Below are 57,671 nucleotides of genomic sequence, written 5' to 3'. Positions count from 1 at the left end.
GCATTGTATGTGCAGCGAGTCTTAACTGTCTGCAGGTAATCAACTACCAAGGTGACTTTTTCTTTCATTACGATACGTCCTTAGAAAGTTAAGAGGCAACAATACCTTTTTACTAACACATCATCAATAGCTTATAAGTTTGTATTTTTTAATTATCCGTTGAAAGGCGAGGTTTTTCCTTATTTTTTAAGGAAATACTGTTATTTAATGCCAAGCACATTTTTATAATTAAACATTATAAAAAGTATGCAATTGTTGTTGATGATTTTCGTCCATTTAACCTGGTGAATTCAATGGATCGCAGCAACATACTGGCTAAATCTTATTTTTGAAAATTAAAGTATGTAGCGTTATTGCCGATATATATTTAACCTGGGGTTACGATTAAGGACAATCATGATTAATAAGGTATTAAACAGCCCATTTGACTTAAAAACATCCCTTGCCCTAGCAGTCAATGAGCAATCCTATACACTCACCGATGAACTTAAAGATATTGCGCCAGAAATGGTGCCAGAACTCTTCAGCCAGTTTGATCAAGAAAGAGTAGCACAATTACTTCATCAACAATTTACCGCACTCATCATGGTATCAAGTAGTTCGACAGTCTTGGGTTACCAATATTCAGACACAGAATTAGCCTACGCACCGTGATAAGCAGTCAACAAGAAGGTTTACTCAACAATGAAAACAGCGATGAGCTAATGAAACGTTTGAATAAATCGGTAAAAGACATTCACGGAGCTTACGCCAATACTAGTGATATATTAGCTAGTTTAGGGCAACTGGGTTACGAGCAAAAATCATTTTTAGCCTCAAGTGAACAGCGCGTTGAACGAGCACTGGGCTCTTATATGGAAAGCATCAATCGAACAGATAATGAAGATAACGATAACTACAGTTTTGAACTATCAGTAAAGACTAAGCAAGGCGATATTATCAATATCATCTTTAATTCATCGCAAGGATATGATGAAAGCACGGGGCAAACAGTCGATGGTTTTACTCTCAGCTATCAAGTTGAGGGTGACTTGTCAGAAGCTGAACATCAGGCACTAACCGAGGTATTGGCGGGGATTGGACAAATGGCAGATGAATTTTTCAAGGTCAGCCAAAACTCATACAGTAACTATGTTCCAGCTGGTCAAGCCGATTTTAATCTAGATTTTTTGGCTGATTTTAATCATCAACAGTTATCTGGTTTTGATGTGTCTTTTTCGACTACTGAAAATCAACAATTTGGCTCCTCAGAAAATAATCTCGATCTAAGTTACCACATTGATCAGGAGTCAAACCAACAAGCGCTTATATTTAACTCTCAAGCGGGTGTTAATGAAATAGATTTCTCGTTAGATATGTCTACTTTTGGCGGTAAAGACGTAAAGCAAATACAGCAATACCTAGCCACCTTAGATAAAAACATTGAAGATAGCCGTTACCATAGTAAAGGTGACAATAAAACCTCAGCATTTGGTAAAAAAGACGATTTAAAAATGCAACAAGGCTTTGCTATTTTTAAAGGCGCTTTTGCGAGTATGTCATTGGCAGCGCAGCGTTATAGCAATATAGAGTCAATCGCTGCTCAACAATTCACTGATGGCCGAGCGATGGTCGCAGAGTTAGTCGATAACATGATCAGCAATGATCCTCGCTATCAAGGGCTTGGCAGCGAAACAAATAATAGCTTGGGTGCTGGGATTTCTAAATTAGCAGATTTTGACGCGAAATTTTCATTTTCGAAAGAGCCACTAGGCCGAGGTCTACGCCCTAAAATCAGTATTGAGTTAGCGCAAGTAACTCAGCAACACAAATCAGGAAAATTAACGGGGATAAGCCAAAGTAAAACGCTAGCTACTCATTTCGATTATCAGCTTACTCGGCCTGATTACTATGACAAAACAGAAAGCTACAACATTGCTACTGCCGTCAAAAATCAAGCATTGCTTGGACTTGATCAACAACACCAAGTGGATGTTAGTAAAGAAACTTATCAATTTAACCCTAAAACCAATCAATATGAACTGCAAATGGCATTTAATGAAAAGATAGCGAGTGAGAGCAACATTCGTCTAATTAATGATATTTGGCTTGAAAACACCGAAAGTAGCCATACTATGGATAAAAAAGAGCGTATCGCTAACGAAGGATCACCTGAAGATTTTAAGCGAACAAACCACCATTCTCATAAAAAACTCATGACGTTAATTGGTGATTTAGATAAGTTAGCCGAAAATAAACACCTTAAACGTCAGTATCTTACTGCATTGGATGAGGTGAATTTTTTTATGGATAGTAATACTAAATAAGCGCTAACTTCCCTTGTTAGTGATTAGAAAGCATAAGGTAATTATTAATGCTAACGTCGGCAATTACCACAAAACCGACCTAATTTAGAGGTGAATTTACTACAATAAATAGTCTGCTTCGCCACCATTGCGGTCGCTCACGTATTTGTATTGGCATGACTTCAAAAGTCCGCATTGCAGACACTAGGGGCTGTTATGCTAACGTCAGCTTCACTAATAAAGCAGACGTTAGCTATCGGTCGTTCTTTAGAACTTCTGCTCGCTAGAAGCTGACATCATATGTAGCACTTTTCCGTAACCAAGATTAGTTGCTATGACTATTAAAAATATAAAGCCAAGTCATTTTTAAATGACTTGGCTATTTTAGTTTAAATAACTTATTGGTTAATTTTTACTGGGTGGTCAGCTAATTTATGGAAAACTCTAGGACTGAAGTCAATCTCGTTAATTCCTCCATCATATAAGTCAGCCCAAAAAAAATGATGCTTATGTAATATCCCTATTTTTTCCTCTTCTAAGGTTATTAACTCCCATGTTCTTTCATGATATTTGACCCAGTAAATACCATCATCTTCTCGATGATCCTCATCACTATCAGAAGTGTCTTTATGCATAATTCTAGAAATAACTAGATTACCATCACGAATCTCCCAACGACCATACTGCCGATAAACTTCATCTTCGGTTATTTGTCCGTCATTATTATCATCATTAGTTGAAATCGTATTAGCATCGCCATTTTCCAATAACTCCCAGTAGAAATGGTTTAATGGTTCTGTTTCAGGGTAAGCCCATATTCCGGTGACTTGACTAGCCTCCCAAACTAATTCAGTAGTCACTATTTTCCCATGGCTTACTTTGTTTTTTTCTGGGCTTGTTATTGATTCAAGTGCGAATTGGTCTAAGCCATCATTAGCTTCAATTTTTGTGTAAGATGATATTGTTTGTACTTGTTCACTATCGGTTTGATAGATTTTTAAGTAACCATCTGTTAATACCCATGCTATTGATTGCTCTAAAATACTTGCATATCCAGTACCATCGCTATACAAAGAGAATTTGTCAATTTTCACCGTTACTGTATCAGTACCACTGTTCGTCTCTTGCTCCACTACAGGTAGGTAAGCTATAGTTGCCCCGACATTTGTTATAGGTAGTTCAACACCGCTCATTAAGCCATATGATATTTCAGCGTTGCTTTCCATCTGATCGTCTAAGTTAAAGCTAGGATTATTGACTTTATCATCTTCTAAAAATACGATTTTATCGATTGATTCAACAAAAAGACCTAATTTATTTTCATTTAACGTTAATACTGTCAAATGAAATGATTCAGGATACCGCATCGCTTGAAATTGTCTTGTATTTCCTTCGTTTGATGTAGCGTTAACGTAAGTATATGTGCCTTCTTGGTTAATAAAACTAGCATTAATCAAGTTACTTGTTTGAGTCCAAGTGAACGTATTTCCCTTTAACTCACCCGTACCGTCATTATTAAAATAATAAATAGGATTATCAGTCAAAGCACGGGAGTTAAGTTCATAGAAATAAATTTTTTCTGGAACAATAAACTCAATTGCCTCAATCAGCTTATCATCAGCCATCATCTCAGATTGAGCTTGCGTAAACTCTTCCGTTCCTGACACTAAAGCAACATACTGTCGGCTTAGTTCTTCATTCAAAACCAGCTGCAAAGTATTTTCAACACCCTCTGGCAAGGACAGTTCTGGATTGTCGATAGACTTATCGATTGCAACTTTAATAGCTGTTGCTAAGTGAATAACATCGGCGATATCTAGCGCTTTAGATAAGGCATTAAATATTTCCGGAGTAGAAACTTCAATTCCTTTATTGGCTTTTGTAATTAAGGCGTAGTGAGCCGTAGTAATATTGGTAACATTAGTTGCAAAATTTTCATCAGAGGTCAGAACCCCATCACTAGCGGCTTGTTCAATAATATCTTGGGTAGAGCCTAAAATAGAAACCAATTTAGCATTGATTTGATTGGCTACGCCTTGAGAAATTATCTTAACCAGTTTATTTTCATCAGAATTATCTATTTTAATGTCAACTGAATATTCACCGTTTTCATCAGTGATAGGGGTAACAGGTAATTGTAACTCACCAATATAAATAGACGTAGCAGCATTGATAATAGGTGAGTCAGTCACAAATCCATTGATAGTTAATGGAGTGTAAATCTGTGATATATCAAGGCTAGTAACAGCTGTTGCCATGTCACCATCAGTATCAGTTATAGTTAAAGATAAAGATAATTGAACATCATCAAAAATATTGGAAGGTGTGACAGTTAAATTACCACTCTCATCTTCAGATATTCCTATATTATCGTTATTATCAAAGCTCCATGCGTAATCGACTATTTCATCTGAAAAGCTATTAATTATCGGAGATATAACAATAGAACTAATTTCATCCACAGAATAGCTATCAGCTAATGCAAGTGTAGGGACTATATTATTAACAGTAATAGTTGCATTGCCTGTCGCACTTAAACCTCCGTCATCAACGACGATTAAATTAATGCTAAAAGAATCAATGTCAACACTGATGCTAGGTGCTGTAAAGCTAATGGTAGAAGAAGTCTCACCTGAAAGTTCAATAGGGTATTTGCTATTTATATTCCATAGATAGGATGCAATTGAACCATCATCAGTTACAGAAGCTGTTAAGGTTATTAGAGCATTTTCGTTTACAGTAATGTTATCGATGGAGACTGTTGGTGCTTTATTTACTGCTTGAATTTCGTTTTGTTTATCACTACCACCACATGCCGAAATAGCAGAGGTTAACATAGATAAAATAAATAGTTTTTTCATTAAAATCATAGACTAAACCACTTTAATTATTTAAGGGTTAATCATATAAGATTATATTTCCACTATCAATAAAATAAGCAACAAATGATTTTTAAGCTGATATCTAGCTACCAAGGACTATCTCGTATCTAAGTGATCCATTGGAGGGGTGATTTTGAGCAACGATTAACGATTTGCTAGCTTCCGCTAAGCGCACCAAGTTGCCATTAAACCTATGGAGGTTTGTGCCCCAAAGCACCGTAGAAGTATGAAATAGGCACATGATCTAAACATCCAATATAGGTTTATTCAGACTGAAAGGACTATAATGCGCACTTTGAAGTCATCCCAATGCAACTTCGCGACTGACGGCAATGGTGGCTTAGTTCACATAGAGGCTAAATGACTTATTGGTAAAAAGTCATCATCAAAAGCTTAAAGTTTTATCTATGGGGAACGTCAGCTATCGGGAAACTGCTAGAGGAATGTGATTGTTAAGCCATGTCCGCTGTAGATCAAAACATACTAAAATTTTCAAATATTAATGTCTTCAGTGTGGCATAAATCTATTTTTTTTTCGATGTTGGCCAAACAAAGGCAGCGGGCTTGGTGGAAGTCGTTTCTGCTACTGCTGTATTCTGGGCGAGTATCCCCCTGATTAATTTCCCCGTTTCTTTATGCTTACTACAAAATGTTTTTAGGTATAAAATTTCAACTCTACTGCGTGCCCAAGGGGTTGTACGCAGAAATTTCAAACTTGATTTAAGACGCGGTTTATTGGTGAAACAACGAATATTAAGTAACTCACCCATCTTATCCCAACCAATTTTTTTCTCCAGTTCAATTAGAATCTGTTCAAGTTTCACGCCGTGTAGCGGGTCATTACTTTTATTCATAATCTACCTAAAATCAAAAATAGCATTGTAACAAGTTTCCTAAATATTGACAGACTTATGCGTTTAACTCACGTAAAAGTGCACCAATAACTTTATGGAAAAGCTAATATCCTCAGTGATAATATTGGTAAAATCTAATAGAAATAATGTCACTTAACTCCCTTAGCCGCACAACTTCTAACTAAGTATAAATTTTATGCATTAACAGTCGATTAATATAAAGCAGTACATTGACCAAAACCGTTGACGGCCCTCCCCCTCCCTACTATTGAGATAATCCCATGACTTAGGTTACTCACATAAGTTAACAGCATAATTTTTTAAAACAAAAAGGCGCGACCTCTAATCAAGGTGGCGCCTTCTTACATAGTATTACTAGCATTAAAAACAATACTAGTAAAATAGATACATGGTTTAATAAACTAGTCTGCTAATTTCTCTACCACGCGATGTGCGGCAACTAAGTCACTTATAGCCGTACCGACTGACTTAAACAGTGTTATTTCATCTGCTGATTGTCTTAATATCTTTGGCTCTTTACACATATCAGCCAATTCACCAACAATGTCTTCTTTATTAAAGACACCTTCTGCCATAGGTATCAGTAATTCACCGGCTTCATTTAAGGTATTGATTAAGCTATCAACAAAGACGCGCGCGCGCGTTACCGTTGCTGTATCGCACTCACGCGCATCAGTCATGTGATTACCTAAACAATCGATATGTGTGCCAGCACTAACAAGATTGCCATCAAATAATGGCGTTTTAGCGCCTGTGGCGCAGCAAATGATATCAGCACTCGCTACTTCCATATCAACATCAACACTGGCGGTAAAAGTAACGCCTGGATAAAGCGCACTAAATTTGCCAAGCAAGTCATTCACTTTTGCGCTATTACGTCCCCAAAGGGTTACTTGCTTAATATCTCGCACAGTCAAATGCGCCTTGATTAAATAACTCGCTAAGTTGCCAGTACCAAATAACATTAAATGTCGACTGTTTTCTCTAGAAAGTAGCTGGCTAGCTAAGGCAGAAATTGCCGCGGTGCGCCAATAAGTAACACTGGTGCCATCAACAAGCGCCAGCGGCTCACCTGTTTGGCGTTTGAATAACATGATTTTAGAAAACAAGCCCGGTAAGTCATGTTTCTCTGCATTATTTGGGAAATAGGTGAACATTTTATTACCAATAACTTTTTCATTCCATGAGGGTAATAAGGCAAATGCATCATGATTATCACTTTCTTCTGGCGCGAGCGCATGAACCTGACGTTGAGGCATGCTAAATGGACGACTGAAACTATGTTTAAGTAAGGGAATCAATTCGTTAAAATTTAGATGTTGGTGAACTTGTTCTGCGCTAATAATTTTCATGGTGATCTCGTATGCTCTGTTAATGCTTTAAAAAAATGATTCTGTCGTTACCCTGAACTCGGGATTAGCTGTAAACGTCATCTTCGATGTTTCTGATCGAAGATGCACAGCCACTTAGACACTGGCTCCAGGACAATAAGCTCCATGCATTGTCTAATAAGTGCCATCCATGGCACGTCCGATAAAAACACCACGGGGCTGGCGAATCTGAGCCATATGCATAGGCACGTGCAATAATTTATGGTGCTACAGCTCAATCAGGCCTCTAGGTGACTTGGTAAGAATTTTTAAACCATCGTCAGTTAATACCACATCATCTTCAATGCGCACACCACCCCAACCAGGAATATAAATACCTGGCTCTATGGTAATAACGCAACCCTTTTCAATGGCTATATGGCAATCAGGGCCGATAAAAGGTTGCTCATGTAAAACTAAACCGACGCCATGGCCTAAGCCCTCACCGACGTATTCTTTATATTCACTGTTAAGTAATATATTGGCCGATTGCTGATAAAGATGACTACCTAAGACGCCGGAAACTACTTCATCAATTGCCGCTTGTTGCGCGGATTGTACTAGTTGATAGACATGTTTTTGTTCTGCGCTCGCCTGACCAAACACAAAAGTACGTGTCATATCAGAGCGATAACCGTTAACTACAGCACCAAAGTCAATTAAGATGAGATCGCCAAATTTTAATTGTCTATCTCCTGGTACACCATGGGGCAAAGCACTACGCTCACCAAATAATAAAATGGTGGCAAAAGACACTTGCTCTGAGCCAAGTAACGCCATTTGATGATCAAGTTCAATGGCCAATTCACGCTCGGTAACGCCAACTTTAACCGAGTTAAGCATGGTTGCTAGTGCCGTATCGGCTATTTTAGCGGCTTGCTGCATGAACGCTATTTCACTGCTCGATTTGATAAATCGTAATTCTTCAACCGCGCCACTTAACGGCGATATTTGGCTCAGTTTAGTTAATTGATTGACCTGCTGATGAATTTCTTGCCATTGCATCACGCTAATATGGTCACTTTCAAATGAGAGGCTCTGACAATCATCTTGGAAGAGCAGATCTTCAATTAATGACGCTAAGCTTTGATTGGCTCTATCGCGGCAAATGACCTTAAAGTCGCTTGCTTCTACTTTAGCTTGCTCAAAATAACGGTAATCGGTCAGTAAATAATTCCCCTTACTGGTTAATAATAGGGTTGCCGCATGGCCGGTAAAGGTAGAAAGGTAGCTGATATTAATATCACTAAAGATCAGCATGGCACTGTAAGGCTTGTTCAGTACTTTATCTCGTAATTTACCTAGTGATGTACCTAGTGATGTACCTAGTGATGTACCTAGTGATGTAGTTAAGTTCATAATAATCCTTAAAATTTAGACTGTACTTTTTATTTACTCTATTTTTAAACTATCGCTTATCTTAATAAAAAACCATATTTCAATGGATCTTGTGCATTAATAAGCCACTGCGCTTTACCACAAATATAGGCGTCACCGGTTACCTCAGGAATCACCGCGGTAAAACCAGCAAAGGTGAGCGTCTCAATAACACGGACACTAAATGAGCTGGCTAAAATACTTTCAATGGTAATGGCTTCATTTACCGCGACTTGCTGATTAGCATGATGTAAGGCGATGCGACCACTAACACCGCTACCTGTAGGGCTTCGGTCTAATTCACCATCAGCAAAGATACAAACATTGCGAGAATGCACCCCAGCATTCGGTGAGTCATCAATAAAAATAACGCCATATAAAAAGCTCAGTTCAGCGGTTGTTGGATGATTAATGGCTAACTCTGGCGCTGACGATTCAATAATGGCTTGTTTAATTCTCTGGCCATAATCAATGAGCTTTTTTTGCTGCTCAGGAACAAGTGATAAACCCAGGGGGGCTGCCTGCACATAAGCATAAAAAGCGCCGCCGTAGGCAATATCAAACTGAACCATGCCAATACCATCAACCTCTATTTGTTGATTTTTGGCATAAACAAATGAAGGTACACATTGAAAACTTACTTTTGTCACTACGTCATTCTGGCTGTAAGCTAATGCATGAATCTGACCACAAGGTACATCGATAATAACCTTAGTGACATCACCTGTTCTGGCAACTACGCCAGACTCAACCGCGGTTTTGGTTAACGCTATAACCGCATGGCCACACATGGTGCTATAACCTTCGTTATGAATAAAAATCGCACCAAAATGGCTATCTTCTCGCTCGGCATCGGTGATAATGGCGCCATACATATCCGCATGACCGCGTGGTTCAAACATTAATGCTCGGCGCAACTCATCATAGTTTTCTTTGCAATCATCTCTTTTCGCTAAGATAGTGTCGCCTTTGAGGGCCGGAAAACCGCTAGTAACAATACGTAATGGCTCACCGCCGGTATGACACTCAAGGGTGTTAATGGTTAAAAAACTTTCTTGCTCACTTTTAGGTTGCCACTGCTCAAATTTTTCAGCCGCTTGTGCGATGTTCTTGGTCATTGCTTGTACTCTTTAAATATCTATTTGCTTGTCTTTATTTTACTAGCGGCTGTTAATCTTTCGAGCACAACAGCCGCTTATAGCTATGTCATTAAGCTGTTGATGTTGATTGTTCAGCTGACGGCTCTTTTTGTGCTAACTGTTGCTGCTTGATATCGCTAACAAAGTGCTTATTAAAGAGATAAAAAGCCAAGCAGGTAACAAAACCTAAGCAGGCAATTATGGCCCACATCAGTTCCGGTTTATTTAACTCTACGGCGAAGTAGCTATATAACCAGCCAGAGAGTAAACCAGCAAATAAGCTACCTAATGCCATAGAAACAAAGTAATAGCCCATAAACATGGCGGCTTTGTCTTTAGGGGCAAAAGAGGCGACATATTCTTGGCTCTTCGGTGTTGCGGTCATTTCACCGACAGCAAAAACAATTACTGAACAACTCACCAATAGGCCGCCAAAAATGACACCGTGAGCAAAACCTTGCATTAACATCGACAGGGATAAAATAGCCGTACCAACAATAAGGGCTGGTAGCGGGCTAAATTTATCAATAAAACGACTGATTAAAATTTGAAAAATAATAATCATCAGAAAATCTAAACTTAAGATAGTCGCAGGATTAACTTGACGATATTTGTCTGACCATTGCTCAGCAACTGTTTGACTCAACCCCTGAGCACTTGTGATGTCGTTGGCATTGATTGACAACGCAATTTGTCCAAAGCTATTAAGAATTTCTTGCTCAGGAATACGAACATCTAGCGCAGCCATTGTGCTAGTGATCTCTTTTAGCGCAGCTTGAGCTTGCAAGGCATCAATATCATTAAACTTGCCAGCCAAACGCATAATTTCACTACTTAAGGTATCAATATTCACTGAAGTTAAAACATCATGTACCCAAGGGCTAACGGTATATAGTAATGAAACCAAATCTGAAGTATCAACAAAGTCACGAATATAAACCGGCAAGGTTATAAATATTTGAAAATATACTGTCCAAAATCCCGACAGTATTAATAAGTACGCCATAAACGGTTTATTGCCTATGGTCATTTTTTGCAAATACCATGGCAGTACACCTTGTTGGCTTGGTTTAGTGAGCAACTTAGCCACCGAAAGGTCCCAAATAATGGCGCCAACAATTAATAATACCGTGGCAATTAAGGTAAATTCACCGCCGATATAACCCGCATAGAAGGCCACAAGTATGATCAACAAAGGCACTACTAATAAGGCGAGACGCATATTGCCTAATACTTGCTGCATTTCATGAAAAACTTGCTTTAAGGGTTTATTTTTACCATGACGCTCAGGCTCTTTATAGAAAAATAACGCCGGGATAAAGTTTACTGATATCCAAATACAGGCAAAAACAAACACCGCTTGCCAACCATAATTTTTTTGAATAATGGGCGCCAATAACGGCCCTAAAAAACCACCGACATTGACCATCATATAGAAAATACCAAAACCTAAGCCTCGGTTAGTATCATCGGTTGTTCGGCTAATGGTTGCGGTTACCACAGGTTTGAAAATACCTGCGCCTAGTGCTATCAACATAAATATGCTCATAAAACTGCCCAGATCTTTAGCGTAACCTAAAAAGTAATAACCCGGCGCCATCAGGGTAAAAGACAGTAAAAACATTTTGCGATAACCAAATCGGTCGGCTAGTGCGCCTGACACCACAGGGAAAAGATAAAGAAAGAAAGGCACCACCCCCATAATCAAGCCACGCTCAGTATTACCTAAGCCTAGACCACCTTGAGTGGTGGGGGTCATGATATAACTGGCGAGCAAGGTATACATACCATACCAAGCAAGTCGCTCGAATATTTCCATGGTATTGGCAACGTAAAAGGCTTGCTGAAAAGGACTTCGTTTGGTCTGGCTCACTATCTTATCCACCATTTTTATTATTGAAGGTTTTTTATTATTAAAGGTTTTTTATTATTAATTATTGATTATTGCTTGTTAACCACATTAGTCCTGTTGATTTTCGCAACGCTAAACATTGCATAAATCAATAGAATTAATGTTGAACGTAATATTTACAGTGAAATTATTTACAGTGAAATTTAAAGTCATATTAAAAGTTAAAATTAAAGATAGAAAAAAACCAAGTACATTATGTACTTGGTTTTAAAGTTAACTTTAGTTAGTCTTTTAACAAGGCCGGTAACAACTCTGTCGGCATGTTTTGATAACAGATAGGACGTCTAAAGCGGGTAATGGCTTCACTGCCCACAGACGTAGTTCTGATATTAGTTGATGCTGGGAATGGTCCACCGTGGTTCATTGAGGCACATACTTCAACACCGGTAGGCATTTGATTGTAAATCAAGCGGCCAACTTTATGGGCAAGGCTAAGACTTAGCTCTTTCGAGGTAGCTAAATCACTGTCTAAGCCATGAATACTTGCGGTTAAGTTACCTTTAAGTAGGCTAACGAACTGCATCATTTCAGCTATATCAGCACAGCGAACAACTAAAGCGCTAAAACCAAAAACTTCTTCTTGTAGTAATGGTGTTTTAGCAAAGGTAGCTAGGTCGGTAGCAAATAATGACGCTGAACACTCTTGCTCATTACCTGTTTTACCTGTTGATAATAAGCTAACACCGCTAAGTGCTTTGCGCTCAGCAACGGCAGCATTATAGCTAGCACACATTGCTGGCGTTAACATAACACCCGCTGCTTGCTGCGCTAACGCTTCGCTAGCTGAAGTGATAAAGGTTTGGTAACTTTCACTTTCTTCACTGCCTACTACAACCCAAACGCCCGGGCTGGTACAAAACTGGCCTTGGCCCATCATTAATGAAGCAACTAAGCCTTGTGCAATTTCAGCGCCGTCTTGAGCAACTTTATTAGGCATAATAAATTGTGGGTTAATGCTACCTAGCTCACCATAAAATGGGATAGGCTCAGGGCGTTGATGAATTTGCGCTTGTAAAATCATACCGACACGTTCAGAGCCAGTAAAACCAACTGCTTTAACTAATGGATGACTAACAATTTGCGTAGCGATGGCATAGTTTTTACCTTGGATAAGGGAAAATATACCGCGATCTAAGTCACAGCTTTCAATCGCTTTCAATATTGCTCTGGCTACCAATTCAGCCGTGGCAGGATGTGCCGCGTGTGCTTTCATTACCACAGGACAACCTGCCGCTAGCGCAGAGGCGGTATCACCACCAGCAGTAGAAAAGGCAAGCGGGAAATTACTTGCCGCAAAAACACCAACTACACCTAGAGGTAAATAACCTAAACGAGTATCAGGTTTTGGTAACGGTTGACGATCGTTATTAGCCTGCTCAATAACACATTGATACTCTCCTGCTTCCAATAGATCAGCAAACAGTGCCAGTTGACCAATGGTTCTGCCGCGTTCGCCTTGAATACGCATTGCCGGTAGACCTGTTTCAGCACAAGCGGTATCAACTAATTCGTCACCTAGGGCAAGAATTTCCGCACCAATCGCGCGTAAAAAAGCAGCGCGTTTTGTTGCACTTAACTGGCTATAAGAAGTGAAAGCGTCATTGGCACGTTCGATGGCAGTATTTACTTCAAGCTCAGTCGCATCAGCAAATTCAATATCAATCGCCTTATGAGTTTGGGCATTAAATGCTTTAAAGCCACCTTCAGTTTTGCCTGACCATTCGCCAGCAATTAAATTTTGTCCTGATATTGTCATCTTCTTACTCACTTATGTTGCTAGGTGCCCTTATCAAATAAGCACACTGGGTATAATTTGGGTTTTAACGAAGGGACTCGTTATCCCTTCATCAGAAATTTTACTAACTCGTTATGACTGAGTTATTCATCTTAGGTATGCTACTTAACACTAAAACCAAAAGCATAAGGGTCATCGTCATCGATGGTAATACAGTTTTTACCAAATACTTTTGCCCAGCCTTCAATGCTCGGCATAATGGCAGTGATGGTCTTACCTGAGGCATTTAGCTCAACTACGCTTTCAATCTTGCCGGTAAATTGGCTACCAATATAGCTTTCATGTACAAAGGTATCGCCAACAGCTAATTCACCTTTGGCAAATAACTGCGCCATTCTCGCACTGGTACCAGTGCCACATGGCGAGCGATCAATGGCTTTATCACCATAAAATACTGCATTGGCGGCATCTGAGCCTGGGGTTTGCGGCTGCCCGGTCCACAAAACGTGACTGACGCCATTAACACTGGCATCTTCTGGGTGCACGCAGTCAAGGGATTTTCCTGCGATTTCACGTACTATCGGGCTCCACTTCAATATATCTGCCGCGCTCCATTGGTCGATACCGGGAAAGTTTTCTTGTGGTTCGACAATGACATAAAAATTGCCACCGTAAGATACATCAACAATTAACTGACCTAAACCTGGAATATCGAGGGTGATATCGCGATGTGCTAGGTAAGCGGCAACATTAAATATTTTAACGCTAGAGACCTTGCCATTATTTTCTTGATACTCAATAGCAATCTGACCGGCGGGAACATCTATAATAAGTTTCCCTGGGGTTTTCGGGGTAATAAGACCATTTTCTAAGCCCGCGGTAATAGTGCCGATAGTGCCATGACCACACATAGGTAAGCAGCCCGAGGTTTCAATAAATAAAATGGCCGCATCCGCATTATCACTACAAGGTGGATACAAAAATGCACCTGACATCATATCGTGGCCACGCGGTTCAAACATCAAGCCTTTACGGATCCAATCAAAACGTTCAATAAAATCCAGACGCTTTTCACTCATGGTGTCACCCACTAAGTTGGGATGACCACTGGTCACCAACCGAACCGGATTACCGCAGGTGTGTGCGTCAATACAAAAAAATGTACCTTTAACCATATTGTCCCCAATAATAATTCCTTTTTAACTGACTAAAGGGAAGTACGGAAATTAAATTCCTGTGCTTCCCTGTCAATTGCTAATAAAGCAATTAATCTAAGTTAAATTTTCTCAAATCGATGCGGTTTGCAACCGCTTCATTATAGATGCGTTCAACGTTTGCACGCTCTTCACCAATTAATGGCATACGTGGCGCACGCGTTAACTCGCTAAATTCTTTGTGATAATATCCCAATCGTTTTTGTAGCTTTTTACAACTATTAGTAATGTCGATTTTTCTGTCGATGTTAAATCCGACGTCTACTTCGACAATAATTCCGTTTAGTACCAAAATGAATTTTGATAAACTATTGCTAGTCAAATTTAAGTATATTGTATACAATCCATTTAAGATGGCAAGTATAATTTATTTTTACTTCATAGTCGGCAGCAAAACCTATTAATAAGAATCACTTAGACCTCTAGTTATCACAAGGTGTAAACTAATGAATACAGCAGAACATAAACAAGATAAAACACAGCAAACAGTTGCTGTTATTGGCGCCGGTATTATTGGTATAAATTGTGCGCTAGAGTTACAAAGTCTAGGTTATCAAGTCACTTTACTTGATAAGGAAGGTATAGGTTTGGGCTGCTCGAAAGCTAATGCCGGTCATTTTGCCAGTGAACAGGTATTTCCTTTGGCTGAGTCTTCATTATTATGGCAAATGCCGAAGATGTTACTTGATCCTCTTGGACCTGTTTCATTATCAGCTAAGCACTTTTTTAAGGCCATTCCATGGTTTGTACAGTTTTTTAATAATATGCGTCCGAGTTTACGTGCTAAAAACACCCTGGCTTTACAAGCACTCAATAAAAATGCCATCCGCCATTATACTGAACTATTAAAAGCCGCCGATGCAGGACATTTAATTAGCTTACAGGGTTCCTTGTTAGTGTTTGAAACAAGTGAACTGAGTAAAGTAGAAGCAATGCATCAGCACTATCAAAGTGCTGGCATTGCGGTAAAACTCTTAGATAGAGCGCAGACCCTTGCCTTGGAGCCTAATTTAAGTGACAACATTAACTATTCGCTATATTTTACCGACGTTGCTCACACCATTGATCCCTTAGCATTGAGCCGAGCATTGGCCGACTTCGCTAAAAGCAAAGGCATGACCTTTCAACAAGCAGCTGTAACAGGTATTACACAAACCGATACGGGTGTTACGCTAAAAACAGATGGAACAGAGAATACAGATAAGTTAACACTCGTTTTTGATCACTGCGTTGTTGCTTGCGGTGCATGGTCAAAAGAATTACTAAAGGGCTTAGATTATCACCTGCCTATTGAAGCAGAACGCGGTTATAGCTTGAGTTTACCTATTAATGAACAAGAGTCTGCCCTATTATCTCGACCAGTAGCTTCTGCTGAACGCCGCTTTATCATTACCCCAATGGCTAACACTTTAAGACTAGCGGGTACAGTAGAGTATGCAGGCCTTGACGCACCAGCAAATTATAAGCGTGCTGAAATGTTAAAAGCTAATGCCGCTTTTATTTTAAAGGCACTGCCCGAAAGTAAAGCTGAACAAGAGTCAGAGCAAACAGCTAAAGAAGAAAGCTGGATGGGTTGTCGCCCGTCATTACCTGACTCTTTACCGGTTATTTGCCAAGCGCCAAATCACGATAAAATATTTTTTGCTCTTGGCCATCAGCACTTAGGTCTAACCCAAGGAGCTATTACCGGCAAACTAATTGGTCAATTAGTCACGAAGAAAAAGACAGAAATTGACCTTAGTCCTTTTTGTATTAGTCGCTTTAACTAGCATTAACTCAGGCAACTGCGACAGTAAAAATTGAACCGTTCATTTTTGAAAATCCTGACAAAACTAAATCACTTGTATAAAATCTCACAGAACGCTGACTGAATAGGGAAAATTCAACGGCAAAAATTGATTTATGGTGCGATAAGAAAACATTTAGGTGAAACTTTTCTGAATTAGCTAAAGGTAAAAGTGCGATCTCGATAGCAAAAAACTTCAGAGGTAGGCAGCGCAACTTCAATGGAGAAAACTTTTGGGCCTAGAGGGTATTTTGTTTCAACAGTAGGGTTGGATGAAAGTATGGTAACGGGTATATATCCCAAATCAACAGAAAAAAGATGAGTTCCGGGAGCAACTGAAGTTTGGCATGTAATACGCTTTGGGCGTAAGCCAATAATCCTCCGGCTTTGCCTGAGGTAATTTAAATGGTATAATGTATTCAATATTCAATGTGGTTTTTAAACAAGAGAAAATATGATGGAAACAAATAGTACAGATTGGCGATATACGGTTATGCCGGCCGTGTTTACCTGGCTAAAAGAGTCAGAATCCGGTGCCCTTGAAATTGACTTTGATGCAACACAAAAACAGGCTGCAGGTGTTTTAAAAGCTCAGGGAAAGGGCGGCAGCAGAATGGGCGGACTTGTCGCTTCAGGTACTCTGGGTGAGAATAGCTACCTGAGCACCGAACAGCGTCTTGCTTTACTTACATGCCTTTCTGAGGTTGCTAAAGAATACAATGTCCCGTTGATCAGTGGAGCTGCAGCAGAAACGAAGGAAGAGCTTGCCAAAATCATTGAAGGACTCGCAACGGTTGGAGTGGATACAGTCATGGTCATGCCGCCAAAAACTAAGGCGGTTCCTTCTGATGAAGAAATGTATGCGTACTATGAGCTTGCTGTAGCAACTGCAAAAGAGGCAGGCGTAACAATTATGCCTTATAACAACCCTGATGCAGCCGGCTATCATGCGCTCTCAACTGATGTTCTTAGAAGACTTTCTGTTCTACCTGAAGTAACTGCTCTTAAAATATCGACTACAGATGTTTCAACTATTGAAACGCTGATGTTAGAGAACAAAGATTTAAAAATTTTGGCAGGTGTTGACACTGTAACTGTACATGCAGGACTTGCAGGAGCATGCGGTGGGATTACAGGTGTAGGTACTATCTTCCCAAAAGCAAGTATTACTATGCAAGAGTATGTTTTAAAAGGAGAATGGGCTGAGGCAAACAAAATTTCTCAGGCCATGAATTCCATATCATATCTTGATGCTCAGCCGCTGCTTATGGAATATCTTAAGTTTGCTATGGGAATTCATCATAATGATGCCGATGGAGGGCTTCGTACCTTTGGTAAGAAATTAACTCAACAGCAAATTGATGATGTCCGCGCAAGATATAGTCTAGCAAAAGAAAGACTTGAACTTCTGGATTTAATAGACTGATCCTTGCAAATATTCAAAAAGAGAAAGCTCCGTTTTTACGGGGCTTTTTGTGTCCGTCTTCGGATTGGCACCGAGTTTTTAGATCCCAAGGTTGCAATGATTCTATGTCAGGCTCGGGTTGACTGAGTTCTTCTAAACATTTGACCAGGTAGCGTTATACCCGTTCCCATTCAAGATGCATGTTTTGGAGTGCTTGATCAATTTCAATTCAAGGCGCTATGATGAAATAATGGTTATTCCCTTATAAATCATAGCAACGATGAAGTGATGTTGCTCAAACACTTCTTCGATGGATTTAAAATGACTTTATACAGCGTTAAATAATTAAACCATATAATGACTATGCTTCAATTATTTCCCTTGCCTAAAGCGATTTTAATTCCCACTAAAATCCTGCACTTTGATTGGTATCGGGTATATGCGAGCTGAACCCTTGGCATGGACAAACCGCCTTAACGCTGAGCCTAGCTTAGTGTTCAGGCTAACATGGCCCGGAAGGGCATTAGCTAAGCAATAAGTAGCTAATAAAACCCAGCCAACTTAAGCCTAATAAGAGCCAAGGGAGTTTATTAGACTTTTTAACTTCTGTTGACTCACCCAAACCACTTAGCTCTTGTGCTGATCTCTGTTTTTGCTTTATTTGTTGCTTACGGTCTTTATCTCGCTCACGAGACTTTTTACTTTGCAGCTTTTTATATTCACTAATACCCTTTTCAATGCCTTGGGCAATAAGTTTAGTTTGTTCTTTGCTTTGGCCTTTTTTTTGTCTGCCCGTGGCCACTTTTAGGGCTTGCTCTTGGGTTTCTTTTGATACTTTATTCGTCATTGTTTGCTGCTACTCTTATTTGTTTTTTTGATATTTTAATATTTTAATATTAATCGTTAAAAAGTGCCGCTAAAACTCAAGCCATAATGACCAAGGCTAGCGGTAGGTAAAATGGTAATACCCGAGTAAGGTTCGGTAAAATATAGCCCTGAAATAACACCAATAGCAGCGCCAGCTAATACATCTACCGCATAGTGTTTATTACTTTGTACGCGACTATAGCCAACAAAAGTTGCGCCAATATAAGCGGGAATTCCCCATTGCCAGCCATAACGCTGTTGAATAAATGTTGCCGCGGCAAAACTATCGGCGGTATGACCTGAAGGCAATGAATCGTCCCCAGAGCCGTCAGGTCTGTCTTTCTCTACAGTGAACTTGAGCCCTTCCACTGCCACACGAGACACTAGCCCTGACTTAATAAGCTGCCAACTACCTTGATAGTTATCCTCTATCACTAAGCTGGCAGTTAAGGCCGTGGCTGGTAAAAGTAAGTGGATAATATCACCTGACTTTTCCAGGTTAGACTTTGCCAGCACTGGACCGACGATAAGGAATAACAATAGCAATAAAAACGTCTTCACTAAACTAACTCATAAAATAATAAATCGTGGTCGCCTTTATACCTAGCCAAAGCAATAATTGCAAAATTCATTTAGCAGAAGGTAACTTTATTAACAACAAACTTGCATGACCATGTTTGTTTTCATTACCGCACGAAACCAGGGTGTAAAGTTGCTGTGACAATAATCTCATCGAATAAACCCTACCGTTAAACGCATCCTAGTTGACATTTTTTTAACATACGAGAAAATGGTAGGGTTAAGAATGCTAGGGTAAGCCGATAAATATTGGCTGCTCATGAAAAAGCAAGAATGTTATAAAGCAGCTAATACAAGCATAACCTATAAAAACAAAAGTTAAGCTGCTTGTTTAAATATCGCTATTTACTTGGCTAACTAATTAACGACAGCCAGTTAGTAGATAACTACAAAAATCAATTTAAAAAGAGAACAATTTCATGAAAAAATCTTTGATAGCCATTGCCTTGGCTGCTACCTTTCTTGGTGGTTGTGGCATGTTTGAAGCGAGTAATGACAGCAATAAAAGTGTTACCGTCAGCAAAGCAGAGCTTGGTAGCTTTGGTGTCGACTTAAGCGCCCGTAATGAAGCAATAAAGCCCGGTGATGACTTCTTTATGTATGCCAGCGGTACTTGGTATGACAATTTTGTTATGCCTGCCGATAAAACTCGTTTTGGTGCCTTTACTGCTTTAGCTGAGCGCAGTGAAGCACAAGTAAAAGAAATTATTGATGATATTACCAGCCGCAGTAATCTCAACGCCGATGAACAATTAATTGCGGATTTTTATCAGGCATATATGGACACTGAAGCGGTCAATAAATTAGGCATCAGCCCGATTCAGGCGACTTTAGCTCAAATTAGCGCAGTAAAAAACACTAACGATTTAACCAAGATTTTTGGTCAGGCATGGTTAACGGGAACCGAGTCGCCAATTGGTGGCTATATGTGGTTTAACCGTTTAGATCCAAACCAATATGAAATGTCTATTGGTGCTGGTGGTTTAGGTCTGCCAGACCGCTCTTACTACTTAGAAGACAGCGAACGTTTTGAAGAAATCCGTAATGCCTATGCAGCACATATTGCGACTATGCTAGCTTTTGCCGGTATTGAAAATGGCCAAGCACGGGCCGAGCAGGTTTTGGCACTGGAAACTAAAATAGCCCAAGGACACTGGCCACGTGAGAAACGTCGTAATCGTGATTTAAGCTTAAATCAAGTAAAACGTGCTGATTTAGCTAAGCAATACCCTGACTTTGACTGGGATACTTACTTTGCTCAATCAGGTTATAAAGTGCCACAACTTAATATTTCTCAGCCTGAGCCGGTAAAAGCCATGATTGCTTTAATCAACTCAGAGAAGCTAGCAGTTTGGCAAGATTATTTAACTTATCATACCATTAGTGGCAATGCCGGTTTATTGTCTGATGACATTTATGCCGCTAACTTTGCTTTTTATGGACAAGAATTAAATGGTCAACAAGAGCCCCGTCCACGTTGGAAACGTGCTATTGGTGAAATGTCAGATACCGAATCATTAGGTTTTGCTATTGGTAAAGTCTATGTTGAACGCTACTTCCCTGAAAGCTCAAAGTTACAAATGGCGCAGCTAGTTGAAAATTTACGTACGGCTCTGGGCCAACGTATCGACGGGCTTGATTGGATGAGTGATGCAACGAAAGTGAATGCTCATGCTAAGCTTGCCGCATTTACCCCTAAAATTGGTTACCCTGATGTCTGGCAAGAATTTGACGGGGTAACAATTTTAAAAAATGATTTAATGGCTAACATTAAAAACTTACGTCAATTTTTTCATGCCGATAGCGTCGCTAAAGAGTTAAAGAAAACCGACCGTGATCGTTGGGGTATGACGCCACAACGTGTTAACGCCTACTACAACAGTTCATTTAATGAAATTGTCTTTCCTGCAGCAATATTACAACCGCCATTTTTCGATCCCATGGCCGATGCTGCGGTTAACTACGGCGCCATTGGTGCGGTAATTGGTCATGAGATGGGCCATGGCTTTGATGATCAAGGTTCAAAGTCTGATGAAAATGGTATACAACGCAATTGGTGGACTGATGAAGACCGGGACGCTTTTGATGCAAAAACCGACCAATTAGTGGCGCAATACAATAAGTATGAAGCCATTCCAGATAACTTTGTAAACGGCCGTAACAGCTTGGGCGAAAACATTGGTGATGTTGGTGGCTTAGCCATGGCTTACCATGCTTATAAATTGAGTTTAAATGGTAAAGCAGCGCCTATTATTGACGGTGTTACTGGTGACCAACGTTTCTTCTTAGCATGGGCACAAGTATGGAAAGAAAAACGTACTGAAAAGAGTATGTTAAACCAATTACGTGGTGGTACACATGCACCAGGACGTTTCCGTGCACAAGCGCCACGTAACCACGATGCTTGGTATAAAGCCTTTGACGTACAACCAGGTGATGCGCTTTATTTACCAGAAGATGAGCGTGTGCGCATTTGGTAATAATAGTTAGCTTTTAGCAGACAAAAAAATGCCAGTCATAATGTGACTGGCATTTTAATTTCGTAGGATGATATTTTAAATTTTATTATCAGAGAAAGCTGTAATAAATGAATTTTATGTTAAAGCAATTAAATTCAATGAGAATAAATGTTCAAAAACAAGACGCTTGATTGAGCAATAGCTAGCTATTGTGATTGAAAGCAACGACGTTATTGGATATTTAGGCCATTAATATTAATTAAACTTAAAACGTGATACTAGCTCATTTAAATGCATGGCTTTCTCTCTAAGCTCACTACAAGCAATAGAGGTTTGCTGCACTATCTGGCTATTGGCGCGCGAAATATCAGCAACGGCACTAACATGAGGATTAATTTCACCGACCACATTCGATTGCTCTCCTGTCGCCGTAGCAATTTGCAAATTCATCTCATTCATAATAGCGATACTTGCTGAAATACTTTTTAAGTGTTTACCTGAGTTACTCGCCTCGGTTTGACTGTTAGTACTGAGCTCTGTGCTTTGAGCAATCGCGGCAACCACCTCTTCTGTTTTAGCTTGAAGTTTTTCAATAATACTTCTGATCTCTTCGGTCGAATCATGACTGCGTGATGCCAAGGTCCTGACTTCATCTGCAACCACGGCAAAACCTCGTCCTTGTTCGCCAGCACGGGCAGCTTCAATAGCGGCATTAAGGGCCAACAAGTTAGTTTGCTCAGAAACACTACGTATTACTTCAACAACTGTATCAATAGAGCGGGCGTCTTCCGCCAATTGTGTGATCATAGCACTGGTAGAGATGAGCTGTTCACTCATCGCTGAAACACTAGAGATGGTTTGTACCACCGAGTCGTTACCTTGCTGCACCGTTGCATCAGCAGATTGTGCACTTTGCGCGGCATTATTAGCACTGCCGGCAATCTCTTCTGCGGTCATACCCATCTCATGCATCGCCGTGGCAATTTGCTCAACGCGGCTCACTTGCTCATTAATTTCAGCTTCCATTGATTTAGCTTGTGAGTCTATTTCGTCAATGGCAACCGCAAGTTCATTACCGGTATTTGAAACCTGTTGCATTATTTCGCTTAAATGGCTAACAAATTGATTATACCCCCTTGCCATAGTACCTACTTCGTCTTGACGTGAATCATCTAAACGACGGGTTAAGTCGCCACCACCTTCACCAATTTCGGCCAACATATCAGCCAACTGACCAAAGGGCGAAATTAACCGAGAGATTAGCAAAGTACTGACCAAGGCAGAAATTACCGCAATAATTAGCCCCATCATAACGAGTTTCCAAGTTGCTTGAGTTAATGCACCAAGTACCTCTTCTTTGGGAACCTCTGCCACGATATACCAGCCTATATTGTCAATATAGCGACTTGCCATAAGGGTTGTTACCCCGTTGCGGGTAAACTCAGTTGAGGTAAATTGTGCTTTCGATAACAAACTTTGGCTATTTTCAACGCCGATATCAGCCAAAGACTTGCCAATTTGTTGGGTATTCGGATGAAGTTTTATTTTACCCTGCTCATCAACTAAAAAGACCTTACCCGTTTTTGCAATACGGTATTGGCTAATAGTTTGCGCCATATTCTCTAATGATAAACCCACCCCCACTACAGCGCTAGGCTCACCTGAGACTCTCATTAAGTAATTAATAAATAAGGTGGGGATATTGGTTTGTTCATCTATATCTAGAGCAAGTTCATATTGCTTGCCACTATTGATAAAATTATAAAACCATTGATCATTATTATTTTGTCGCGATAAGGTTTTAAAAAGTCCACCTTGGGTGAAGTAGTGACCGGTGTTGGCTGAGACGATAAAAGCGCTAATGGTATCAAATTCACGCTGAATATTTTTTAAATAAGAGGTAACTTGTTGCTGCTCACCTCTTTGCTCACCATTAGCAATAAACTGCTGAGTATAAAGGTTAGTCGACATGGTCTGCGATACCGTAATAGGTAACAGCAAATGTGCCTTTAAATCATTGGCAACCTCACCCAGTGCTGCTGGTAATTCTCTTTCAATGGCGGCTTCCAAAATAATGGCACGACTTGAGCTAAGGGCGAAAGCACTAACGATGACAATAGATAGCACCACGGCAGTCAATGTGGTAAGTACAACTTTACGGCGAATAGTTAAATTCAACATAGATAAATCTCTTCCTTTGAAAGTAAAAGCGAATTGATACTGGGACTAAAATAAGAACTAAAAATTTACAATAACTTAACAACATCCGGCTACATATACCCCAAGCTACTTGAAGCTGCATCTTCATCTAGTTTGGGTATATAGCTACTAAGAATAATTTTAACTGATTTAATTAATGTACTAAGCCAAATTAACTATAGACCAAGCAGAATCATTCTTTAAAATACTTTCCATAGCCGGACTGTTAATTTCATATGATGAAAAACTAACAGTTATATAGAGTTATCGGCAGTTAGTCATTTTTCTAAAATAAAAAACAGCTAAAAAACCAATCCGTCACGGCTTGGTTGTTAAGTCGCTATCATGTTGTCACCATAATAAATAATGACAACATAGGTGAGCGCTGCCAGTAATGCTCAACATGTTTCCATGACCTGCCAAGAAATTGCGTTGGGATTTCCCCTAAACCACTATCCGCGGTAAGTACTTTACTTAACCGGTTGACCGCAACTGCGGCGGCAAAGCGCATTGTTTTACTCCAAGACAAAAGGTGGGCCAAACATGCACTCACCATTATTTGATTAAAGGTTTGATTAAAGGTTTGATTAAAGGTTTAATTACATGTTTTATTGTATAAAAACAACAATACTTACCATAGTTATCATATAGTTACCATGTAGTTCTACCTTATATCTTGGTGCATCAGTCACAAGCGTTAGAACAGCACCTTGGAAGGTAAAAGCGCTAACCAAAGCCCGTTTAAGCGTTTAAGTCAGTAACTATCGGATATGCTAGGGCTGAAAACCTTAGCCGTTATAAAGTTTTTTATTTTAACTAAGAGCAATGCCAGTTAATATCTAGCCTGCCTTGGGGGGCGAGAAATCGTTTACTCACTTCATTGTCATTTCAAGCATCCGTGACAGTGATAAAATAACCATTCAAATGGACATTAACATGTTAAAAAAAATAAAAATTTACGGCTCGATCTTCATCTTATTAGTTATCACTTTATTCATAATAAATAGCCTATCAAAGGATGAAGTCGGTGATATTTCTTTAGGTATGTTTACGTTAAAAGACATAAAGATCAATACGTTAATTGACCCGCTTGTGCCAGGTGTTACTTGTCACATAGCAAATGTTGAAGACACTTTTAGCTTATCGGATCCCAGTGATAGTTCAATATCGTGTCGTCAAACCGGCCTAATTAGCTCGGTAATGATTGCCAAAATAGATAAAAGTAAGTCTGGCGAAGTAGTCTTTAAAAAATCTAAAAGTATATTTTTAAAAACCATGAAAGTAAGACGTATTTTTGACGCTAAAAATCAAACCTTAATGTATTTGTCTTATGCCACTAAAGAAACCTCTGGCAGTTTTAAACATAGCCTGTCAACAGTGCCATTGTGGGGCACTAAAGCTTATGTGGCGCAAACGATAAGCGTAGCAGATTAAGAACCGTAATAACGTGTCGTTTGCCACCCTACCAACCCCTGAGTTAAATAGCACAAAATAATATTTACCTCTGTTAATTACAAAAAATAACTTTACATCAGCGAAGTAGTTAGTACAATTACTCTACTTCGTTAGGAGTGAGTAATTACTGAAGTTTTTTTATCGGTATAGGGTTGCGCATTAATGCTGGTCAACCTCTTGCTAATAGTCAGTAAATCGCTCACTTGCTTAAACGCTACTCAACTTCCTGATCATTTGTATTCCCTTACATTGATTATTTTCAGCCACGTGGATAACGTGGCTTTTTTTTGCCTATTTTTTGTTGATATAATTTTGGCTCTACTGGCTTTGCTTATACTTTAGCTTTAGGCAGCGTTATGCTAAATTGTGCCCCGTGTAAGCTTGCTGAGTTGTCAATGGTGATATTACCGTGATGCCACTCGACAATTCGCTTAACGATGGCAAGCCCCATACCGTAACCCTTTACTTTTTTCTCGCTACCTTGACCGCGAATAAAAGGTTTCATGATTTGTTCTCTTTGCTCGATAGCAATACCCTGACCATCATCGCTAACCGTAACAATAATATTACTGCCCTGCTCGACCACGGTTACCTGAATTTGACTATCGCAGTACTGATAGGCATTTTGTAATAAGTTACTCATCAACACCATTAAATAAGAGAATTCACCATCAACCATCACTTGCTGTTTAGGTACCTGCAAAGTCAGTTCAATATCATCTTGGCTTTTATTATTAATACAGGTATTAAGCAGTGCGATAAAATCTACCGGGGCTTTATTTAGGGTGATTAAGGTTTGATCTAAACGAGCGTAACTCAGTAAACTTTCGACCAAATCAACCATTTCATCAACGTTATCACTAATCCTTTGCTCAAAACGTTTGCGTAAAACAGGATCATCTTCTTCTTGAATGGTATCAATACCAAAGCGAATGCGTGCCAAGGGAGTACGTAAATCGTGAGAAACAGCGCTACTGAGTAACTTTATATCGGTAACTAAATCATCAATACGCTGCGCCATACGGTTAAATTCTAATTCTAAATCACGAATATAAGAGATAGAGCCAACATCTATACGCTGATTTAAATTACCTTCGCCAAATGATTGTGCCGCTTGTCGTAAGGTCATTAATCTTTTTGCTAGTGGATAAAGCCACAATAGCATTAAGAGCAATACCGCCAAATAAAACAAACTGGTTAGAAAAACAGGTAATAATGAGTTACCTTGATTGCCTGTGTGGGGCAGCGTGGTTAAGACCAAGAGTTCATCAGTACGAGCAAGATAAAAATGCAAGGCAATACTATCATCGGTTTCAAGTAATAACGGCTGGCCGGCAGTCAAATCGTCAAGTAAGGCTTGTGGTAAAGGAAAGTTCGTTAAAGGCTGTAAGTGTAATGACAATGTACCTTCGTTAGGCCATTTATCAATAAACTCTTGACGGTTATCAAGCGCCGACAGCGTTACCGCCAAGTGAGTACCTACTTGCTCTAAAACACTGATGGCATCTTGCTGTACTGTTGTTGATTGTTGTTGCTCTTGGTCACTATATTGCGTTAAGTATTGCTCATAAATACCATCAAACATCCAACCTAAACCAATCGTCGCGATGAGCACTACCGCCAGTAAAGAAAGCGTTAAATTACGCATAAAGAGTTAACCCTGAAAATTGTCTAAAAGAAGGAATATAGCGCTAATTACCAAACATCCTTGGCAAATAAGTAGCCTTTACCCCAGATGGTTTTAATGCGAAAAGGCTCAGAAGAGTCATCTTTTAATTTTTTTCGTAACCTTGATATGCGTAAGTCAATGGAGCGATCAAAACCGTCATAATCAAAGCCACGAAAGTGGCTCACCAGCTCTTTACGAGACACCACCTGCCCCGCTTTGCTGGCGAGAAACCATAAAACATCAAACTCATTAGAGGATAATTTTATCGACTCGCCATCAAGGATGACACTGCGGGCCTGTGCACTAATCAGCAAACCGCTGAACTTGAGTACCCCATTAGACGCCAGCTCATCAACACTAAGCTGGCTATTTGCTGTACGAGACTTTTCCTCACGACGCAGTAAAGCGCGAATCCGAGCCAGCAATACCCTAGCTCGAACGGGCTTAGTGATATAGTCATCAGCGCCCATCTCTAGCCCTAGCACCTCATCGATTTCTTCATCACGGGCGGTGATCATAATGATAGGGTTAGTAAAGCTGGCTCGTACTGTCTTGCAGACATCAAGTCCATCCATACCGGGTAACATGCCATCGAGTAAAACAATATCAGGATTAAGTGAGCCAATAAGAGCCACCGCCTCATCCCCTCGGTGGCAGGTGGTGACTTTAAAGTCACGTGCGATTAAATAGTCCGCTATCCAGTGGGCGAGATCGATATCATCTTCAACTAATAAAATATGCGAACCCGTTTGCGCTACCATGTCTTAGCTATCCTATGTTTGTCTTAGTTTGTTTTAGTTTGTTTTAGTGAGCCTTTCAGCTGCATTAGCAGCAGTCATGCCAAAGAGTGACTCCAGGGAGTAATTTACGCTAAAAGATACGCCATGATTTTCTTGGCTGACCTTTTTTCTTATGAACCCAAGCCATTTTTACTACCGCGGTTGCTACCGATAAACTGTCATTTTGACGTCTTAATGAAAATTCTAAATTGATATTACTATCAAATGATTTTTTAAATTCACCCTCAGTGGTATTTTCCCAGCAATTAAGTGCTTTAGTCGCTGCCGAGAGATATACGCAATAATTGCCTGGGCTAGTAACTTGCCAGCTTAACTGCACCGAAACATAACAAGCCTGCCCTTGGCGCATAGCAACACATTGCTCTGGACTTACCTGCATACTCGCTTGTATCTCGGTCGCATTAGCTACCGAATTGATGACTAACAACAATAGTAGCAAACAAGAGGTTTTAAGTGGTAATAGCAACCGTTGTAGCTGCTTGTTCATTTTTGTAGAGAGCATCGCCATGGACCCTTAAAAAATAAATGTTAGTAAAAGGCCAGCACGGTAACCGTCTTCTACGGTATCTTGGCGTGCGGCAATACTGCGTTCAGACAGCGCGTTATAACCGACATAACTGCCTATCACCCAATCAGTAGTTAAAGGGTATTCAACCCCTAACTCGGCCGAGTAGCTGAGACCATCTTTAGTTGATAAGTTATCGTCAGCCCACGTTTGTACACCATATGGTGTTACTTCTTTTGAACGGTATTGCATGCCAAGATTGCTATAGAAATTAGTATTTCTATACTGCCAGTTATAACTGTATGAAATAGAAGCTTCAATACCATCACTGCCTTCACCATTGCGACTAACAGGAGAGTAAATCATCTGTAGCTGACTGTTGTCATAAAATCCGGTCATTCTAAGACCCGCACGTTCATCTTCATTACGGCTTTGAATACCTGCTAAGCCCTCAATGCCGCGAGTACTATACTGGTAAAACAAATCAAAAGAGTAATCTTCACTATTATAGAAATTAACCCCCCAGGCAGGCATTGAGTACATACCTTGAATTCGACGAGTACTAATACCTGGTGACTCAATAAACAAGCCTACTAACTGTACTCGGTAACTAATGGTGACATCAAATTCTGACTCAGTATCGGCATTGGCGGCATAAGCATAATCATCACCAACACTGCTGATGGCACTGACATCAACATAAAAGCCGTCTCTGCGATTTTGAAAGAAGCGATGAATGGTCTCACAGTCTTTGTCATCATCGTCACAACTGTGCGCTTGATGTTTTTCATCATCACAGTCACCAATGCAAAAAGAAAACCCATCATGGTCATGACTTTCTTCCTCTGCTGCAGTACCTTTTGTGCGTGCTTTTATTGGCTCTTTAGTGAGTACTTTATTATCTGTTTGCTTATCACCTTTTGCCACTGTTTTTACTTGCTCTATTGGTGCTACATTTTTATTTTCACTCTCTTCTGCTGCGGTCGCAGCAAATGAAGTTAAAATAACACTGGTGGCAACTAAGCTAACTACGGTGGTTTTGATTAAGTTTTTCATAAATTCCCTGTGAATGTCTCTGTTTGATAACCGTAATATTAACTAAGCATTGAAACAATAGACGTAACACAAATTAAGCTGATGTATCAATTTGTATCATATTTTAACGCAATAATAACATTGCTTTACACTGAGAGGAATGGAGAATAAGCGAATTAATCAAGTTGGCTTGGTCAAAGTGAGCTGACTATAAGCCATGACTATCAAGCTAAAAATCTGCTTAGCGGGTCTCATCTGCCTATTAATTCTCATCACTAGTAGTTTTTTGCTATCTCAACAGTCAACAGCTTATCATGACCCGCTCAGAGGTAGCCCATACTGAGGGTAACTGCAGCAGTTACAAGTCGCTTAAGTTGGTCAGAGACGTGACCTACTAACAGATGCATTACCTATACAAGATAGGGTTACAGAAATAAATTACAAATGGCAAGAGTTGCAGTCTTGAGTAATAAAAACCACCGGCAGCAAGAGCCCCCTGGGGAGATGCAGACCGCCAACTTTTATCACGTTAACAGTAAGGTGTACTGACACTCATTTTTGTCGGCGCTATTACTTTATTTATTGAGCGTAAACCGCCTAATACCTAGCATTTTTCAACTAAGCAAGTGCATGCTTCACTCAGAAATAAGGGGCGACAAATCTCAGTGCCAGTCAGTGCCAATATAAAGGAGGTAAAAAAAATTAATAAGAGTATTGCTCAAAGCCAGCAATGTCCCTGCGTAAACGCTGCTGGTCTTTTATCGCTTCGATTTCACGCCATTTCCGTTTACGCTCTTTAGCCTTGCCTTTTTTATCCGGCCTAGTTAGTTCATCATCTGCCAACAAATCTGCTTCATGCCAATATTCATTATTCATATGACTCTCCTATCACTAACGGTAAGTGGCAATTTAAGGGAGTTATATGAAACTAAGATGAAAATAAGATGACGTTTTAGTGACGGCGCCCGCTAATTCCTGCTAGGTTAGCGGACCAGCCAATATATGGATAAGTAAACTTAGCGAGTGCTAATTTTTCCTTCGCAATGAAGAGCAGCTATTTAAACGCTATGGTATTACTTATTGAAATTTAATCTTTAAGCCCTTTAAAAAAGTCGATAAAACATCATCCGAGCAATCTCTATAATGTTTATTGTTAGCGTTTCTAAAGAAGGCACTTAATTCATATTTACCTAAACGCAGCTCAGCGAGCTCTAGAATGCTAATCACCTCTTCGGCTTTTAAAGACAAAGCTATTTTAATTTTATTAAAAATCATGTTATTGGTTAACTGCTCTTCAGTTTGACGTACCGGACCATCACTTGGTCCTCTTTTATCAATAATCAGACCATTTAAGAAACTAGCAAATTCGACATCGAGTATTTCTTGATAGTCAGCATCATCTTTTTCTTTTAAATAATTGGCTAACTGCGCTTCACTAATTTCACATTGGCTTAAGGCAAAAATAGTACGAACTTTTTCATCTGTTAGCTCAAAAATAGTACTGAGGCGGCGAAGGATATCATTATTAATCATTAAAAAACCTAAAGGTTGTCGTGGCTAGAGTTGCTTGAATAGTTATCTATAGACCCGTTTTACTTCAAGATACATGTTCAAGAGTAGCTTGCCGTTGAACGGATATATAGCGGTTTGAAATAACTTTCAATAGATAGCAACATTATAACTGACTATGAACGGATAAGCGTGCTTTGATTGCAAAAATGAATTTTGCTAGTGTTAAAGTAATATGAGCTGCCTGATGATAAAAATACTATTTTTCAAAAGCATACATTATTTTCTTTACTAGTAAAAAACAATTAGTGAAAAACAAAAAACCGTCTAAACATTTACATTTAGACGGTTTTTATTTAACTGATAATACGCTGTCGATTTAAAGACTTATTTAGCTGGCCACGGACTTCTAATGTGCGCCTTTTTGGCCTGGTTTACTTTCGGCTGGTTACTGCCAGCTTTAAAGCTTCGAGGTTTAGGGCTTCGAGCTTGTTTACTTGCAGCTTGACGGCCTTTCGCTTTATCATTTTTAGACTCAAAGTTTAAAATAGACACTGGCACAGTCTTTTTCACCGGAAATTCGCTAAACTCCTTACGCTCAATAATATGGCCTAAACGACTTTCAATGGCGCAAAGCTCTCTGAAATTATCTTTAGAAACCAAAGAAACTGCTTCACCTGTCGCGCCTGCCCGGCCAGTACGGCCGATACGGTGAATATAATCATCTACTTGCCCAGGCAAATCATAATTTACCACCAGGCTAAGCTCGCCAATATCAAGCCCTCGAGCAGCAATACCTGTTGCCACTAAAAACTTAATTTTTCCTGATTTAAAATCACTAAGTAGTTGTTCACGAATATCTTGAGTTCTACCGCTATGAATACACTCAGCGGCAATGCCGCGCTTTTCTAACTGACTGACTAATTTGGCCGCGCCATGCTTAGTTTCAATAAAGATAAGTGCTTGTTGCCAGTTTTGCGTGCTGATTAAATGACTCAACAAGGCCGACTTATTACTTTTATCTACGGTAACTAACCACTGCTGAATTTTTGGCTTAGAAGCGCTATCCCTACCAATGGAAATTTCCACCGGCTTATGGATAGTCCTTTTTGCTAAGCCACGTACATCATCAGAAATAGTGGCAGAAAACAATAAATTTTGACGTTGCTCAGGTAAACGCTCAATAATCTTATTAATGTCATCAATAAAACCCATATCAAGCATTCTATCGGCTTCATCAAGCACTAACATATCAAGCTCATCAAAATACAGAGCTCGTTGATGCGCCATGTCGAGTAAACGTCCTGGCGTAGCAACAAGAATATCTATACCCCAAATCAAACGTTGCTTTTGCGCTTGTGCATCAACACCTCCGTACATTGCCATCGAGCTAATTTCTAAATGCTTAGCATACTGACTGATACTTGCTTCTACCTGCACCGCCAACTCTCGAGTGGGTACCAAGATAAGCGCACGAATACGTTTACCACGCAGTTTATGGTCGGTTTTTTTATAACGACTGTGGAGTTGCTCAAGTAAAGGTAAAACAAAACTGGCGGTTTTTCCCGTGCCTGTTTGTGCGGCGGCAATAATATCTCTACCCGCTAAAACGTGAGGGATGGCTTTATTTTGAATAGCGGTAGGTTTTTCATAACCTAAATCCGCTAGAGCGGTTAAAATTGGCGCGGATAATTTAAGGGTAGCGAAGGACATAAGGTGTCTCGGGAGCAAAGAAGGTGACTGGCTCAGCATACTTTATAGAACTTACCGATAGATAAAGGCTGGCAGCATAAGAATTGCTGCAGTATAGCAGCAATCGACAAAGCCTAGAAGTTAACCTATGGCTATAACAAATATATTCATTTTAGCCGGCCATTTTACCTTCATCTTAGCGAAGTTCCCCTTGATAAATTTCCCCCTGAGCAAGGACGCCGGAAAAATTAACCCCGCTAAGTAACGCCATGTCACGGTGCCAAGTCGATAAGTCATTTAAGTTAAATTGCTTAAAATCATGATGACCACAGGCACGTGCCATAACCTGCATCAACTGCGTAGAGGCATCAAAGAAATTACTCAATTGTTGCGATGCTTTTTCAATATTGAGTCGTTGACGTAAATCGGCATTTTGCGTGGCAATACCCGCTGGACAATTATTGGTATGGCAAATCCGCGCGGCAACGCAGCCTATAGATTGCATAGCACTGTTGGCAATTGCGATACCGTCGGCTCCCAGAGCGAGTGCTTTAACAAAGTCCATAGGCACCCGTAGTCCTCCGGTTATAATAAGTGTTACTCGACCACTAGCACCAACTTTATCAAGATAACGCCTCGCTCGGGCAAGCGCTGGAATAGTTGGCACACTGATATGATCTCGAAACATTTCGGGAGCAGAGCCGGTACCACCACCACGACCATCTAAAATAAGGTAATCTGCGCTGGCATCTAGGGCGAATTGTATATCTTGCTCAATATGATTAGCACTAAGTTTAAAGCCAATAGGAATACCGCCAGTAATCTCTCTAACATGATCGGCAAAATCTTTAAAATCGTTAACACTAACCAAGTCTTTAAACGTTGGCGGCGATATAGCCGCTTGCCCCGGTGTTATGCCCCTCACTTGTGATATTTTACCTACATTTTTACTGGCTGGTAAATGCCCGCCGGTACCTGTTTTTGCTGCTTGGCCACCTTTAAAATGAAAGGCTTGCACATTTTTTAATAGTTTTTCATTGTAACCAAATTTGGCACTGGCCAGCTCATAAAAATAACGAGCATTAGCGGCCTGCTCTTCCGGCAACATGCCACCTTCTCCCGAGCAGATACCAGTCCCCGAAAGCTGTGCGCCCTTTGCTAAAGAAATTTTAGCTTCTTCGGATAAGGCGCCAAAACTCATATCTGAAACAAATAAGGGGATCTTTAACTGCAAGGGTTTTTTAGCCTCTGGACCAATAATAAGTTCAGTGGCAACGGTGGCATCTTCCATTAGTGGTTTACGCGCCATTTGCGCCACCATAATTTGTAAATCATCCCAATGTGGTAATTGATGTCTGGGTACACCCATGGAGGTCATCGGGCCATGCTGGCCAACGCCGGCTAACCCCTCTTTAGCGAGTTGATGGATAAATTCAACCGTTGGCTCTTCTTTGGTTGGACTGGCAACTGGCATTTGACTGGCAGGATTATTACTTAAAGGTGTAGTGCTTAAAGGCTTAGTACTTAAAGGAGTAGTTGCAGGTAAAATATCTATCGGCTGTGCGACTACAGCTGTTTCTCCAGCAGCGCCTTCTTTACCAATGTGCTCTTTGCTTAATTTATTATGACTGCCATCACAATAAGGTGCATTGTCAGTTTGCTTACATCGACATAAAAAAGCATCGCCACTATCTTGGGCAATAAAACGCATGGACTTAAGTCCAGTGCCTTTATGTGAACCATCACAAAAAGGCTGGCTTTGTGAACGACCACAAGTACAAAAGTAGTATTCTTGCTCTTTATGCAAATTGACTTTAATCGGTTTAATATCAGCAATGATTGCTTTAGCCATGGGATGCCCTCACTTATTAGCTATTAATTGTTAACTGAGGTAAATATAGACATAAATAGTATTAAGCACAGCCAGTTGAGAAAATAGAGCTAAGATTAGGGGGAATTATCGAGCAAGTTTTTAGGACAAGTAAAACTTAACCAGTCTTGGCTTTGATCGCTAAATTTAGTCAGCCATGCTGTTATCGCTTGCTGCTCAGTTTTTTTATCTGCGCCATTTAATGCCGAAGCTTCAGCAATCATCTCAGTGGTAAAATTAACTTTTTTTAGCAGTTGGTAGACACAAGGCCAGCGCTTTTTAAGCCCTGGCCAAGCGGCTTTTTTGATATAAGTAACCTTGGGGTTACCGCAATCGAAATACATCTCTTTGTTGACCCCCCATGAAGCGTCTTGCTCACAGGCTTTTTCAAACTCAGGAAATTCAATAAAGTGCCCTTTTATTCGCACATCTATCCAGTTAGGGCTCCAATTAAGTAGTACTATCGCTTGTTTAGCCTTTTCTGCTTGACGCAATTTTTGCCACAGCTGTTCGGCATTGCCTAACCGTTCAATAGTAAAATTCATCCCTAATGCCCTTATAAGGGCAGCATCGCGATAATTCCATGGTCCTGTATAATAGACGCCCTTCGAGCTCTGGCTATCACCACTAAAAATTTCAGCACATTTTTTTAATGCTTGCCATGCAGGTAACCCAGGACACAACTGCTCAACATACTCTGGGTACCACCAATCTTCCCTACCTAGAGCGGAATGCAAACCAAGGTCTTCTATATAGCCTGCTTTAACCGCTTGAGCGAAGGTACCGTCATCATAGGTTTGCCATATTTCTACTTGTATATGTACCAGCCCCTTTCTTAACGCTCCCATTTGATTGATAGAGCTGATAACTAAATACTCAACCGGATAACCTAATTGTTCAATTTTATCGCCAACTATTTTGGATAGTAATCGTTGACTAGCCCAATCATTTAGCGGGAGAACTATGGCTTCTTTTGCTAAAGAATAGGCATGGAAAGAAATAAAAAAAAGTAAAAATAATGAGGGGACACGCACTTGTGGCTGCCTTAAACGAATTACAATGTTATAAGTATAGCGTTAAGATGAAATAAGGATACGTAAGGCTCATTCGCAAAAAACACTGAGGCCTTGCCTTAAGCTAAGAAGATTTATTAGCACACTAGTATCACTAACACCATGAAGATTAACCTAGCGTTGCTTTACCTACTGTAACTTCACCCGTACCAGGGTAATAACGCATTTGCCAATTTTCTTGGCCTTTTGCGGGATTATCGGAGATATAATTGAAGTAACAATGGGTATCAGGATTGGATATTGCACCACCAATATACCAGTAAACTATATCGTTTTCGCCGCCAAAAGCACTATCGGCATGCATAGCAATGTTAAAGTCTTGCTCGAGTAATCCTTGCCAAAGCTCAGCACAAAAATCTCCCGTTAACTGTTGACCATTATCACCATAAAGTTCGGTATCTTGTCCTAAAGGAAAGCCCGTAACAGTGGCATCTATATCGCCAGCGCCAAAGCACTTTAGATCTTTAACATGACCTGCTGCTGATTTGACTAACCAGCAACTGTGGTATAAATCCACCGCACTTTCAAAAGAAGCAAAGGTAGCATGAGCAACGCTATCGTGAGCATCTTGGCTTAAATTCATAAAACGGGGTAAAGCAGTAACAGACAAAATGCCAAGAATGACAATGACGGTGACTAACTCAATTAAAGTGAATCCTTTTGCTCTCATGTTTGCATACCTAAAAATTACAACCTAGGTATTGTATACTGCATGCAATATAATTAATAGTTGAAGAATGTTACACTTAAAAGTTAAATAAGTGTTACCCCCTTAAACTATAACGGCTCAAAGACTTTACCAAATAAGTTACGGTATACTAGTGAAAGCAAACAACGAACTATGCTCAAGATAAGTGGACTATCTAACCGATGAATAACACTGAAAAGACCATATTTTCAACAAATACTGACCCTATTTTCTTAGGTCATGTCTATGTGATGAGACGTGGTTTTTCATTATAATGTAGTAATCCGGGTAAAGTGACAAAACAAATAAAATCCTATTTGAACGCACAAAATATCTCAAAGAGTTTTACCAAGTTCCAGTAGCTGTGGTGGTAAAACTATTGAGTAGATAAAGTTTAAAAACAGCCAGTTTAATCACTTTACTTGCATGGGCTATTTATTTTAACGACTCTATTTCAGCCAGCGCTTGAGTAAAGTCGCTTAATTCCATTTCCAAATATTCCTCATCACCTTGCCAGTTAATACCAACAATAACACCATCTTTATTTAAGTCTTCTAGCCAAAATTCAAACCAATCTGCTAGGGAAATTTCACAAGGAACATAGTTACACCACTCATCAATACAGTGCTGCTGAGCTAAATCGGCACTTGACCAAAGTGGCATCACCTCGGTGTTTTCAAAGCTAGGCGAATCAAGGACGACCCAATCTTCACTGGCTTTATCTTGTAGTGCCCAAAGCACTTGTGTCGGTTTTGCTTCAGTCAAAAAGGTGGTCAGTATATTATTGCTCATAAGTCATTGCTTCTCATTAATTGAATGCGCTGATTATAGCGAAGTTGCCACTATTGATCATGCTTTTGTCGTAACGCTCAAGTGGCAGTAAAATTAAAGCCTTTTTATTTGGCTGCTTAATGGCTAGAATTGGCGCCATTTTAATATTGAGAGCCATCTATGTTTTTTCGAATGAGCTGCACTTTACTAGCAATATTTTTTTCTTTGTCCTCATCAGCTATTAATATTAGTCAGTTCAATAATGAGTTTTCACTGCAAGTAAGTAAGCAACTAAAGCAATATAGTATTCCTGGCGGTACTTATGCCATAGTACAAAACAATACTATTGTTGCCATAGAAAGCTTTGGTCATACCGATAAAACTAAGTCCCATCAAATTGATAGCAATACTGTTTTTCGTTTAGCTTCGGTATCTAAAACATTTGCCGCCACACTAACCACCATGCTGGCGCAAGAGCATAAATTAAGCCTGTCAGATCCTATTACCAAGTATGTACCGAACTTTGTGTTAGCCACTGATGGCGCAGCACAAAAAATACAACTCAAACATCTGTTAAGTCATTCAACGGGCTTGATGCCAAATGCCTTTGATAATCTACTCCATGAAAACTGGGACATGGAAAAAATTATCGGCCGATTTGAACGCATTACGCCGATTTGCCCGCCAGAAAAATGTTATGGCTACCAAAATATAGCCTACAGTATGTTGCAAGGGGCGATTGAAGCTAGCCAAGATAAAGACTACGCCAGTTTATTACAAGAACGCGTATTTTCCCCGCTCAATATGACGCACGCCTCTGTGGGTATCGATGTTTATAAAGAGCAGATAAATACGGCCAAGCCCCATATCCTTCGAAAACGGGTCAAAACAGGTAAAAAAGACCAGCAAGGTCGTGAGATTAACGAATATGTCTGGCGTACGGTAAAAGTTAGCCCAGATTATTATAAAGTAGCGCCTGCCGCCGGTATTAATGCCAGTATTACTGACTTAGCTAAATGGTTAATCGCCAATTTAGGCCATAAACCTGAGGTATTATCACCCGCGCTGTTAACAGAAATAACCACACCGAGGATCAGAACGAAAAAAGATTTACGTCGGCGCTATTGGCGTGAGTATTTAACCGATGCACATTACGGTTATGGCTGGCGCATATACCAATTTAAAGGCCAGAAAATAATTTATCATTCCGGTTGGGTGGCAGGCTTTCGGGCGGAAATAGGTTATGCACCTGATTTAGACCTAGGTTTTGCCATACTCATTAACGCTGAATCAAACACCATCAGTAAAATATCAAGCCAGTTTTGGTCCCAAGTAGCAAACTTGTCTAGCAGACCTTTAACCAAGCGCACTAAGAGTACACTTTAAAGAACCTGAGAGCGGTAGAGATAAAACTAAATGCCCCCCCAACTCGGCTATAAACAGCACTTGCTCAATAACGCCCGTTAGGTAAAGTTCAGCTTAAAGAGTTAAAACAGTTACTATTTTATTAATATTTACCGCAAAAATGAGTAAAAATCGTCAATATTTATGACATTTTGTTAGTGCTAAGAAATAAAATAAAGTGATGAGACTACGAGACAAGTCGTAGCCTTGTTGTATATACAGCAATACTGCCCATAAAAAATACCAGTCAGTTACTTTTTGTTACATATGGAAACAAACCTTTTCAAACTTTCAAGCGACAATTACCCTAATAAAAATAATTTATAAATATTTAATATTTCTCTATGTCCTTGATAAAAAACAGCCAAAAATTGACTCGCACGCTATTACTTCTTGTTATTGCCACTCTGCCCTTAAATCTTGCTGCCAAGCAAGCAGAGAGAATACGTTACCAATTAACCCACAATAAAGCCGTTATCAAGGTTGATGGCCGCATGGACGAAGCCGTGTGGCAGACGGCGACAAAAATGGAATTAAAATATGAAAAGAGTCCTGGTGATGGTACACCCTCGCCAGTAAAAACCGAGGTGTTCTTCTATGAAAACGGCAGCTCTTTTAACGTTGCCTTTATCGCCTACGATCCCAATCCTGAAAATATTAGAGCATCCTTGCGAGACCGGGATAGCTTATGGGCTGATGACAGCGTCGCCATCATTATCGATACCTTTAACGATGAACGCAGCGGTTATGAGTTTTTTGTCAACCCCTTAGGGGCACAAGCCGATGTTCGTATGGACGATACTGATGGTTGGGATGAGGATAGTTCGTGGGATGCTATATGGGAAAGTGCCGGACAAATTACTGACTTTGGTTATGTGGTTGAAATGAGCATTCCTTTTAGTGCGCTACGTTTCCCTGATTCCGATGAAAAACTGGTCTGGAATATTACCGGTTTGCGAAATTACCCCCGTGATGTCAAAATTCAAATGGCCACCAATATCTTTGATCGCGATATAGAGTGTAACCTCTGCCAGTTTCACCAACTAATTGGTTTTGAGCACATTAAACCAGGTAAGAACTTTCAATTAACACCAACGCTTACCTTATCACGAAAAGATGAAAAACCCGACTTGCCCGGAGAGTGGCAAAACGGTGATATTGAAGTAGAGCCTGGCTTAGATGTTCGTTGGGGCTTAACGCAAGATATCGTACTAAATGCGACGTTAAACCCTGATTTTTCCCAAGTGGAAGCCGATGCCGGTCAACTGGATGTTAACAATACTTATTCATTATTTTACCCAGAAAAAAGGCCTTTTTTCTTAGATGGTGCTTCATACTTTGATACCACTAATTTTAATTTTGTCCATACCCGTAATATCGCTGATCCTGATGTAGGGCTAAAGTTAACCGGGAAAACCGGTGAGCACAGTTACGGCTTAATGTTAGCCGATGACAATAACACCTCCTTTTTAATGCCTGGTAATCAAGGCTCAAATATTGCTACTTTAGATGAAAAATCTAATATCGCTATAGCACGTTATAAAATGGATGTTGGTGAGCGTAACAATGTCGGTGTCTTGATGACTCACAGGCAATCTGACAATTATCACAACACCTTGGCGTCATTTGATGGCACCTACTGGCTCAGTCAAAATGATAACATTCAGTACCAAGTGGCCCAATCAGATACTAAAAATACCGCGGCAGTGATGCAAGACTTTGATGTCAGTGAAAAGCAAACAGGTACAGCTTTTAGGGTGAATTATTCTCGTGGTACCCGAGATTATAATTTAAAAGCCGGCTACACCAATATTAGCGAAGATTTTCGGGCCGATTTAGGTTTTCAATCACGCAGTAATATCGAGCGAGTAGTCTTAGGTGGTCGCCGTACCTATTACGGTGAAAGTAATGATGCCCTAACGCAATGGGGCTATTTTGGCGATTGGGATAAAACCTACGACCAAGACGGTCAGGTACTTGAAGAAGAGTACGAGATACATGGCACCATGCAAGGGACAAAACAGTTTTTTACTAACTTTGGCCTAGTACACCGAGAAAGATTGTATGAAGAGCAATACTTTAAAGAAACACAATTTAAAATCTTTGTTGAAATGAGGCCAGTGGCAAATATCAATATTGGTACCTTTTTCAAATTTGGTACACAAATTGATTTTGCCAATGCGCAATTAGGGGATGTACTTTACATAGAAGCATTTACCCAATGGGATGTTAATCGACATATCAATGCCAGTATTAACTATAATTACTCTCACCTAGATGTTGATGATGGCCGGTTATTTACCGCACACCAAGCAGATATCAGGCTCAGTTATCAGTTTAGTATGCGCAGTAAACTAAAACTTGTGGTGCAATATACCGATATAAGCCGAGATGTAGCTTTATATAGCGATAAAGATGCTGATGACCGCCCCGATGCACAAGACAGGTTTTTCTCCAGCCAGCTGATTTATTCCTATAAAATCAACCCACAAACATTATTCTTCCTTGGTTATTCCGATGGTGGCTATCAAGATGATAGCTTAACTCAACTGACCCGAGATGAGCGCTCTGTCTTTACTAAGTTTAGTTATGCTTGGCAAATGTAGTTTTTTGCCCTAGTAAAATATTGAGCGTCATACTCAATAAAAAAGCGATGTTCTACATCGGGCTATTTACTGAACTGGGAGCTAAAAAGCTAACATTTTTGGTTACAAGTTTATTTTATGATTATTTATCATGCACTTAAAAATGCGACAATATGACACTGCTTACGATTAGTTTACTTAATACAATGACTTAGCAGTAATCTTTTACAATAGGACTGTTAAATGAATAGCCAATATTTGCAAGCGTGGAATAGATATTCTGAAGAAAAAGAAAGGTTTATTTCTACTTCTCAAAATGGAAAAAATAGATTCTGGAATGCCACAGAGCGTGACGGGTTTTTGCTTTTGCTTTTTGTTCGCATAAACTCACTATGTGATGAATTAATGTTTTTAGTTGAGAATAGGCGTTTTGTTAGTGCTCCTATAGTCTTAAGAAGCATAATTGAAACATGGTTGGATTTTCATTGCTTACTGGATGATGAATCATACCTAGATGATATAATTGGGTCTGAAGCTAACGAACTAAAGAAACTCTATCAGTCATACAGTCGTAATAAGAATAGTCCTTACTTTATTCATTTGAATGAAGAGTTCTGTGAAAAAATGCTAAGTAAAATTAGTGAGCATTCACAGGGCAATACATTAAGTATCTATGATAAATTTAAAAAATATGACTTGATTGATGGCAAAGAAAGTGAGGGGGCTTACCGTGCTGTATATGGCAGGTTGTGTATGGATACTCATGGGAATATAAGTGCCTTGAAACAAAACCACCTTACAGATAATGGACAAGCCTCATCTATTAAAGACCACAATGAATCCTATATAAAATTCTTAGTAACGACAGCGGCTAGAGCGAGTATTCAAAGCTTCATATCTCTACTTGAAGAAAAAAACTTTGACACTGAGAGTTATGTTTCTCTACGAGATTCTTTTAAATAGTAAGGTAGTTCTTGTATTTACGGCACTAACTGTACGATTAGTTGCTATTGCACTTATTTTTAGGGCTATGAATTCAATAGGTTATAAATATAAAAGCTGATTCATGAAGGAATCAGCTCCAAGTTCAGTAAATAGCCCGGTTCACCATCGCTTTTTTATTGCTGAAATTAATCTTTGCTCTAGTAATGATGGTAACGGTTACCTCGCTAATTTAGCTTGCCCATAATATCTGCCAACGTTGACCGATAATCTTGATAATCAACAGGTATTTGTTGGCGTATGCCCTTGCTTTCAAGCACTAAGGCAGGAAAACCCTGCTGGCTTAACTGTCTAGCTAAATTTACTTGCCTAGCTAATTCTTTATCGGTTTCCGCAGAGCTAATATCATGGGTAAATTGCGCAATATCTAGGTTTACAGATTGTTGCTGGCTTAACTCTTTTGCCAAAGCAATTAGTACCTCAAGATCAGCAGGGTTTAAAGCCCGTAAATAATAGCCTTGCTGAATGGCATCTATCATAGTCTTTTGGCAAGCTTGCTTATGGGCAGCAATTGCCGCTCGACAAGCGTTATAGGTTGAGCGCCTGGCTATATTATCGCGCCAAAAATCATGATTAAAGCTGGTGCCTAGTTTCTTGGTAATAGTGCGCCAATGGTTTTGGATCATGTCTTGCTGCGCTATTGGCATAGCTTCATTTGAATCCGCGGCTAAACCACCAGCAACATATTCCACCGAAATTGCAGTAGGTAAATTTTTCTGTAACTCATGCCAAACTGGACGATAGCCCCAACACCAGCTACACATTGGGTCATGGAGATAATATAACTTAGTACTCATATAGGCCTTAATAATAAGATGTTAATTAGCTTGTGCTAAGTGCGATAAAATAAGTAACAATAAAGGGCGGTAAACAGCGATAACTTTGCCTTAGTGGAAAAACTGGACACTTTAGCCATATGTTGCCAGCTATTGCAGCTCTATACTAACGGCAACTTAACGCTATTTACATGATTTTCAATGTTAAAAATTCTTAGTAAAACTATTTACTCTATTTCTCTGCTGCTTGTTAGCTCGATTGCGAGTGCATCCTTGATCACTAATGGCAGTTTTGAACAGTTACTATTTGCCGATAATTCAACGGCTAAAGGCCTAGTTCATCAGACAGATTTACAAGACTTTGCCAACAAAAATCGTGGCTGGGATGTTTTTTACACCCTACCAGGTTGGGTCACCACGGCGGGTCATGGCATAGAATTACAAAAAAACATTGTTGCTAAATCAATTGATGGTAGCAACCATGTTGAACTTGATGCTCACCGTCGAGGCGCCTCAAATTCAGTAATGACGCAAACACTTGCTTCACTCACCATAGGTGCAGACTATTTATTAACCTTTTATTATCAGGCGCGCACCAATAAGAAAAACGACAACGGTATTAATGTCTTTTGGTATGACGCTGCAATAGCTTTTGATTTAGACATGGATGCTGATTTTTCCATCAACGACAGAAGTAACCAACAGTCAAATTGGACGGTACAATCGATTTTATTAACCGCACAATCCGAAACAATGGCTTTAAGCTTTGGCGCCTTTGGTAAGCAAAATGGTCTTGGTGGTTTACTTGATAATGTTTCTTTAGTACAAGTTAATAACGGCCCAACAACCGATATCCCTGAGCCTCCAGTGTTCGCGTTATCAATGTTTGCTTTTGCCCTATTAGTACGCCGTCAGCATAAAAAAAGTCAATAGCTCCAGCTAACAGTTACTATAAAACGAATATATTAGCCGTAGGTAAAATTAAAGCCCGCTCATTATAACTTTCTCGGTCAGCCCCCCTCTGGTATAAGAGTGGCTGAGGAGGTTTCCCTTTTGCTATTCATAGCTGCTGTGCAAATAAGACAAAAAATTCCGTCACTGCCGGTAAGCTATTTACCTTGAAATAATAGCGCCTTAACCTCAGTAAAACCGTCTAAGTTTAACAATTCAGCTTTTTGTTCCAGTTCACTATAGTCCTTACGCCCCGTTGCTAACGCGTATAAACAAGACAACATAAACAACAATAATTCATCATGTCTACTGGCTTTAGTTGCTTGCTTAGTCACTTTATCTAAATGATTCAGTTGCTTAATAACCCTAGCATCGATATGCCATAAAGAGAGCATTAAGCTTGATGCGCCATAAATGCTAATATCCATTACCTGATAAAGGTGATTGTTTAATGAATGTAAATCATCAATTCCTTGCAGTGAATGCAACATAAGTTGGTGTTTTACTGCCTCTTTATGGCACAGTAATAACATGCCTAATAACGCAAATACCAGCACTTGTTCAATAAGAGCTATATCAAATTTAACCCCAATACCGGCTGACTTACGCAGCAATTGAAACAATTTAGGCGCGGTCAAAAAAGCATTAGTACATTGATTAATAACCCTTTGCTCTACATGTACTGCTAAGGAATCTTTCACTGCATAGATAACGGCTAAATTAACCACGGTATTTATGCCTAAATTTCGGCTAATCGCTTCTTCAATATTGTTAGGGGTTTTTCCGTAAATAGCTTTACTGGCAAGCCCCATTATACGTCCGGTGAAAATAGCATCGTTAGCTATGATTGCTATCACGCGGTGCAAATCAAAACTGTCTTTATCTTTTTCACTTAGTAATAGCTGGCAGCTATCGGGTAAGGGCGGCATGTTTTGTGCGATAGTACTTAAGTTCTGCTGATTATTTTTGTTGTTACCAACAAGGGATAACTCACGAAACTGCGATGGGCTTATGGCAAATTTATTACGAAAAGCGCGCTCAAATGTGGCTCGTTCAGAATAGCCCAACTTCACCACTAACGCGCTAATACTAACATTTTCAGTTAATAAGGCATGTACACACAGCTCATTCAAAAACTTATGTTGAATACGTTTAAAGGTAGCTTCTTCTTGGCTGAGTTTACGCCGAAAAGAAGTCATACTCATCGCCAATGCTGTTGCACACTGCTCTATGGTGAGTGTTGCCGGGACATCACTTTCTCTTAATAATCGATTAACCGCGGCGGTGAGAATTAATGGCTTTGTATTTTGGATCATGGGGTTTTTTATGGTAAATAAGCCAGTGTGCATAACTGGCTTTGTGCCCCATATAATGCTTACTTTACCGTTGATTTACTAGATAAAATACGATTATACTGCTATTAACTTCATTTGTGCCTTATTAGCCACTTTACTCTGCACTTCTCTTAGTTGATGAAAAGAACCGATAAATAGAAACACATAGCCAAATAGCTCTAGGCCTTCTTGAATAATGGTTTTATAAATATGATGATAATCATCATTCATCACCTCTTTCCACAAGGTGCCTGAGCCAAATAAGCGACTAAAGATCATGATAATAACCAAACCAACCAATATATTGAAATATGCATTGCTTTGGCTAAATAAACGCACTGAGCTAAGTAAATCAGCGCTATTTTTTACACTATAGATAATCACTAAACTGGCTAGTAGCAAGGTTGGATAAAGCCAAAACCCGTGTACTATCATATCAAAATAATAATCTAGTTCGCGTAAAAACATACAGCCAAAAAAGCCAGCAACTAAGACAAACAAGGTACGTGACTCTGCTACTTTGCTGGCTGACCAAATAAAAATACCAATACTCGCCAGCAATAACAGTTGTTGAAAGAGTTCAGTCAGTGAGCGCTCCGACAAATTATTTTTCAAGACAAAATAATCTATATTAATGGTAACAATAACACCTGCCGATAGTAGTGAAACGATGATAAAAGGTAATACTAAGATTTTAAATAATTGCAACAAAGCCAACTCCGTTTACGATAGGTTAAATTGAAGAAATATTACTTGGCTAAAGCCGCTAATTCTAAGGTAACGTGAGCTATGCCCTGCTTAGCGATTTTTTTATTAAGCTCAGCTTGTTTAGTGCTTAATAACGATATGCCCTCTATCGTGATATCAAATGCCTTCCAATGGCCTGTTTTTTTATTTTGTCGCATTTGAAAAACCAAATTAATGGTCGGTGCACCTAGCTCAATAATTTGGATTTTAATACCAATGATTCTTTTGCCTTTAGTCGGTTTTTCCGGCTCAAAAATGACTTGTTGGTTGGTATATTTGGATAGAGCAATCGAGTAAGTTCGTACCAAGTAATGGCGCATGGCTGCAACAAAATCAGCACGTTGCTGTGTTGATATTTTTTTCAAATGTTTACCTAAAACACGATAGGAAGCGTAGCGATAATCTATTGCTGGCATTAATTCTTCTTCAACAATGTCGCGCATTAAATGTGGAAATTTAGCAATGGCTTGTTGATTAGCCGCTATACGTGAAAACAAGTTAGTAGCCGCTGTTTTTAAGACCACATAAGGTGAGGTGCTCTCTAAATAATGAGCGGAATTTACTGTAGCAGAAGCGATTGATAAATCTACTGAGCTAGCTGACCCTGTTGATGATGTCGCCATCACCTCACTAGTAATAGTTGAAGATAAAACTAAAGCCAAAATGCTTTTTGTTATGAATGATCGCATGATAAAAAGTCCTTAAATATAAGATATGTACTGCGCTACCAGCAAAACAAACCGACCGAGCGGTTTGTTTTTTTTGTGGCGAGAGAATAGCACCGACCGAGCGGTTTGTGAAAGATGTTTTAAAGAACTAAAAAGTTTACAAAAGTGTAAATGGGCATAAGCGCTCAGCTCTGTGCCGGGTTAGGTGTCGGCTAAGTGCAATACAGTAACCAGAGCTGAATAACTAGGTAAGACAATGAACACAGCCATAAGCTGAATTATTTTTTCAACGCTCGAGTATAAAGGCATAACTCAGCAATAACTTGTTGAAACAGCGCTTTATTACGCGAGCTTTTGCATAAGGTAGTGGCACCATTTAGGGTTGCGACAATAAAGTAACTCACTTGGCTAAGCGCTAAATCTGCACGTAAATCATCACTGATTTTCTCAAAGGCATCAACAATCGACTGATTCAACTGCTCTTGCAGAGCTAAAATACGCAAACGAAAGCCCTCATCGACATTAGCCATTTCTTCGCACAGGTTGTTAAGCGGACAACCACAAACAACTTCACTACAAGACATTTGCTCAGTAATTGCAGTGAAAAAATCACATAAACCTTCAATTGGATCATCTACAGCCAAAGCTGATTGCCATAGTTCTAGAAACATCGGGGTATAAATTTCTTCGAATACCGCATAACCCAGCGCCATTTTACTGCTGAAATGGTGGTAAAGTGCGCCTTTTGATATTTCACAGCGATTGAGAATAACCGACAGACTAGTCGCTTTAAAACCATGCTGATGAATTTCATCGGCGGCTACGGTTAAAATATTTTGGCGGGTTTGCTCAGCATCACTCATGGCTACTTCTCAATTTATTCACTCTATTGAATAATAACCAACCGCTTGGTATGTTGCAAGAGTTGCTTAAGCGCCCTAGCCTTTAGTTGTGATCATGCAAAACTTGAGCTAAAGCAATGTTAATGACCGTCCTCGAGTTAAATCTGTGCTTACACGCCAATAACTGCAGCAAGGATAGTATGCTAAATGTTCAACCATCAAGGCGCTAACTGGATTTTGCAAGTTATAACGTTTATATTACTGTCAACCTACTGGTACAATGAGTTGAGAGTAATATAAACGTTATTATTCAATTCGATGTAATTAAATTTTATTTCACTTAAGTGACTATCAATGAATTTATTGTTTAAAAAAGCGTGGCTATTCCGCCTTATTATGAATGCCTGGCCACCGTTGTTTTTTGCTGGTATTCGCATTAAACATATCTCAACGGATTTTAAAACGGCCCGTGTAGAATTAACACTACGTCCGTGGAATAAAAATGCAGTTGGTAGCCATTTTGGTGGCTCTTTATTCGCTATGACCGACCCTTTTTGTATGTTGATGATCCTGGCACAGTTAGGCGATCAATACGTGGTCTGGGATAAATCAGCTGACATTGATTTTATCAAGCCGGGTAAAGGTAAGGTCATTGCAGATTTTTCCATTAATCAACAACTCATTGACGATATTATTGCTAATACCGCCAATGGTGAAAAATACTTGCCTCAAATTACCGTCTATGTAAAAGACGAACAAGGCGATATAGTGGCTAAGTTGAATCGTACGCTTTATATTCGTCGAAAAAAAGCAAAAAACAGGGGCAAGTGAGCTAACTTGCCCACTCATCTTAATTACTGACAAAAAAATCCTGCATTAAAATGCAGGATTTAAAATAAACTATGACTTATACGGATTGCTATTATTAATACTTACACATTCAACATGATGTGTTGGTGTACCCGAACAATAATGTCATCACTTTCTTTTTTCCAATCAACTTCATCAGAAAATTCTATCACCGCCGCAATGGCTTGATTAACAAACTTGCCATAATTGTGGTGTGTTTCATCACTCTTATCAGCAAAAAATACAAAACGTAAAGTATCAACTAACTTATCGGCTTCCCAATGCACGCAAAAACGTGTCTCAGCGTTATTTGGATTAACACCGATATAGATTAACTCACCAGAAACGTTTGCTACTTCATTTTCATCATAACGAACAAATGGCGAGACGCCGTTGGCAAGCAATGCAGCTTGGTCAATTTTATTTACCTGACAAGACTTATTAAAAGCACTTTCAATTTTTTGATAGAGTTTAGTAAACGGCTCATCCGATAAATAATCAATATCAGCGCCTTTTAATAAACGACGTGCCATGGGGATACTGGCAATCACGTAGGTAATAGAGGTATGAGCACTGCTAATACTCTGCCTTTGACTTTCATAACGATCAGCAATTTCTCTAAAGGTGTGACTAAGGGTATTCGCTCCGCCTTTATCTTTGGCAAAGATATCAAAGGTTAAATGTTGATGATCACGCAATTTAATCTCATTTTCAGCCAAACCAATGGCTGTTGAAATATCTTTAATCGCTTGGTAAACCTTATTATGGAACTTAGCTGAATTAACTTTAAGCTCTTGGCCAGTCGCTAAAAACAATATTTTAATTTTTCTGACGCGAATTGCGCCATCAAAATAGCCTTTAAAGGTACTATTGTGCTCAGGACAGTAGAAGAAAAAAGATTGCTGCTCAGTATGTAAAACTTGTTGCTCACCGCTATAGCGCACTCTAACAAGACGATTATTGGCAACAAAAATCACATGGGATAGGCCATGTTCTTCAACTGACACTAGCGCAGCACACTAATAAACGGTTATTACCTGCCTAAGCAAGTAGAAAACAGAAAACAGAAAACAGGCCAAGCTAATGCTATAAGTAATGGACGACAATAATTACCTTAGTTTTTTAGTCCATTACTTTGCTCTGTCATTAATGCCGATAAGGATTAATGACACGACTTAAATACAGGTTAAATTACCGGCTGAAATACTGGCTGGAATGAGTTATTTTGCACAATATTGCTGAGCCTTGTTGCCAAATCCTCTTGCAATGCATCAAAGAGGAAGTTGCCCATGCTGATGCGCTTAACACCCAGTGATTTTAAGCTAGCAAAATCAGCTAGCTCAAGCATGCACATAACATTAACTGGTAACTTTGTGCTATTAACCACGGCTGCAATCGCCTCAGTTTGCACAATACATGGCACAAATAACCCATTCGCTTTGGCAACAAGGTGCCGAAAAATACCGACCAGGGGCTTATTTGTCAATATTTTGGTGAAGACCCTGTCTATCCAGTGTGTTCGGCTGAGCTGGCTAAATCAATGAGTTTTAAAACCCCAGCGGATTTACTGAAAACATGGCTGGTTAGTTTAGATAATCCTGGTTACTACGATTGGCCATCTTGGTTTGAGCACTGTAATACTCCAGGTTATCAAGAGCATCAACAATGGACTGAGGTGCACAGCACTGATATGGCGCTGAATGCGGTACTCAACGGCCATGGCTTTACCCTAGCTGCCAGGTATTTATGTATTGAACAATTAAAGTCGGGGCAACTTGTTATGCCAGTAAACATCCCTCACCCAAATGTGGTAAAACGCTATTTTGTTTATGATGCTAACTCCGCAAAAATAGCGCGCTTAAACATTTTTACTACGTGGATAACAGCTGAAATGAACGTTTACCCATTAGATCTTATCTCCCCCTATTAACGCTATTAATAAGCGCTAAGTAACGACTATTGCCTACTAATGTACTCCATAAATACTTGCCCTTAGTTATGCTGGCTTTTATGCTGTTTAGTCGCCCTTACTAGGTGTTTGGGTGCTGCTCTGCTCGACTGCCTTATTGATTGCTTTGACGCTTGTTGTGGTGAGGGCTTTGACACTGGCTGCTGATAAACTGACTGTCTTTGCACCTGCTTATGCTGCTTTGATTGCGTAAAGTGCTTTTGCTTGGCTTGGTTATGCACGGCATGGTTAAGATGTGACTGTTTATCTGCCACATAGTGTTTGTTAGTCGAATGATGGCCCGTCTGCTTAACGATTTTTGTACTGTGGACTTTATTACGGTGAACCTTGTTACTGTGAACTTTAGTGCTGCGAACGACTTTTGTATCATGGACACTAGGAGCTACGCCATAATACTTATGTGTTAATCGCCCACTGCTGTAGGCCACGCCACGTCTATGTTTAGATTGATGACTCCAACGCTTGGCCTGATGACTAATAACGATTTTTTTGCTTGGGTGATAAGCATGTCGATTATAGTGATTCACTACTATATGGCGGTTATGCCAATTAAAGGCACTAAAGAAAAAGTGACTGCTAATATGTACGCCATGGCCCCAATAAAAGTGACCATGATGAGCGGCATAATAGTAAGGATTATGCCAATAAATTGGTGGGTAATGGGACCAGTGCCAGCGACCATAGACCACGCGGGTATCATAATAAGGCACATAAATAATCTCAGGCTGTGCGGGCTCGATGATAATAATGTGCTGTTCTTTTATCACCTCAACATTATCCATATTAGCCAAACTACCGGCTTGCTCAGCCTGCTGGCGTAACGTTTGAATACTGGCTAGCACTCTGGCTTCATCTTGTAAAAAAGCATCGCCGAGCTTTTGCATCCAGCTAAGATCTTCACTCAATTTAGCCATCACTCGAGGAAAAGCTAACAGCGTTTTAATACTGGCATCCCAATCTTTTTGTTGTGCTTTTTTTTCTATTTGTGCCGCGGTTAAGGTCGAATGTTTATTGAGCCAACGTTCAGCCTCAATCACTTCAATGGGATAAGTCGAGGCAATAAGAATATGTGTGAGTAAGGTATCTGGGTATAAGGCAATAGGTGCTAAGGTTTGTGCAAGTTCAGCTGCAGATATCGACTCTTGCTCTGCTTGTTGCTCTTGCGCCAAAACTGCAGCAGAAAATAACGTAGTTGAAAGTAGCGTAGTAGCCAACAGCAGCATGAACAGTACGGCACTATATTGTACAGCGCTAAAGTTTAAAGCCTTAGCTTTTAAAGGGCTATGCTTTAACACGATTTTTTTAAAGTCAATTAGCCAAGGGGGTTGATGTATGTGCATAAGCTTACCTTTATTCATTATTGATCTTATTGAATAGAGTAAACCCCTTTAGCTGAACCAAGGCTGAACAAAAGCCATCAACTTGCTAGTTGCTATTTTCTAGGTGCTAGGTAGGAAGAGTAAGCAGCTAAGCTGATTAAATAACTTGCCAGCTGCAGCTTATCTATTTACCACGAAACTAGCTATTAGCAAAGCTCAGAGTAAACTTTGCTCCGCCTAAGTTTTCAGAGCGCCCTATGTGCAGCTTGCCTTGATAACTGGCCACTAGATCGCGCACTATTGCTAAGCCAACACCATGTCCTTCAGGATAAGTATCTGCACGAACGCCGCGCTCTAGTATTTGGCTGATTTGCTGTTTTTTAATACCGACACCATCATCTTCAATGCAAATAACTAACACATCACCTTGTTGGCTAACCGTTAGCATAATAGTGCTTTTTGCTGCTTTATAAGCGTTATCCAATAAATTACCTAACAGCTCAAGCAGATCCGCTTCATCACCTTTAAAGGTCAGTTTATCTGTTAACTTGCTGGTTATTTTTTTATCTTCATCATGATAAATTTTAGCTAGGGTCTTAAGTAACTTATCTACCACGGGTTTTACGGCAATGCCCAACAGCCAAGAAGAATGTCCAGCACTTTGTGCGCGCTTTAATTGATGGTCAATGGTGGAATTAATGCGATTAATTTGCTCTTGGTTAACCACAGAAATATCGCTTTGTGCTTGTAAAACTGCCAAGGGTGTTTTTAAACTATGGGCAAGATCAGATAAAGCATTACGATAACGTTGCCTTTGCTTTTGTTCAGTCGCTAATAACTGATTTAACTGCCTGGTTAGTGGCGATAACTCTTTGGGATAAACACTCGTTAACCGTTGTGCTTTACCTTGTTCAATCGCCTTAACTTCTTGCTCTAAAGTCGATAATGGTTTTAATGTCCACATTAACCAGACAAATTGCAGCAAAAATATAATGACCATTAAAAACGCTAAACCAAGCCAAAGTTGCTGTTTAAAATCATTAATGAGTTGTAAGTAGCTTTGTTTGTCTTTGATGATATGAACCGTCATGGGAAAGCTGTACTTATCATCAGTAAAGCTTACTGCATAGCTATAAATAAAATGCGGTAAGCTATTAATTTCAATGTGAGTAAAAGCTGTTTCTCCCGTTATCAGGGTTACTAATTGTTTAGGTAGTTTATTGGGTAAGTTAAGGGTAAGCAAAGATTGCGAGCGCCATAAGGTGGCACTTTTGTTATGTGGATTTTTGTTATTTAGGGTATTATTTGTATCCGCTTGCTTGCTCTCTTGCTGCGAGATAAAAGCATATAAGCCTGAATCACTAACATTAAACTGATTTTCAATTAATGCTTCCGGCATGATGAGCCTAGCTTGTTCAACTTCTGCCACCGCCAAAATGGTATAGCTGTAGGCAGTTAATTCATTTTTTATACTGCCCTCCATGTGTTTCTCAAATGAGTTCATGATGATAAACGCAACGGTGGGCAATATAATAAGCACCATCGCCAGTAGACTCACCATCAAACGTACTTTAAGGGAATTGAAGAAAGAGTTTAAATACATTTTAATTCGAGGCTTTAAAAATGGCAGCAAGAAAATACCTAAGCAGTAAAGTCAATTAAACGATAGCCTTGACCACGCTTAGTTTCAATAAAATTATGTTTACTGTCAGGGTCAAGTTTTTTCCGTAAACGTCTAATAAAGACCTCGATAACATTAGAGTCTAAATCAAAGTCCTGATCGTATATGTGCTCAGTTAAGGTGGTTTTCGAAACCACCTCCCCTATGTGCAACATAAGATATTTAAACACTTTAAATTCTTGAGCACTTAAATTAACACTTATTTGCTCTACTGATACTTGCGAGGTAGCCGTGTCTAAAGTAAAGGGACCATTATGAATGGTCGAACTCGCCTTACCGGCGCTGCGCCTGATCAACGCATTTAAGCGCGAGCTGAGTTCTTCGATATGAAAAGGTTTAGTGAGGTAATCATCAGCGCCAGCATCTAAACCAGCGACTTTATCTTGCCAGCGATCCCGGGCGGTAAGAATTAAAATGGGGAAGTTTCGGCCTTTTTCTCTTAATTTTTTAACCACTGTAGTACCGTCTATCTTAGGTAAACCTAAATCAATCACAGCAATATCATAGTCATATTCAAGGCCTTGAAATAAAGCAATTTCACCATCAGCAGCGACATCGACCGAGTAATTTTGCCGCACTAATTGTTGTTGCAACTCTTGCTGCAAGGCTGGATCGTCTTCAACTAAAAGCAAACGCATAATAATTTTTCCTTCAGCTACGTCCTTTAAAATTAATTGTTTTCTATTTTTCCGGTTTTAGCATTGACCTTTTTAGAGATCACCTGACCATTAGGTTTAACAATTTTAACTCGATAACCGGCATTGTTTTTTTGTTTATTAACTTTTAACACCCTACCGCCATATTGTTGTTGTACTATTTTTGCCGCTTGTTTTGAGCTAGTAACCTTTTTATTGCCTTGTTTATGAACCTGCTTCTCTGCCGACCAAGCATCGCTGGCACACAAGGTCAGCACACTCATAAACAGTGTTAATAAAAAAATGCGTAATTTCATCTCAAACCCTAATGCAGATAATCCTATATAACATTCAGTGTAAAAGAATGCTGCTCGCAAATAAACCAAGTTTCCCTTAATGATACCAAATACTAGCTGAACAAGGGCTGAACATTTTCTTAGTAGCTGCTCTAAGAGTGATCAAGATGTTCAGCTTGAGTTCATCTAACTTGCGCTTTAATGGTAGCAAGCAACGTAACAAGGATTTAATGATGAACAATTTACTTAAGCAGTTATCTTCCAGAGTGACCTTAAATAAGGCGGTCAAAGTTACTTCACACCTTAGCTCAAAGCTAACATCACCAGTAACTTCAAGGTTATCGCCCATACTGGTCACCAGTTTGCAATTAAGCTTAATGTTAACCTTGCTGTTAATGACATTGCCAAGTTTTGCTGAGCAAAGTTATTCTATCGGGCAATCAACAAGCGCCTCTAACAAGCAATCAGCAGAGCAACTGAGGCAAGCCATCAAGCATAGAGTCATACTTGGCGATAGCGACCAAGCACAAAATAAAGCCTTGGCCAGCACACGTGATGAAGTTATCAAGCAAAAAAATCAACAAGTTCACAAAAACATCTCAGCCAGATTATTTAAGAAAATGGCTGAAACCCCAAAAGTAAACAATACCAGTAGAAGCTTCAGTGACGGCACTTTTGTCATTTATGAAGGCTATGCACAATTAATAGCAGACCTTGATTTAGATGGTTACTATCAAACTTTTAGTGTCACCTTTGATGCCGATTTAATCACCTATAACCCTTATGATAAGGCTGTTGTCTATGCCGAGTTATACTTAAGCGAAAATGGCGGCCCTTGGCAGCATTACTACACTACCGACAGTTTTGTTATTCAGGGTGAAAGCTCAGAGGATGCTTTTGAAGTCTATAGCACCTTAAGCCAAGGTTTTAATCCTAATCATTACGATGTACTCATCGATCTATATGAAGTTGGTTACGCAAATATTATTGCTTCTTATAGCAGTGATGACAGTAATAGTTTATATGCTTTACCCTTGGAGAGTAGTGATTATGATATTGAGTATGTTGAATATTACCAAGAAACTCATAGTCATGGTGGTAGCGCTTCACTCACTGGCATGATGATTCTCATGATGATATTAGCTATGCGTCAGTTGTCTGCGCAACGCAAGTGCTGCCGCTATTGGCCAATACGGCGATTAATGACTTAGGGGCAGCCCTGCACTGCTCCAACACACTTTAGAACGCAGCTTTGTAAAAGTAACTAGATTAACCCTTAAACCATGTCAATCGATGAACAAGCTGGAGGATATATTAGCGTTTTTATATCAACGCCAGCAAAGTGACCTTAACTGGGTAGATATTGCTTACCCGTTTGCTTTTAGTGATCAAGCTCATTTCATTCGCTATTAAAAAAGTACCTGAATTTAACCCGTAAAAGATTATGGCCAGTAACCTGGCTTCACCATTGACGTTTATGCTGGCATTGACTCTAAATAACCTGAGCAGTAAGTTAATTACTGCTAGTGCTCTGTTATTAGGGGCTTGGCATTTATTTAAGCAAACAAATGCGCTATGTTACTCCGTTAGATATGCTTAATAGCGCTTGGCTATTTACCTCTGTTCTTCTCAATTTTTCAGTCACCAACGGATTTCATCGACCATGAAAGATCTTACTCAAGGCTCAATCCCTAAACATCTAATTAACATGGCATTACCCATGATGATAGGTATGTTTATCCAAACATTATATTTTATCGTTGACTTATATTTTGTTGGTAAATTAGGCGCTGCTGCCCTAGCAGGATTGAGTTTAGCGGGTAATGCCATGTTTTTAATCTTTGCGCTCACCCAAATACTCAATGTCAGTACTGCAGCACTTATCTCTCATGCAGTAGGCGCAAAAGACAGAGAAGATGCTAACCTAACGTTCAACCAGTCGATGATGTTATCTACCGTCACGGGCCTAGTAGTTTGTATTATTGGCTACGTAGGAGCCGAAGCTTACCTCAATTTAATCTCACAAGACCTAGCAACGGTGCAGATGGGCTTAACCTACCTGCATTGGTTTATTCCCTGTATGGCATTGCAGTTTGTTATGGTTTCGATTAGCTCAGCATTGCGTGGCACTGGTATTGTTAAGCCAACTATGATCATTCAAACACTTTCTATTTTAGTTAATATACTCCTGTCGCCGATATTAATTGCCGGCTGGGGCTCTGGCTATGCCATGGGGATTGCCGGTGCCGGATTAGCTAGTTCAATATCCGTTGTTTTTGCCGTCATTCTTTTATGTTATTACTTTAAAACAGCAGAGAAATACGTCAGTGTCGACTTTTCTCTTTGGCGAGTTGATACAGCGCGCATAAAAAAACTACTCGCTATTGGCTTACCTGCCGGTGGCGAGTTCTTCTTGATGTTTGTTTATATGGGCACCATTTATTGGTTAATTCAACCCTTTGGTGCGGATGCACAAGCAGGATTTGGCCTAGGATCGCGCATAATGCAATCGTTATTTTTACCGGCCATGGCTATTGCTTTTGCTGCGCCAGCAATTGCTGGGCAAAATTTTGGCGCAAAAAATTACCAAAGAGTGAGAGAAACCTTTACTTGGTCTGCCATTATGACCTGCTCACTGATGGCAATACTGACACTAGCCTGTTTAAGCCAAGCTGAATGGATGGTGCAAGCCTTTTCAAATGACCAAGAAGTGTTGTTAATTAGTGTCGTTTTTTTACAGCTTATCTGTTGGAACTTTGTGCCATCAGGCTTAGTTTTCACCTGCTCAGGCATGTTTCAATCCCTCGGTAATACCATGCCAGCTTTATTTAGCACAGCCACACGTTTAATCACCTTTATCCTCCCAGCCCTGTGGTTATCACAGCAAGAGGACTTTCAAATTGAACAACTTTGGTATGTCTCGGTAACCACAGTATGTATTCAAGCAGGGGTCAGCTTTTATTTGCTAAGACGAGAATTTAACAAGCGCTTGCCACAGGGTGAGTCATCAAGCGAAAATTTAGCAAACGAAAATCTATAATGTGCTCCCTCATCTAAAGACAGGTACCATGGTCTGAAGAAAGGTAAAGCTAGCAAAGGCGGCTAATCTGCTACATTAATAGTCAAAGCGAGTATCATTCATACAACTTGCTTATTAATAAAACTGAAGTCTGGCAGTATTTATCCCGGTATTCCCCGTTATAACCAAGAGCTATACTCAAGTGATATACATTTGACAACAGTTCTAAACAAAATACCACAACACAGCAGTTAACTTTTAGTTGTCTACACTATACTATTCATTATCAAGGAACCGAGTTTCCGGTAAATACACCTAACTTCATGGCAAGCAAATAAGGAATAAGCAATGTTAATACTAACCAGAAGGATCAGTGAATCGCTAATCATTAGTGATAATATCACCCTAACAATATTAGCCATACAAGGTAACCAAGTACGCAT

General features: G+C 39.7%; 50 protein-coding genes and 2 pseudogenes (2 of these 52 cut by a window edge). 16 read left to right on the top strand and 36 right to left on the bottom strand.

The window, feature by feature from the left end; translation table 11 throughout:
- Positions 1-68 carry the start of a hypothetical protein gene (locus MTCD1_RS08860; RefSeq protein ID WP_057180172.1) on the bottom strand. It extends 199 nt beyond the left edge of the window, so the window shows 68 of its 267 coding nt (coding positions 1-68); the start codon lies at positions 66-68; its stop codon lies beyond the left edge, outside the window.
- A gap of 328 nt (positions 69-396) precedes the next feature.
- Here MTCD1_RS08860 and MTCD1_RS21730 point away from each other — a divergent pair, with 328 nt between their 5' ends.
- Complete coding sequence (locus tag MTCD1_RS21730) at positions 397-654, top strand: hypothetical protein (RefSeq protein WP_057180171.1); 258 nt, start codon at positions 397-399, stop codon at positions 652-654.
- Complete coding sequence (locus MTCD1_RS08855; RefSeq protein ID WP_057180170.1) at positions 651-2,306, top strand: hypothetical protein; 1,656 nt, start codon at positions 651-653, stop codon at positions 2,304-2,306. The genes MTCD1_RS21730 and MTCD1_RS08855 overlap by 4 nt, the downstream gene beginning before the upstream one ends.
- A gap of 377 nt (positions 2,307-2,683) precedes the next feature.
- Here the strand turns inward: MTCD1_RS08855 and MTCD1_RS08850 are convergent, their stop codons facing one another.
- From MTCD1_RS08850 to MTCD1_RS21725, 9 genes are all read right to left on the bottom strand, one after another.
- Positions 2,684-5,155: a PKD domain-containing protein gene (locus MTCD1_RS08850; RefSeq protein WP_057180169.1), complete on the bottom strand. Its 2,472-nt coding sequence runs from the start codon at positions 5,153-5,155 to the stop codon at positions 2,684-2,686.
- 536 nt (positions 5,156-5,691) lie between these two features.
- Positions 5,692-6,021 (bottom strand): VF530 family protein, encoded by a 330-nt coding sequence (locus MTCD1_RS08845; RefSeq protein ID WP_057180168.1) that lies wholly within the window; start codon positions 6,019-6,021, stop codon positions 5,692-5,694.
- A 422-nt stretch (positions 6,022-6,443) separates the two neighbouring features.
- Positions 6,444-7,394: a bifunctional Delta(1)-pyrroline-2-carboxylate/Delta(1)-piperideine-2-carboxylate reductase gene (gene lhpI, locus MTCD1_RS08840; protein WP_057180167.1), complete on the bottom strand. Its 951-nt coding sequence runs from the start codon at positions 7,392-7,394 to the stop codon at positions 6,444-6,446.
- 246 nt (positions 7,395-7,640) lie between these two features.
- Entirely contained in the window at positions 7,641-8,771 is a 1,131-nt protein-coding gene (locus tag MTCD1_RS08835) for a M24 family metallopeptidase (protein WP_057180166.1), read from the bottom strand.
- A 56-nt stretch (positions 8,772-8,827) separates the two neighbouring features.
- A complete protein-coding gene (locus MTCD1_RS08830) occupies positions 8,828-9,907 on the bottom strand; it encodes a proline racemase family protein (RefSeq protein WP_057180165.1) in 1,080 nt (359 codons plus the stop codon).
- 91 nt (positions 9,908-9,998) lie between these two features.
- Positions 9,999-11,801, bottom strand: a complete 1,803-nt coding sequence (locus MTCD1_RS08825) for an MFS transporter (RefSeq protein WP_057180164.1) — start codon at positions 11,799-11,801, stop codon at positions 9,999-10,001.
- A 262-nt stretch (positions 11,802-12,063) separates the two neighbouring features.
- Positions 12,064-13,596: an aldehyde dehydrogenase (NADP(+)) gene (locus tag MTCD1_RS08820; RefSeq protein ID WP_057180163.1), complete on the bottom strand. Its 1,533-nt coding sequence runs from the start codon at positions 13,594-13,596 to the stop codon at positions 12,064-12,066.
- A 140-nt stretch (positions 13,597-13,736) separates the two neighbouring features.
- A complete protein-coding gene (locus MTCD1_RS08815) occupies positions 13,737-14,750 on the bottom strand; it encodes a 4-hydroxyproline epimerase (protein WP_057180162.1) in 1,014 nt (337 codons plus the stop codon).
- Between the two features lie 91 nt (positions 14,751-14,841).
- Positions 14,842-15,111, bottom strand: a complete 270-nt coding sequence (locus tag MTCD1_RS21725) for a hypothetical protein (RefSeq protein ID WP_231732976.1) — start codon at positions 15,109-15,111, stop codon at positions 14,842-14,844.
- Positions 15,112-15,235: 124 nt separating this feature from the next.
- Here MTCD1_RS21725 and MTCD1_RS08810 point away from each other — a divergent pair, with 124 nt between their 5' ends.
- The 3 genes and pseudogenes from MTCD1_RS08810 to MTCD1_RS08800 all read left to right on the top strand — a co-directional run bounded on the left by MTCD1_RS08810 (position 15,236) and on the right by MTCD1_RS08800 (position 18,001).
- Positions 15,236-16,558 carry an NAD(P)/FAD-dependent oxidoreductase gene (locus MTCD1_RS08810; protein WP_057180161.1) on the top strand — a complete coding sequence of 441 codons (1,323 nt, stop codon included), beginning with the start codon at positions 15,236-15,238 and terminating at the stop codon, positions 16,556-16,558.
- 114 nt (positions 16,559-16,672) lie between these two features.
- Positions 16,673-16,928, top strand: a pseudogene (locus tag MTCD1_RS08805) (transposase); the annotation flags it as partial.
- Between the two features lie 104 nt (positions 16,929-17,032).
- Positions 17,033-18,001 (top strand): dihydrodipicolinate synthase family protein, encoded by a 969-nt coding sequence (locus MTCD1_RS08800; protein ID WP_057180368.1) that lies wholly within the window; start codon positions 17,033-17,035, stop codon positions 17,999-18,001.
- Positions 18,002-18,503: 502 nt separating this feature from the next.
- Here the strand turns inward: MTCD1_RS08800 and MTCD1_RS08790 are convergent.
- Together MTCD1_RS08790 and MTCD1_RS08785 are read right to left on the bottom strand one after the other, a co-directional pair.
- Positions 18,504-18,827 (bottom strand): DUF2956 family protein, encoded by a 324-nt coding sequence (locus tag MTCD1_RS08790; protein WP_057180160.1) that lies wholly within the window; start codon positions 18,825-18,827, stop codon positions 18,504-18,506.
- Between the two features lie 56 nt (positions 18,828-18,883).
- A complete protein-coding gene (locus MTCD1_RS08785; protein ID WP_057180159.1) occupies positions 18,884-19,408 on the bottom strand; it encodes a phosphatase PAP2 family protein in 525 nt (174 codons plus the stop codon).
- Between the two features lie 494 nt (positions 19,409-19,902).
- Here MTCD1_RS08785 and MTCD1_RS08780 point away from each other — a divergent pair, with 494 nt between their 5' ends.
- On the top strand, positions 19,903-21,906 hold the full coding sequence (locus MTCD1_RS08780) for a M13 family metallopeptidase (RefSeq protein WP_438819280.1): 2,004 nt from the start codon (positions 19,903-19,905) through the stop codon (positions 21,904-21,906).
- A gap of 234 nt (positions 21,907-22,140) precedes the next feature.
- Here the strand turns inward: MTCD1_RS08780 and MTCD1_RS08775 are convergent, their stop codons facing one another.
- Both MTCD1_RS08775 and MTCD1_RS08770 read right to left on the bottom strand, forming a co-directional pair.
- Complete coding sequence (locus MTCD1_RS08775) at positions 22,141-24,066, bottom strand: methyl-accepting chemotaxis protein (RefSeq protein WP_057180157.1); 1,926 nt, start codon at positions 24,064-24,066, stop codon at positions 22,141-22,143.
- A gap of 361 nt (positions 24,067-24,427) precedes the next feature.
- Positions 24,428-24,595 (bottom strand): hypothetical protein, encoded by a 168-nt coding sequence (locus MTCD1_RS08770; protein WP_197410257.1) that lies wholly within the window; start codon positions 24,593-24,595, stop codon positions 24,428-24,430.
- A gap of 425 nt (positions 24,596-25,020) precedes the next feature.
- On the opposite strand from MTCD1_RS08770, the gene MTCD1_RS08765 reads away from it, so the two are divergent.
- Positions 25,021-25,518 carry a CreA family protein gene (locus MTCD1_RS08765; RefSeq protein ID WP_057180156.1) on the top strand — a complete coding sequence of 166 codons (498 nt, stop codon included), beginning with the start codon at positions 25,021-25,023 and terminating at the stop codon, positions 25,516-25,518.
- 352 nt (positions 25,519-25,870) lie between these two features.
- On the opposite strand, the gene MTCD1_RS08760 is transcribed toward MTCD1_RS08765, so the two are convergent.
- From MTCD1_RS08760 to MTCD1_RS08715, 11 genes are all read right to left on the bottom strand, one after another.
- Positions 25,871-27,187, bottom strand: a complete 1,317-nt coding sequence (locus MTCD1_RS08760; RefSeq protein ID WP_057180155.1) for an ATP-binding protein — start codon at positions 27,185-27,187, stop codon at positions 25,871-25,873.
- Between the two features lie 47 nt (positions 27,188-27,234).
- Entirely contained in the window at positions 27,235-27,969 is a 735-nt protein-coding gene (locus tag MTCD1_RS08755; protein WP_057180154.1) for a response regulator, read from the bottom strand.
- Positions 27,970-28,078: 109 nt separating this feature from the next.
- Positions 28,079-28,510 carry a DUF3019 domain-containing protein gene (locus MTCD1_RS08750; RefSeq protein WP_057180366.1) on the bottom strand — a complete coding sequence of 144 codons (432 nt, stop codon included), beginning with the start codon at positions 28,508-28,510 and terminating at the stop codon, positions 28,079-28,081.
- Positions 28,511-28,522: 12 nt separating this feature from the next.
- Complete coding sequence (locus tag MTCD1_RS08745) at positions 28,523-29,569, bottom strand: MipA/OmpV family protein (protein ID WP_057180153.1); 1,047 nt, start codon at positions 29,567-29,569, stop codon at positions 28,523-28,525.
- A 681-nt stretch (positions 29,570-30,250) separates the two neighbouring features.
- Positions 30,251-30,424, bottom strand: coding sequence for a DUF3545 family protein (locus tag MTCD1_RS20685; protein ID WP_143760100.1), 174 nt, complete (start codon positions 30,422-30,424; stop codon positions 30,251-30,253).
- 201 nt (positions 30,425-30,625) lie between these two features.
- Positions 30,626-31,081, bottom strand: a complete 456-nt coding sequence (locus MTCD1_RS08740; RefSeq protein ID WP_057180152.1) for a YehS family protein — start codon at positions 31,079-31,081, stop codon at positions 30,626-30,628.
- Between the two features lie 363 nt (positions 31,082-31,444).
- Complete coding sequence (locus MTCD1_RS08735) at positions 31,445-32,770, bottom strand: DEAD/DEAH box helicase (protein ID WP_057180151.1); 1,326 nt, start codon at positions 32,768-32,770, stop codon at positions 31,445-31,447.
- Between the two features lie 175 nt (positions 32,771-32,945).
- Complete coding sequence (locus MTCD1_RS08730) at positions 32,946-34,601, bottom strand: glutamate synthase-related protein (protein ID WP_057180150.1); 1,656 nt, start codon at positions 34,599-34,601, stop codon at positions 32,946-32,948.
- Positions 34,602-34,696: 95 nt separating this feature from the next.
- A complete protein-coding gene (locus tag MTCD1_RS08725; RefSeq protein ID WP_057180149.1) occupies positions 34,697-35,653 on the bottom strand; it encodes an ABC transporter substrate-binding protein in 957 nt (318 codons plus the stop codon).
- A gap of 148 nt (positions 35,654-35,801) precedes the next feature.
- A complete protein-coding gene (locus tag MTCD1_RS08720; protein WP_057180148.1) occupies positions 35,802-36,362 on the bottom strand; it encodes a type II secretion system protein in 561 nt (186 codons plus the stop codon).
- 453 nt (positions 36,363-36,815) lie between these two features.
- Positions 36,816-37,172, bottom strand: a complete 357-nt coding sequence (locus MTCD1_RS08715; protein WP_057180147.1) for a DUF2750 domain-containing protein — start codon at positions 37,170-37,172, stop codon at positions 36,816-36,818.
- 159 nt (positions 37,173-37,331) lie between these two features.
- Between MTCD1_RS08715 and MTCD1_RS08710 the strand changes: the two genes are divergently transcribed.
- The 3 genes from MTCD1_RS08710 to MTCD1_RS08700 all read left to right on the top strand — a co-directional run bounded on the left by MTCD1_RS08710 (position 37,332) and on the right by MTCD1_RS08700 (position 42,103).
- Positions 37,332-38,537 (top strand): serine hydrolase domain-containing protein, encoded by a 1,206-nt coding sequence (locus MTCD1_RS08710; RefSeq protein ID WP_057180146.1) that lies wholly within the window; start codon positions 37,332-37,334, stop codon positions 38,535-38,537.
- A 362-nt stretch (positions 38,538-38,899) separates the two neighbouring features.
- Complete coding sequence (locus MTCD1_RS08705; RefSeq protein WP_057180145.1) at positions 38,900-41,161, top strand: carbohydrate binding family 9 domain-containing protein; 2,262 nt, start codon at positions 38,900-38,902, stop codon at positions 41,159-41,161.
- Between the two features lie 222 nt (positions 41,162-41,383).
- Complete coding sequence (locus MTCD1_RS08700) at positions 41,384-42,103, top strand: DUF5677 domain-containing protein (RefSeq protein ID WP_057180144.1); 720 nt, start codon at positions 41,384-41,386, stop codon at positions 42,101-42,103.
- A 206-nt stretch (positions 42,104-42,309) separates the two neighbouring features.
- Here MTCD1_RS08700 and MTCD1_RS08695 read toward each other — a convergent pair whose 3' ends face one another.
- Positions 42,310-42,939 (bottom strand): DsbA family protein, encoded by a 630-nt coding sequence (locus MTCD1_RS08695; protein WP_057180143.1) that lies wholly within the window; start codon positions 42,937-42,939, stop codon positions 42,310-42,312.
- Positions 42,940-43,119: 180 nt separating this feature from the next.
- On the opposite strand from MTCD1_RS08695, the gene MTCD1_RS08690 reads away from it, so the two are divergent.
- Positions 43,120-43,851: a hypothetical protein gene (locus tag MTCD1_RS08690; protein WP_057180142.1), complete on the top strand. Its 732-nt coding sequence runs from the start codon at positions 43,120-43,122 to the stop codon at positions 43,849-43,851.
- Positions 43,852-44,027: 176 nt separating this feature from the next.
- Here the strand turns inward: MTCD1_RS08690 and MTCD1_RS08685 are convergent, their stop codons facing one another.
- The 4 genes from MTCD1_RS08685 to MTCD1_RS08670 all read right to left on the bottom strand — a co-directional run bounded on the left by MTCD1_RS08685 (position 44,028) and on the right by MTCD1_RS08670 (position 47,481).
- Positions 44,028-45,185 (bottom strand): helix-turn-helix domain-containing protein, encoded by a 1,158-nt coding sequence (locus MTCD1_RS08685; protein WP_159459905.1) that lies wholly within the window; start codon positions 45,183-45,185, stop codon positions 44,028-44,030.
- 93 nt (positions 45,186-45,278) lie between these two features.
- A complete protein-coding gene (locus MTCD1_RS08680; RefSeq protein WP_057180140.1) occupies positions 45,279-45,914 on the bottom strand; it encodes a hypothetical protein in 636 nt (211 codons plus the stop codon).
- Between the two features lie 38 nt (positions 45,915-45,952).
- Positions 45,953-46,639, bottom strand: a complete 687-nt coding sequence (locus tag MTCD1_RS08675) for an MlaC/ttg2D family ABC transporter substrate-binding protein (RefSeq protein WP_057180139.1) — start codon at positions 46,637-46,639, stop codon at positions 45,953-45,955.
- A 257-nt stretch (positions 46,640-46,896) separates the two neighbouring features.
- Positions 46,897-47,481: a TetR/AcrR family transcriptional regulator gene (locus MTCD1_RS08670; RefSeq protein ID WP_057180138.1), complete on the bottom strand. Its 585-nt coding sequence runs from the start codon at positions 47,479-47,481 to the stop codon at positions 46,897-46,899.
- A 333-nt stretch (positions 47,482-47,814) separates the two neighbouring features.
- Between MTCD1_RS08670 and MTCD1_RS08665 the strand changes: the two genes are divergently transcribed.
- Positions 47,815-48,291 carry a DUF4442 domain-containing protein gene (locus tag MTCD1_RS08665; RefSeq protein WP_057180137.1) on the top strand — a complete coding sequence of 159 codons (477 nt, stop codon included), beginning with the start codon at positions 47,815-47,817 and terminating at the stop codon, positions 48,289-48,291.
- 101 nt (positions 48,292-48,392) lie between these two features.
- On the opposite strand, the gene MTCD1_RS08660 is transcribed toward MTCD1_RS08665, so the two are convergent.
- Positions 48,393-49,316, bottom strand: coding sequence for a DUF3083 family protein (locus MTCD1_RS08660; RefSeq protein WP_057180136.1), 924 nt, complete (start codon positions 49,314-49,316; stop codon positions 48,393-48,395).
- 179 nt (positions 49,317-49,495) lie between these two features.
- Positions 49,496-49,732 carry an isocitrate lyase/phosphoenolpyruvate mutase family protein gene (locus tag MTCD1_RS08655; RefSeq protein WP_231732975.1) on the bottom strand — a complete coding sequence of 79 codons (237 nt, stop codon included), beginning with the start codon at positions 49,730-49,732 and terminating at the stop codon, positions 49,496-49,498.
- Positions 49,733-49,759: 27 nt separating this feature from the next.
- Between MTCD1_RS08655 and MTCD1_RS08650 the strand changes: the two genes are divergently transcribed.
- Positions 49,760-50,239: a LysR substrate-binding domain-containing protein gene (locus tag MTCD1_RS08650; protein WP_231732974.1), complete on the top strand. Its 480-nt coding sequence runs from the start codon at positions 49,760-49,762 to the stop codon at positions 50,237-50,239.
- Positions 50,240-50,301: 62 nt separating this feature from the next.
- Here MTCD1_RS08650 and MTCD1_RS08645 read toward each other — a convergent pair whose 3' ends face one another.
- The 4 genes from MTCD1_RS08645 to MTCD1_RS08630 all read right to left on the bottom strand — a co-directional run bounded on the left by MTCD1_RS08645 (position 50,302) and on the right by MTCD1_RS08630 (position 54,230).
- Positions 50,302-51,618, bottom strand: coding sequence for a DUF3300 domain-containing protein (locus MTCD1_RS08645; protein WP_082606454.1), 1,317 nt, complete (start codon positions 51,616-51,618; stop codon positions 50,302-50,304).
- 178 nt (positions 51,619-51,796) lie between these two features.
- Positions 51,797-53,200 (bottom strand): ATP-binding protein, encoded by a 1,404-nt coding sequence (locus tag MTCD1_RS08640; protein WP_057180362.1) that lies wholly within the window; start codon positions 53,198-53,200, stop codon positions 51,797-51,799.
- Between the two features lie 38 nt (positions 53,201-53,238).
- Entirely contained in the window at positions 53,239-53,916 is a 678-nt protein-coding gene (locus MTCD1_RS08635) for a response regulator transcription factor (protein WP_057180134.1), read from the bottom strand.
- 32 nt (positions 53,917-53,948) lie between these two features.
- Positions 53,949-54,230 carry a PepSY domain-containing protein gene (locus tag MTCD1_RS08630; protein WP_057180133.1) on the bottom strand — a complete coding sequence of 94 codons (282 nt, stop codon included), beginning with the start codon at positions 54,228-54,230 and terminating at the stop codon, positions 53,949-53,951.
- Positions 54,231-54,385: 155 nt separating this feature from the next.
- Between MTCD1_RS08630 and MTCD1_RS08625 the strand changes: the two genes are divergently transcribed.
- The 3 genes and pseudogenes from MTCD1_RS08625 to csrA all read left to right on the top strand — a co-directional run.
- Positions 54,386-55,420: a choice-of-anchor H family protein gene (locus tag MTCD1_RS08625; RefSeq protein ID WP_231732973.1), complete on the top strand. Its 1,035-nt coding sequence runs from the start codon at positions 54,386-54,388 to the stop codon at positions 55,418-55,420.
- Between the two features lie 452 nt (positions 55,421-55,872).
- On the top strand, positions 55,873-57,249 hold the full coding sequence (locus MTCD1_RS08620) for an MATE family efflux transporter (RefSeq protein WP_082606441.1): 1,377 nt from the start codon (positions 55,873-55,875) through the stop codon (positions 57,247-57,249).
- A gap of 327 nt (positions 57,250-57,576) precedes the next feature.
- Positions 57,577-57,671, top strand: a pseudogene (csrA, locus tag MTCD1_RS21720) (carbon storage regulator CsrA) (its annotated part continues 70 nt past the right edge of the window); the annotation flags it as partial.

This window comes from Colwellia marinimaniae (assembly GCF_002207865.1).
Lineage (GTDB): Bacteria > Pseudomonadota > Gammaproteobacteria > Enterobacterales > Alteromonadaceae > Colwellia > Colwellia marinimaniae.
The sequence above is the reverse complement of the archived record's forward strand: the minus strand, read 5'-3'. Positions and strand labels throughout refer to the sequence as shown.

What these genes read in the sequence shown, in the direction of transcription:
- MTCD1_RS08845 (WP_057180168.1), bottom strand. Translation starts at nt 6,021, where the DNA reads ATGAATAAAAGTAATGACCCGCTACACGGCGTGAAACTTGAACAGATT.
- MTCD1_RS08690 (WP_057180142.1), top strand. Translation starts at nt 43,120, where the DNA reads ATGTTAAAAATTCTTAGTAAAACTATTTACTCTATTTCTCTGCTGCTT.
- MTCD1_RS08635 (WP_057180134.1), bottom strand. Translation starts at nt 53,916, where the DNA reads ATGCGTTTGCTTTTAGTTGAAGACGATCCAGCCTTGCAGCAAGAGTTG.
- MTCD1_RS08835 (WP_057180166.1), bottom strand. Translation starts at nt 8,771, where the DNA reads ATGAACTTAACTACATCACTAGGTACATCACTAGGTACATCACTAGGT.
- MTCD1_RS08705 (WP_057180145.1), top strand. Translation starts at nt 38,900, where the DNA reads ATGTCCTTGATAAAAAACAGCCAAAAATTGACTCGCACGCTATTACTT.
- MTCD1_RS08790 (WP_057180160.1), bottom strand. Translation starts at nt 18,827, where the DNA reads ATGACGAATAAAGTATCAAAAGAAACCCAAGAGCAAGCCCTAAAAGTG.
- MTCD1_RS08695 (WP_057180143.1), bottom strand. Translation starts at nt 42,939, where the DNA reads ATGAGTACTAAGTTATATTATCTCCATGACCCAATGTGTAGCTGGTGT.
- MTCD1_RS08755 (WP_057180154.1), bottom strand. Translation starts at nt 27,969, where the DNA reads ATGGTAGCGCAAACGGGTTCGCATATTTTATTAGTTGAAGATGATATC.
- MTCD1_RS08810 (WP_057180161.1), top strand. Translation starts at nt 15,236, where the DNA reads ATGAATACAGCAGAACATAAACAAGATAAAACACAGCAAACAGTTGCT.
- MTCD1_RS08675 (WP_057180139.1), bottom strand. Translation starts at nt 46,639, where the DNA reads ATGCGATCATTCATAACAAAAAGCATTTTGGCTTTAGTTTTATCTTCA.
- MTCD1_RS08815 (WP_057180162.1), bottom strand. Translation starts at nt 14,750, where the DNA reads ATGGTTAAAGGTACATTTTTTTGTATTGACGCACACACCTGCGGTAAT.
- MTCD1_RS08700 (WP_057180144.1), top strand. Translation starts at nt 41,384, where the DNA reads ATGAATAGCCAATATTTGCAAGCGTGGAATAGATATTCTGAAGAAAAA.
- MTCD1_RS08750 (WP_057180366.1), bottom strand. Translation starts at nt 28,510, where the DNA reads ATGCTCTCTACAAAAATGAACAAGCAGCTACAACGGTTGCTATTACCA.
- lhpI (WP_057180167.1), bottom strand. Translation starts at nt 7,394, where the DNA reads ATGAAAATTATTAGCGCAGAACAAGTTCACCAACATCTAAATTTTAAC.
- MTCD1_RS08735 (WP_057180151.1), bottom strand. Translation starts at nt 32,770, where the DNA reads ATGTCCTTCGCTACCCTTAAATTATCCGCGCCAATTTTAACCGCTCTA.
- MTCD1_RS08820 (WP_057180163.1), bottom strand. Translation starts at nt 13,596, where the DNA reads ATGACAATATCAGGACAAAATTTAATTGCTGGCGAATGGTCAGGCAAA.
- MTCD1_RS08730 (WP_057180150.1), bottom strand. Translation starts at nt 34,601, where the DNA reads ATGGCTAAAGCAATCATTGCTGATATTAAACCGATTAAAGTCAATTTG.
- MTCD1_RS21730 (WP_057180171.1), top strand. Translation starts at nt 397, where the DNA reads ATGATTAATAAGGTATTAAACAGCCCATTTGACTTAAAAACATCCCTT.
- MTCD1_RS08830 (WP_057180165.1), bottom strand. Translation starts at nt 9,907, where the DNA reads ATGACCAAGAACATCGCACAAGCGGCTGAAAAATTTGAGCAGTGGCAA.
- MTCD1_RS08765 (WP_057180156.1), top strand. Translation starts at nt 25,021, where the DNA reads ATGTTAAAAAAAATAAAAATTTACGGCTCGATCTTCATCTTATTAGTT.
- MTCD1_RS08760 (WP_057180155.1), bottom strand. Translation starts at nt 27,187, where the DNA reads ATGCGTAATTTAACGCTTTCTTTACTGGCGGTAGTGCTCATCGCGACG.
- MTCD1_RS08620 (WP_082606441.1), top strand. Translation starts at nt 55,873, where the DNA reads ATGAAAGATCTTACTCAAGGCTCAATCCCTAAACATCTAATTAACATG.
- MTCD1_RS08800 (WP_057180368.1), top strand. Translation starts at nt 17,033, where the DNA reads ATGGAAACAAATAGTACAGATTGGCGATATACGGTTATGCCGGCCGTG.
- MTCD1_RS08670 (WP_057180138.1), bottom strand. Translation starts at nt 47,481, where the DNA reads ATGAGTGATGCTGAGCAAACCCGCCAAAATATTTTAACCGTAGCCGCC.
- MTCD1_RS08710 (WP_057180146.1), top strand. Translation starts at nt 37,332, where the DNA reads ATGTTTTTTCGAATGAGCTGCACTTTACTAGCAATATTTTTTTCTTTG.
- MTCD1_RS08780 (WP_438819280.1), top strand. Translation starts at nt 19,903, where the DNA reads ATGTTTGAAGCGAGTAATGACAGCAATAAAAGTGTTACCGTCAGCAAA.
- MTCD1_RS08630 (WP_057180133.1), bottom strand. Translation starts at nt 54,230, where the DNA reads ATGAAATTACGCATTTTTTTATTAACACTGTTTATGAGTGTGCTGACC.
- MTCD1_RS08640 (WP_057180362.1), bottom strand. Translation starts at nt 53,200, where the DNA reads ATGTATTTAAACTCTTTCTTCAATTCCCTTAAAGTACGTTTGATGGTG.
- MTCD1_RS08745 (WP_057180153.1), bottom strand. Translation starts at nt 29,569, where the DNA reads ATGAAAAACTTAATCAAAACCACCGTAGTTAGCTTAGTTGCCACCAGT.
- MTCD1_RS08715 (WP_057180147.1), bottom strand. Translation starts at nt 37,172, where the DNA reads ATGAGCAATAATATACTGACCACCTTTTTGACTGAAGCAAAACCGACA.
- MTCD1_RS08720 (WP_057180148.1), bottom strand. Translation starts at nt 36,362, where the DNA reads ATGAGAGCAAAAGGATTCACTTTAATTGAGTTAGTCACCGTCATTGTC.
- MTCD1_RS08775 (WP_057180157.1), bottom strand. Translation starts at nt 24,066, where the DNA reads ATGTTGAATTTAACTATTCGCCGTAAAGTTGTACTTACCACATTGACT.
- MTCD1_RS08850 (WP_057180169.1), bottom strand. Translation starts at nt 5,155, where the DNA reads ATGATTTTAATGAAAAAACTATTTATTTTATCTATGTTAACCTCTGCT.
- MTCD1_RS08665 (WP_057180137.1), top strand. Translation starts at nt 47,815, where the DNA reads ATGAATTTATTGTTTAAAAAAGCGTGGCTATTCCGCCTTATTATGAAT.
- MTCD1_RS08740 (WP_057180152.1), bottom strand. Translation starts at nt 31,081, where the DNA reads ATGATTAATAATGATATCCTTCGCCGCCTCAGTACTATTTTTGAGCTA.
- MTCD1_RS08770 (WP_197410257.1), bottom strand. Translation starts at nt 24,595, where the DNA reads ATGCGCTTTGCCGCCGCAGTTGCGGTCAACCGGTTAAGTAAAGTACTT.
- MTCD1_RS08645 (WP_082606454.1), bottom strand. Translation starts at nt 51,618, where the DNA reads ATGCACATACATCAACCCCCTTGGCTAATTGACTTTAAAAAAATCGTG.
- MTCD1_RS08685 (WP_159459905.1), bottom strand. Translation starts at nt 45,185, where the DNA reads ATGATCCAAAATACAAAGCCATTAATTCTCACCGCCGCGGTTAATCGA.
- MTCD1_RS20685 (WP_143760100.1), bottom strand. Translation starts at nt 30,424, where the DNA reads ATGAATAATGAATATTGGCATGAAGCAGATTTGTTGGCAGATGATGAA.